52 protein-coding genes and 3 tRNA genes (2 of these 55 running past the window's edge) are annotated in these 57,671 nt (G+C 50.1%); 19 read left to right on the top strand and 36 right to left on the bottom strand.

Annotated elements, in window-relative coordinates:
• The 9 genes from HAV38_RS03265 to HAV38_RS03225 form a co-directional block, all read left to right on the top strand.
• On the top strand, positions 1 to 505 hold the end of the coding sequence (locus tag HAV38_RS03265) for a tetratricopeptide repeat protein (RefSeq protein ID WP_168052370.1). The gene continues 764 nt to the left of window position 1, outside the view; only the last 505 of its 1,269 coding nucleotides appear in the window; its start codon lies off the left edge, out of view; its stop codon occupies positions 503 to 505.
• A 130-nt stretch (positions 506 to 635) separates the two neighbouring features.
• Positions 636 to 3,347: a DUF6701 domain-containing protein gene (locus tag HAV38_RS03260; RefSeq protein WP_168052368.1), complete on the top strand. Its 2,712-nt coding sequence runs from the start codon at positions 636 to 638 to the stop codon at positions 3,345 to 3,347.
• Between the two features lie 354 nt (positions 3,348 to 3,701).
• Positions 3,702 to 4,127, top strand: a complete 426-nt coding sequence (locus HAV38_RS03255) for a type II secretion system protein (protein WP_168052366.1) — start codon at positions 3,702 to 3,704, stop codon at positions 4,125 to 4,127.
• Positions 4,128 to 4,269: 142 nt separating this feature from the next.
• Positions 4,270 to 4,749 (top strand): pilus assembly FimT family protein, encoded by a 480-nt coding sequence (locus tag HAV38_RS03250; protein ID WP_245182168.1) that lies wholly within the window; start codon positions 4,270 to 4,272, stop codon positions 4,747 to 4,749.
• Positions 4,739 to 5,389, top strand: coding sequence for a type IV pilus modification PilV family protein (locus tag HAV38_RS03245; protein WP_168052364.1), 651 nt, complete (start codon positions 4,739 to 4,741; stop codon positions 5,387 to 5,389). Before HAV38_RS03250 ends, HAV38_RS03245 begins: the two co-directional genes overlap by 11 nt.
• A gap of 17 nt (positions 5,390 to 5,406) precedes the next feature.
• Positions 5,407 to 6,246: a type II secretion system protein gene (locus HAV38_RS03240; protein WP_168052362.1), complete on the top strand. Its 840-nt coding sequence runs from the start codon at positions 5,407 to 5,409 to the stop codon at positions 6,244 to 6,246.
• Positions 6,247 to 6,349: 103 nt separating this feature from the next.
• Positions 6,350 to 6,736, top strand: a complete 387-nt coding sequence (locus tag HAV38_RS03235; RefSeq protein WP_209216598.1) for a hypothetical protein — start codon at positions 6,350 to 6,352, stop codon at positions 6,734 to 6,736.
• A gap of 182 nt (positions 6,737 to 6,918) precedes the next feature.
• Complete coding sequence (locus HAV38_RS03230; protein ID WP_168052358.1) at positions 6,919 to 8,622, top strand: GspE/PulE family protein; 1,704 nt, start codon at positions 6,919 to 6,921, stop codon at positions 8,620 to 8,622.
• A gap of 2 nt (positions 8,623 to 8,624) precedes the next feature.
• A complete protein-coding gene (locus tag HAV38_RS03225; RefSeq protein WP_168052356.1) occupies positions 8,625 to 9,857 on the top strand; it encodes a type II secretion system F family protein in 1,233 nt (410 codons plus the stop codon).
• 110 nt (positions 9,858 to 9,967) lie between these two features.
• On the opposite strand, the gene HAV38_RS03220 is transcribed toward HAV38_RS03225, so the two are convergent.
• The 6 genes from HAV38_RS03220 to alr form a co-directional block, all read right to left on the bottom strand.
• Positions 9,968 to 12,265 carry a hybrid sensor histidine kinase/response regulator gene (locus tag HAV38_RS03220; RefSeq protein ID WP_168052354.1) on the bottom strand — a complete coding sequence of 766 codons (2,298 nt, stop codon included), beginning with the start codon at positions 12,263 to 12,265 and terminating at the stop codon, positions 9,968 to 9,970.
• Between the two features lie 127 nt (positions 12,266 to 12,392).
• Positions 12,393 to 12,767, bottom strand: a complete 375-nt coding sequence (locus HAV38_RS03215) for an Hpt domain-containing protein (RefSeq protein WP_168052352.1) — start codon at positions 12,765 to 12,767, stop codon at positions 12,393 to 12,395.
• Positions 12,768 to 13,244: 477 nt separating this feature from the next.
• A complete protein-coding gene (locus HAV38_RS03210; RefSeq protein WP_184013362.1) occupies positions 13,245 to 13,853 on the bottom strand; it encodes a response regulator in 609 nt (202 codons plus the stop codon).
• A gap of 457 nt (positions 13,854 to 14,310) precedes the next feature.
• Entirely contained in the window at positions 14,311 to 14,595 is a 285-nt protein-coding gene (locus HAV38_RS03205) for a hypothetical protein (RefSeq protein WP_168052348.1), read from the bottom strand.
• Between the two features lie 1,391 nt (positions 14,596 to 15,986).
• Positions 15,987 to 17,360 carry a DNA repair protein RadA gene (gene radA / locus HAV38_RS03200; RefSeq protein ID WP_168052346.1) on the bottom strand — a complete coding sequence of 458 codons (1,374 nt, stop codon included), beginning with the start codon at positions 17,358 to 17,360 and terminating at the stop codon, positions 15,987 to 15,989.
• Between the two features lie 100 nt (positions 17,361 to 17,460).
• Entirely contained in the window at positions 17,461 to 18,546 is a 1,086-nt protein-coding gene (gene alr, locus HAV38_RS03195) for an alanine racemase (protein WP_168052344.1), read from the bottom strand.
• A 277-nt stretch (positions 18,547 to 18,823) separates the two neighbouring features.
• On the opposite strand from alr, the gene lplT reads away from it, so the two are divergent.
• Positions 18,824 to 20,086, top strand: coding sequence for a lysophospholipid transporter LplT (gene lplT, locus HAV38_RS03190; protein WP_168052342.1), 1,263 nt, complete (start codon positions 18,824 to 18,826; stop codon positions 20,084 to 20,086).
• Between the two features lie 107 nt (positions 20,087 to 20,193).
• Here the strand turns inward: lplT and HAV38_RS03185 are convergent, their stop codons facing one another.
• The 4 genes from HAV38_RS03185 to tsaB all read right to left on the bottom strand — a co-directional run bounded on the left by HAV38_RS03185 (position 20,194) and on the right by tsaB (position 23,561).
• On the bottom strand, positions 20,194 to 21,261 hold the full coding sequence (locus HAV38_RS03185) for a DUF1853 family protein (protein WP_184013379.1): 1,068 nt from the start codon (positions 21,259 to 21,261) through the stop codon (positions 20,194 to 20,196).
• Positions 21,262 to 21,355: 94 nt separating this feature from the next.
• Complete coding sequence (locus HAV38_RS03180) at positions 21,356 to 22,333, bottom strand: uracil-DNA glycosylase (protein WP_168052340.1); 978 nt, start codon at positions 22,331 to 22,333, stop codon at positions 21,356 to 21,358.
• A gap of 38 nt (positions 22,334 to 22,371) precedes the next feature.
• Entirely contained in the window at positions 22,372 to 22,863 is a 492-nt protein-coding gene (gene rimI, locus HAV38_RS03175) for a ribosomal protein S18-alanine N-acetyltransferase (RefSeq protein ID WP_245182167.1), read from the bottom strand.
• On the bottom strand, positions 22,860 to 23,561 hold the full coding sequence (gene tsaB / locus HAV38_RS03170; protein ID WP_168052338.1) for a tRNA (adenosine(37)-N6)-threonylcarbamoyltransferase complex dimerization subunit type 1 TsaB: 702 nt from the start codon (positions 23,559 to 23,561) through the stop codon (positions 22,860 to 22,862). The genes rimI and tsaB overlap by 4 nt, the downstream gene beginning before the upstream one ends.
• A gap of 154 nt (positions 23,562 to 23,715) precedes the next feature.
• Here tsaB and HAV38_RS03165 point away from each other — a divergent pair, with 154 nt between their 5' ends.
• Positions 23,716 to 24,159, top strand: coding sequence for a thioredoxin family protein (locus HAV38_RS03165; protein WP_168052336.1), 444 nt, complete (start codon positions 23,716 to 23,718; stop codon positions 24,157 to 24,159).
• Between the two features lie 77 nt (positions 24,160 to 24,236).
• Here HAV38_RS03165 and HAV38_RS03160 read toward each other — a convergent pair whose 3' ends face one another.
• From HAV38_RS03160 to HAV38_RS03150, 3 genes are all read right to left on the bottom strand, one after another.
• Complete coding sequence (locus tag HAV38_RS03160; RefSeq protein WP_168052334.1) at positions 24,237 to 25,151, bottom strand: LysR family transcriptional regulator; 915 nt, start codon at positions 25,149 to 25,151, stop codon at positions 24,237 to 24,239.
• 405 nt (positions 25,152 to 25,556) lie between these two features.
• A complete protein-coding gene (locus tag HAV38_RS03155; RefSeq protein WP_168052332.1) occupies positions 25,557 to 25,892 on the bottom strand; it encodes a hypothetical protein in 336 nt (111 codons plus the stop codon).
• A gap of 60 nt (positions 25,893 to 25,952) precedes the next feature.
• Positions 25,953 to 26,711, bottom strand: coding sequence for an ABC transporter ATP-binding protein (locus HAV38_RS03150; RefSeq protein WP_168052330.1), 759 nt, complete (start codon positions 26,709 to 26,711; stop codon positions 25,953 to 25,955).
• A 130-nt stretch (positions 26,712 to 26,841) separates the two neighbouring features.
• Here HAV38_RS03150 and HAV38_RS03145 point away from each other — a divergent pair, with 130 nt between their 5' ends.
• The gene (locus tag HAV38_RS03145; protein ID WP_184013378.1) at positions 26,842 to 27,483 is read left to right on the top strand and encodes an arylesterase; all 642 of its coding nucleotides are present in this window, start codon (positions 26,842 to 26,844) and stop codon (positions 27,481 to 27,483) included.
• Between the two features lie 256 nt (positions 27,484 to 27,739).
• On the opposite strand, the gene HAV38_RS03140 is transcribed toward HAV38_RS03145, so the two are convergent.
• The 10 genes from HAV38_RS03140 to HAV38_RS03095 all read right to left on the bottom strand — a co-directional run bounded on the left by HAV38_RS03140 (position 27,740) and on the right by HAV38_RS03095 (position 38,296).
• Positions 27,740 to 29,674 (bottom strand): SurA N-terminal domain-containing protein, encoded by a 1,935-nt coding sequence (locus HAV38_RS03140; protein ID WP_168052326.1) that lies wholly within the window; start codon positions 29,672 to 29,674, stop codon positions 27,740 to 27,742.
• A 79-nt stretch (positions 29,675 to 29,753) separates the two neighbouring features.
• Positions 29,754 to 29,830 (bottom strand) — tRNA-Asp (locus HAV38_RS03135).
• A 69-nt stretch (positions 29,831 to 29,899) separates the two neighbouring features.
• A tRNA-Val gene (locus tag HAV38_RS03130) sits at positions 29,900 to 29,975 on the bottom strand.
• 85 nt (positions 29,976 to 30,060) lie between these two features.
• Complete coding sequence (locus HAV38_RS21795; protein WP_245182225.1) at positions 30,061 to 30,192, bottom strand: HU family DNA-binding protein; 132 nt, start codon at positions 30,190 to 30,192, stop codon at positions 30,061 to 30,063.
• A 552-nt stretch (positions 30,193 to 30,744) separates the two neighbouring features.
• Positions 30,745 to 33,156, bottom strand: coding sequence for an endopeptidase La (lon, locus tag HAV38_RS03120; protein WP_168052322.1), 2,412 nt, complete (start codon positions 33,154 to 33,156; stop codon positions 30,745 to 30,747).
• Positions 33,157 to 33,423: 267 nt separating this feature from the next.
• Complete coding sequence (gene clpX / locus HAV38_RS03115; protein ID WP_168052320.1) at positions 33,424 to 34,695, bottom strand: ATP-dependent Clp protease ATP-binding subunit ClpX; 1,272 nt, start codon at positions 34,693 to 34,695, stop codon at positions 33,424 to 33,426.
• A gap of 254 nt (positions 34,696 to 34,949) precedes the next feature.
• Positions 34,950 to 35,576, bottom strand: coding sequence for an ATP-dependent Clp endopeptidase proteolytic subunit ClpP (gene clpP, locus HAV38_RS03110; RefSeq protein WP_280730137.1), 627 nt, complete (start codon positions 35,574 to 35,576; stop codon positions 34,950 to 34,952).
• 178 nt (positions 35,577 to 35,754) lie between these two features.
• Entirely contained in the window at positions 35,755 to 37,107 is a 1,353-nt protein-coding gene (gene tig, locus HAV38_RS03105) for a trigger factor (protein ID WP_168052318.1), read from the bottom strand.
• A gap of 258 nt (positions 37,108 to 37,365) precedes the next feature.
• A complete protein-coding gene (locus HAV38_RS03100; protein ID WP_168052316.1) occupies positions 37,366 to 37,866 on the bottom strand; it encodes a CreA family protein in 501 nt (166 codons plus the stop codon).
• Positions 37,867 to 38,211: 345 nt separating this feature from the next.
• A tRNA-Leu gene (locus HAV38_RS03095) sits at positions 38,212 to 38,296 on the bottom strand.
• Between the two features lie 378 nt (positions 38,297 to 38,674).
• Between HAV38_RS03095 and hpnC the strand changes: the two genes are divergently transcribed.
• The 4 genes from hpnC to HAV38_RS03075 all read left to right on the top strand — a co-directional run bounded on the left by hpnC (position 38,675) and on the right by HAV38_RS03075 (position 43,451).
• Positions 38,675 to 39,487: a squalene synthase HpnC gene (gene hpnC, locus HAV38_RS03090; protein ID WP_168052314.1), complete on the top strand. Its 813-nt coding sequence runs from the start codon at positions 38,675 to 38,677 to the stop codon at positions 39,485 to 39,487.
• A 242-nt stretch (positions 39,488 to 39,729) separates the two neighbouring features.
• The gene (hpnD, locus tag HAV38_RS03085; protein WP_168052312.1) at positions 39,730 to 40,563 is read left to right on the top strand and encodes a presqualene diphosphate synthase HpnD; all 834 of its coding nucleotides are present in this window, start codon (positions 39,730 to 39,732) and stop codon (positions 40,561 to 40,563) included.
• Between the two features lie 36 nt (positions 40,564 to 40,599).
• Positions 40,600 to 41,955 carry a hydroxysqualene dehydroxylase HpnE gene (gene hpnE / locus HAV38_RS03080; RefSeq protein ID WP_168052310.1) on the top strand — a complete coding sequence of 452 codons (1,356 nt, stop codon included), beginning with the start codon at positions 40,600 to 40,602 and terminating at the stop codon, positions 41,953 to 41,955.
• Positions 41,956 to 42,314: 359 nt separating this feature from the next.
• The gene (locus HAV38_RS03075; RefSeq protein WP_168052308.1) at positions 42,315 to 43,451 is read left to right on the top strand and encodes an alpha-hydroxy acid oxidase; all 1,137 of its coding nucleotides are present in this window, start codon (positions 42,315 to 42,317) and stop codon (positions 43,449 to 43,451) included.
• A 380-nt stretch (positions 43,452 to 43,831) separates the two neighbouring features.
• On the opposite strand, the gene HAV38_RS03070 is transcribed toward HAV38_RS03075, so the two are convergent.
• The 6 genes from HAV38_RS03070 to HAV38_RS03045 form a co-directional block, all read right to left on the bottom strand.
• Positions 43,832 to 44,158, bottom strand: coding sequence for a cytochrome C oxidase subunit IV family protein (locus HAV38_RS03070; protein WP_245182166.1), 327 nt, complete (start codon positions 44,156 to 44,158; stop codon positions 43,832 to 43,834).
• Positions 44,159 to 44,164: 6 nt separating this feature from the next.
• Positions 44,165 to 44,827, bottom strand: a complete 663-nt coding sequence (locus tag HAV38_RS03065) for a heme-copper oxidase subunit III family protein (RefSeq protein ID WP_168053488.1) — start codon at positions 44,825 to 44,827, stop codon at positions 44,165 to 44,167.
• Positions 44,828 to 44,918: 91 nt separating this feature from the next.
• Positions 44,919 to 45,587 carry a cytochrome c oxidase subunit 3 family protein gene (locus HAV38_RS03060; protein ID WP_168052306.1) on the bottom strand — a complete coding sequence of 223 codons (669 nt, stop codon included), beginning with the start codon at positions 45,585 to 45,587 and terminating at the stop codon, positions 44,919 to 44,921.
• Complete coding sequence (ctaD, locus tag HAV38_RS03055) at positions 45,584 to 47,338, bottom strand: cytochrome c oxidase subunit I (RefSeq protein WP_168052304.1); 1,755 nt, start codon at positions 47,336 to 47,338, stop codon at positions 45,584 to 45,586. The genes HAV38_RS03060 and ctaD overlap by 4 nt, the downstream gene beginning before the upstream one ends.
• 182 nt (positions 47,339 to 47,520) lie before the next feature.
• Positions 47,521 to 48,708, bottom strand: a complete 1,188-nt coding sequence (locus HAV38_RS03050; RefSeq protein ID WP_168052302.1) for a cytochrome c oxidase subunit II — start codon at positions 48,706 to 48,708, stop codon at positions 47,521 to 47,523.
• A 170-nt stretch (positions 48,709 to 48,878) separates the two neighbouring features.
• Positions 48,879 to 49,394 carry a hypothetical protein gene (locus HAV38_RS03045; protein WP_311734778.1) on the bottom strand — a complete coding sequence of 172 codons (516 nt, stop codon included), beginning with the start codon at positions 49,392 to 49,394 and terminating at the stop codon, positions 48,879 to 48,881.
• 852 nt (positions 49,395 to 50,246) lie between these two features.
• Here HAV38_RS03045 and HAV38_RS03040 point away from each other — a divergent pair.
• Both HAV38_RS03040 and HAV38_RS03035 read left to right on the top strand, forming a co-directional pair.
• A complete protein-coding gene (locus HAV38_RS03040) occupies positions 50,247 to 50,951 on the top strand; it encodes an MgtC/SapB family protein (RefSeq protein ID WP_168052300.1) in 705 nt (234 codons plus the stop codon).
• Positions 50,952 to 50,964: 13 nt separating this feature from the next.
• Positions 50,965 to 51,321: a hypothetical protein gene (locus HAV38_RS03035; protein ID WP_168052298.1), complete on the top strand. Its 357-nt coding sequence runs from the start codon at positions 50,965 to 50,967 to the stop codon at positions 51,319 to 51,321.
• Between the two features lie 218 nt (positions 51,322 to 51,539).
• On the opposite strand, the gene HAV38_RS03030 is transcribed toward HAV38_RS03035, so the two are convergent.
• The 7 genes from HAV38_RS03030 to mltG form a co-directional block, all read right to left on the bottom strand.
• Positions 51,540 to 52,244: an ankyrin repeat domain-containing protein gene (locus tag HAV38_RS03030; RefSeq protein WP_245182165.1), complete on the bottom strand. Its 705-nt coding sequence runs from the start codon at positions 52,242 to 52,244 to the stop codon at positions 51,540 to 51,542.
• Positions 52,237 to 53,031 (bottom strand): TatD family hydrolase, encoded by a 795-nt coding sequence (locus tag HAV38_RS03025; protein ID WP_168052296.1) that lies wholly within the window; start codon positions 53,029 to 53,031, stop codon positions 52,237 to 52,239. The genes HAV38_RS03030 and HAV38_RS03025 overlap by 8 nt, the downstream gene beginning before the upstream one ends.
• A 45-nt stretch (positions 53,032 to 53,076) precedes the next feature.
• Positions 53,077 to 53,604: a GNAT family N-acetyltransferase gene (locus HAV38_RS03020; RefSeq protein ID WP_168052294.1), complete on the bottom strand. Its 528-nt coding sequence runs from the start codon at positions 53,602 to 53,604 to the stop codon at positions 53,077 to 53,079.
• A gap of 2 nt (positions 53,605 to 53,606) precedes the next feature.
• Positions 53,607 to 53,984: a PilZ domain-containing protein gene (locus tag HAV38_RS03015; protein WP_168052292.1), complete on the bottom strand. Its 378-nt coding sequence runs from the start codon at positions 53,982 to 53,984 to the stop codon at positions 53,607 to 53,609.
• Positions 53,985 to 54,218: 234 nt separating this feature from the next.
• Positions 54,219 to 55,256, bottom strand: coding sequence for a DNA polymerase III subunit delta' (locus HAV38_RS03010; RefSeq protein ID WP_168052290.1), 1,038 nt, complete (start codon positions 55,254 to 55,256; stop codon positions 54,219 to 54,221).
• Between the two features lie 122 nt (positions 55,257 to 55,378).
• Positions 55,379 to 55,987 (bottom strand): dTMP kinase, encoded by a 609-nt coding sequence (gene tmk, locus HAV38_RS03005; RefSeq protein ID WP_168052288.1) that lies wholly within the window; start codon positions 55,985 to 55,987, stop codon positions 55,379 to 55,381.
• A gap of 223 nt (positions 55,988 to 56,210) precedes the next feature.
• Positions 56,211 to 57,173 carry an endolytic transglycosylase MltG gene (mltG, locus tag HAV38_RS03000; protein WP_168052286.1) on the bottom strand — a complete coding sequence of 321 codons (963 nt, stop codon included), beginning with the start codon at positions 57,171 to 57,173 and terminating at the stop codon, positions 56,211 to 56,213.
• Positions 57,174 to 57,322: 149 nt separating this feature from the next.
• On the opposite strand from mltG, the gene ygfZ reads away from it, so the two are divergent.
• A protein-coding gene (gene ygfZ, locus HAV38_RS02995; RefSeq protein WP_168052284.1) for a CAF17-like 4Fe-4S cluster assembly/insertion protein YgfZ crosses the window boundary here: on the top strand, positions 57,323 to 57,671 show its 5' portion. The gene runs 713 nt beyond the window's last position; the window shows 349 of its 1,062 coding nt (coding positions 1-349); the start codon lies at positions 57,323 to 57,325; its stop codon lies beyond the right edge, outside the window.

Genomic DNA, 57,671 nt, shown 5'->3' with positions numbered 1-57,671 from the left:
GGCCATCGAACTACTTCAGCAGGTTTTGCAACTTGACCCAAAACATGCCGCAGCACGCCAGACGCTGGTGGGCTTGCTACTGCAGGGCAAGCGTCAGGACGAGGCCGTGCGCATGCTGCAGGAAGGCTTATCCAATGATCCATCGTTAACCGGGATGGCAATGATTTTGGCGCGTCTTCAGGTCGAGCGCGGTAGCACGCGCATAGCGACCGAAACGCTAGCACATTCGCTTCCTTACGCCTTGGAAAACGCGGAATACCAGGCTTTTTTTGCGGCCTTGCTACAGCGCGATAAACGTAATAAAGAAGCCATTGAGCATTACGCGATCGCCTTGCGAAAGGTACCGGAAAATGGTCTCTGGTGGATGGGTTATGGGATTTCGCTACAAGCAGAAAACCGTCTGCCGGAGGCCGAGGATGCTTTTACCCGCGCCAAATCATCATCAACACTCTCGGCAGAATTACTGACTTTTGTGAATCAAAAACTACACCAAATTCAGCGTTGATGGTTATGACAGTCTCAATAAAAATGCCTTATGCAATTTTAATGTGCGCATTGACCTCCGGTCTCGGCACATGCGCAGGCATATCTTCCCTTTTTCAGTTAAACGCAATACCACCTCAAGTGAACCTGAAATGTTAGAAGCGTCCCAAGGTCCACGCAGCCTGATAGGGCACTTAGCGTTGCTTGTTACATTGCTTGCCAAATGGTGTTTTACACAGCACACCCGCTGGTTTTTGTTCATCGCACTACCCGTATTGTTATTGACCGCGCTACCGGCGCAGGCGATAGACTATACGTTTCCCGGCGCTTTACCCGCCGGATGTAGTGGCGGCAATGGCAGCTATACATGCGGAGCTCTTACTCTGGCGGGTGGCGATACCATCACTATCACCGCCCCGACCACCATCACAGTAAATGGCGCACTCTCAGTAGGGGCCAGCAGCAAAATTAATCAGGGCGGCTCTGCTTCGGACTTAATTTTTGTAGTAAGTGGAGCGATCGGCATCGGTGCCAGTACTATATCAACCGCCACCTTAACTTCCTCTGCCGCTATCAACATTGGTGCCAGCAGTATTATCAGCGGCAATGTTTCCGGTTCCGACGTTGGTGCCGTCAGTATCGGTGCTAACAGTATCGTTTCCGGCGCCGTTAATACTGTCACTGGTGCAATTACCATTGGTGCCGGCAGTTCTGTTAGCTCTGATATTACTAGCAGTCAGACCGGCACCATAACATTGGGGGCAAACGTTCAGGCTGGCGGCAACCTGAATACTAACACCGGCTCCATTGATGTAGGGGCTGGCAGCAGTATAGCTGGCTCTGTTGCAATAAGTGGCTCGGGTGCCGTCACACTGGGCTCAACAATAAAAGTCGGTGGCAGCATCACGACTACCTCCGGCGCCATCACTTTAGGGGCTAGTACAGAGGTCGATAGTTTGATCCAGACCAAGGGAGGCGACGCCATTACATTTGGGGCTAATGTCATTATCAAAAGTTTATGCTGCGCGGCAACCAACGACGCATCTTGCTTTAGCGGCAACATGCCGCAACCTCCTCCACAAATATGCCCCAAACCTAATCCCCCAGCCGCCGTCTCCGACCTCAGTACATTCGATTGCCTTGAGACAAGCACTAATACACCGTGGGACGCTTCGGCCCGCAAGCCATTATTTACCAAACTGGTTAATGCTAGCTTTAGCTTTGACATCGCGGCACTGAAGTCGGATGGCACGCTCGCCACCAATTACAGCGCAAGCAAAGGCAATACCAAGTCGGTTCTGGTACAACTGTTCAACGATACAACGCCGCCCGCCAGTTGCACGGCATTGGCTAGCCAAATTCCTGTCGCATCGCAAACTGTCACCTTTGGTGCAGGCTCAGCTGGGAGAACACAGAGCGGAAGTTTTACCGTCCTGAACGCGGCACCGATATTGCGTTGTCGCGTCACGGAATGCACTGATAGTTCATGCGCCAGCTTCACCGCCGTCGCGCCAGCTTGTTCTTCAGACCAATTCTCGGTCCGGCCTTCTGCGGCCACGTTGTCGACGTCAGCGATAGCAGGCGCACCATCCTCCAGCGCATTACCTGCAATTAACGGCAGTCAGGGCTTTGCCTTGCTCGCCAGCACCAATGCCAGCACCAGCTATGCGGGACTACTGCGCCTCGATACCGGAAAATTGACCGCGCAAACACCCGCGCAGAGTACAACCCAGCAAAGCGGTGGCGTCGTGGGCGTACTAACGCCATTTTCTTTAAGTGCTAACGCGGCGATGGTCAATGCGACCTACAGCGAGACCGGTTATCTCTATTTGGCACCTGGCGCCTATCGGGATGATAGCTTTACCTCCGTGGACAGTGCTAATGGCGATTGCATCACCAGCACCGCGGGCGATAGCAATCTTTCCGATACGCTCATTGGCGGCAAATACGGCTGCAGCATCGGCAACCAAACTGCTCTGTCCTTTGGCCGGTTCGTGCCGGATCATTTCGCCGTCGGTGCGGTGCCAGTGACAGCGGCATGCTCGGCGACTAGCGCGCCCTTCAGTTACTTCGGGCAAGATGGCTTTACTGCAAATTTCTCTCTCACGGCGCTGACTATGGCCAATACCATCACCCAAAATTACACTGGCGCGTATGCCAAATTAAATCCTGCCATCTATGCTAACTATGCGTTTACCACCAGTGTGTTACCGGCAGGATCAATGCTGGCAAGCGGTGCCACCGGGATTGCCGGAAGCTGGAACAATGGCGTAGCCAGCATTGTCGCAACGCTCCAGATCAGCCGCCCCAATGCCCCCGCCGCCGAAACTTTGGTCACGATATTTGCTGCGCCGGGCGACGGGGAGGTTACCATCGGACCCCCTGTCGTTGTTGGCCCCGCAACAAGTTTGCGCTATGGGCGTTTGAAGATGCAGAACGCGTACGGCTCGGAGTTGCTAGCATTGCCGGTGCCGCTCGAAGCGCAGTACTGGACCGGTAGCTACTACGTTACAAACACCAATGATAGTTGTACAGTTATCCCGATTTCCAGCATCAAAATGAGTAACTATCTTAAGCGACTTAATGCGTGCAAGACGCAGCTTGCTCCAGTCGGAAATATCACCATGGTCGCAGGTAAGTTGCCCGGTGCCGGTCTGGTGCTGACAAAGCCGGGGGTAAGCAATGCCGGTAGCGTTGACCTCGCCATCAACCTGACCGGCGCCGCTGTCGGCAACACCTGCGTCGGTCCCGCAGAGTCTCAGGCTACTAGCGCAAACATCCCCTGGTTTGGGCTTAACCCCGGTGCACGCGCTACATTTGGACTTTATAGGTCGCGCTTTATTTATCAGCGTGAGATCTATTGAACGGAGGCGGATCTGTTTGTGGTTTTTAAGTAGTGCCACAGGCCTGCCAGAACAAAATAATATTTAATAAATACGGAGCAAACTTTCCTTTGACAAGACGGTATTGCCACATAGAAATGATCCTCCTTTTTACAACACTTAAATATGAAATGTTAAATCTTTCTTCTGTTTCATGGTTACTTAAATGAAAGGTTTAATGAAACTTGCTGTAATATAAAAATTGCAAACAATTAATAAATTCTTGTGTAGTTGGTGACTCGTAATAATTTATTTTCTATGCCACGAATATTCAAAAAGAATATCCGGGCACAAATATTATTCTCATTTAGCATATTTAATCTTAAAGGTAATATCATGAAAAAGCAACAACAGTCTGGCTTTACGCTTATCGAATTAGTGATGGTAATCGTCATTCTGGGCGTTCTCGCAGCGGTCGCAGTTCCTAAATTTATCGATCTAAAAACAGAATCCCAAGCATCTGCTCTCGCAGGTGTTGCCGCGGGAATTGCAGCAGCCAGCGTTATCAACAACGCTGCACATCAAGCAAATAACGCCTCGGGCGTAGCAACTTATGGATCAACATGTGAGGTAGCAACTATTGCAATCATGGGAATTAGCGTAAATGGAGCTAACTCCGTAAGTGGTGCAATCACAACCAGCGGCCTACCAACGAACTATTCAGTTTCTGGGGGGGCTTTGAAAGTCGGGGATAATTCTTGTACATTAACGCTCGCAGGTTACTCGCCAACAACGACATTTAATCTTATTGGAGTTAATTAATTTAATCATTACATCCGCAATCAGTCAGGATATCCTTTACGTTTAATGCACATCTAAAACCAAGTGCGAACCAATATCCTGCCAAATTGATAGCCACATCCCGTCCTCCCGCCGAATATCCCCATTTCTGACAGGAGGACGCTTGCCATACACCGCAAAAATTAACGGTTTTACATTAGTAGAACTCGTTATGGTCATTATCATCACCGGCATTTTGTCCGTAGTCGTTGTCCCCCGTTTTATTGGTCTGGAAACTTTTCAGGCACGCGGCTTCTACGATCAGACTTTATCCATGCTGCGTTACGCGCAAAAAAACGCTATTGCCCAACATGCCAACGTATTCGTCAATGTGAACGCCCCGGCAGCAACGTTATGTCTGACCTATATTTCGGATAGCAATTGCGCCAGCAATGATGTAAATCAAGTCGTGCTTAATCCGGCCAACTCCCAAAAATTTAGCATAGTTGCACCGCGCCACATCACTATTGGATCAACCACCTCAACCTTCTCTTTCTCCGCATTAGGAAGGCCGTCCCCGGACGCAGCGGTAAACTTGTCCATCATCGGTGACGGGATCACGCGGGTAATTATCGTCGAACGAGAGACCGGCTATGTACACTGACTCCAGTCCTGACTGTCCGTCCACTTGCCGTGTCGTCTGTTTATCAGTTCCGGAATTAGTCCTTTGCTCCGGGTTCCGGCGCAATCAGCAATCCGGCATCACGCTAATTGAGTTACTGATGTTCATCGTCATCGTCAGTGTCGGTGTTGCGGGTATTTTGTCGGTGATGAACGTCACTACCAGATATAGTGAAGATCCGCTACAACGTAAACAAGCAGTCGCCATCGCAGAATCGATGCTAGAAGAAATCCGCCTGCAACCGTTCACCTATTGCGCACCCTCTGATGCTAACGCACTAACCGCTACTAACGTGGGCGGTTGCGCTGGCGTGCCGGGCATTTCTTCGGAAGATGTTTTACCTGCCTTCTCAAGAGTGAGTAACCTGTCCCGGCGCGAGGCCGACAATGTCGCCGATTACAATAACTTTTCCATGTCACCCATCCGCGATGTTCAGGGTACGTTAATTGAGGGGCTTGCATCCTACTCCGTTACGGTCACAATTCAGCAGGTTGGCGATACATTGACACCAAGCTTGCCTAAAAACGACGTATTGCAAATTGACGTACGGGTTGTTTCAAGCAATACCGACTTATCGCTGACGGGTTACCGTTTTCGCTATGCACCTAATGCCATACCCTAATGCGATACCATAACAACATGCGCCCTGCTCCCATCAAACGTTGCCGCGGATTTACGTTGATAGAAGCGGTAACGGTCATCGCGATCACGGGCGTCATCGCGGCGGTAGTCGTCGGATTCATCCGCAGTCCGGTACAAGGGTATTTCGATCTCGAACGTCGGGTTGAAACCACCGATACCGCTGATACGGCTCTACGCCGCATGGGCCGTGATTTTCGGCTTGCGTTGCCCAATAGTGTGCGTAGTGTGGGTACTTCCCCTTTGTGTCTGGAATATTTGCCGACGGTTACTGGCGGACGCTATCGTGCTGAGGCACCCGGCGCAGCGCTAGACTTTACGACACCGACCACTACTTTTGATGTGTTATCGACTCTCAATCCAATCCCTGCAAGTGGAGACCAGGTGGTCGTCTATAATCTTGGCATACCCGGCGCGGACGCTTATTCGGGCGAGAATCGCGCCACTATTTTGTCAGCCACTGCCAATAGCATTACACTGGATACCGCGACGCAATTTTCGTTAGCCTCCCCCGGCAACCGCTTTCAGATATTGCCTGCCGCCGAGCAAGCGGTTTTTTATGTCTGCACCAACAGCGGCTCGGGGATCGATGCAGCCGGTAACGGTAACGGCAGCCTATATCGTTTATCCCATTACGGGATCAATGCGGTCGCTCCGACCAGTTGTCCGGCCGTCTCCACAGACTCGCCTATGCTGGCGCAGAACGTTAGTCATTGCGAGTTTGACTACACTGCGGGCGTAACTCAACGCAATGGGCTGATTTCAATGCGAATAGACATTACCAAGGATCATGAAACCACCAGCCTATACAATGCAGTCCATGTCAGCAATTCGCCGTAAACTGCGTACGGCGCGCTTCCACCGGAGAAGTTTCCGGCAGCGCGGCTTTGCGTTGGTGTCGGCTATTTTTTTGTTAGTTGTGTTAACCGTTTTGGGGGCCTTTATGCTTACCCTCTCGACGGTACAACACGCAACAGCAAATCAGGATTTGCAAGGTTCGCGGGCACTTCAGGGTGCGCGGGCGGGTATCGAGTGGGGTATCTACCAAGCCATGATCCCGGAGTCTACAAATATGCCGACAGGTGGTTCGCCTTACGTTTGTCCCGCTGGTCCGTCCTCGATCAGTTCCCTTGGCGGGTCCTTGATTGGCTTTAACGTACAAGTTCAATGTACGATGGCGACATACACTGAGGGCGACCACCAAATCGGGGTATATCATTTCACGTCGACATCCAGTAGCGGGACTTCAGGCACTGCGCAGTATGTAGAGCGGAAGATGTCTGCGTCCATGAGCACCTGTCGGACAAATGGCGTGCCATGCAACGATTAAGGCGTAGCGAAGATTGCATTAACGCGACAACATATAGGCAAAACAAGGCGAGGCCGGTTGCGCCACGGATCTAAGACGACAGTAAATCTGTAGCCGACCGAAAGGTAACTTCTTTGCCCGGTTCGTTTGCATCACTTAACAGCGCTGCCTAATATGCAACGCAAAAGTTTCCAGGAGTTCTCATGGCCAGACCGGAAAAAATTCGCTTAGGTGAAATTTTATTGCAGCAAAAATTGCTATCGCTGGAACAGTTGGAATCAGGATTAAGCGAGCAAAAGCGCACCGGGCGAAAACTGGGTAAGATTTTCGTCGAAAACGGTTTTACGACGGACGAAGCCATTTCCGGCGCGCTGGCAAAGCAATTAGGGATTCGTTATATTCACCTGAAGCAGTACCATCTTAAGGCGGAAACGGTATGGCTTATTCCAGAAATACAGGCGCGTCGTTTTCGCGCAATCGCTATCGACATTCATGACGACGGCATATTGATTGGAATGGCAGACCCAACCGATCTGTTCGCCTATGATGAACTTGCGCGACTCCTGAAGCGGGACTTGACGGTAGCGGTCGTCAATGAAAATGAGCTTCTTCAGATGATCGATCGCTTGTATCGTCGCACCAACCAGATCACTGGCCTGGCGCGTGAACTGGAGCAGGATTTGGGTGATGGCACCATCGATTTCGGTACTTTGGGAACCGGCGGCGGCCTGGAGGATGCCCCGGTCGTCAAGCTTTTGCAATCTGTTTTTGATGACGCGACTCAGGTCGGCGCCTCAGATATTCACATCGAACCGCAAGAAAGGCGCTTGCACATCCGGTTCCGTATTGACGGTGTCCTGCACTTGCAAACAGAAGCGGACATCAAGATCGCACCCTCGCTGGCGCTGCGTCTGAAGCTGATGTCTGAACTGGATATTTCGGAAAAAAGACTGCCGCAGGATGGTCGCTTTGCTATCAAGGTCAAGCAGCAACAAATCGACGTCCGGATGTCAACCATGCCGACGCAATATGGCGAGTCGGTCGTCATGCGCCTGCTTAATCAAAGCGGTGGCATACTCAATCTAAACGCCATCGGCATGCCGAAACAAATGTTAAAACGGTTTCGTGCCATCTTGCAGCGGCCCAGCGGACTGGTGCTGGTGACAGGGCCAACCGGTAGCGGTAAAACCACTACTTTGTATGGTGCCTTATCAGAACTTAATACATTAGAAAGAAAGCTGATTACTGTTGAAGATCCGGTTGAATACCGTCTTCCCGGTATCAATCAAGTACAAGTCAACGACAAAATAGAACTTACCTTCTCCAGAGTGTTGCGCTCCGCTTTGCGCCAGGACCCTGACGTGGTGCTGGTCGGCGAAATGCGCGATCAGGAAACCGCGCAAATCGGTATGCGCGCTGCGATGACAGGTCACCTTGTGTTGTCTACGCTGCATACTAATGACGCCATCAGTACGCCGATCCGTTTGCTGGATATGGGTGTGCCGGGTTACATGGTTGCCAGTTCACTTCAGGCGGTAGTGGCACAGCGTTTAGTGCGCTTAATCTGTCAAAGCTGCTCAGAAAATTATATTTTGCAGGTCAACGAGGCCGAGTGGTTGAAGGCCGAACTAAAAGAGACGGTGAAAGACCATCGGTATGCGCATGGGCGCGGCTGCACCCATTGCAATGGCACCGGCTTTCGCGGTCGAATGGGAGTCTATGAAATGCTGGAAATTACGAAAGAAGTCGCTGACGCGGCCAACAGCGATAATCCAGCCCTATTCATGCAAATAGCCGAGAACCAGTTAGCGGGCCAAACACTCCGCCGTCATGCCGTAACGCTTGTTACAGAGGGCAAAACCACGGTTGGCGAAGCAATGCGCATCAGTAGTCAGTTTGAGGAGTAAAAATGCCTTTCTTTGCATACAAAGCCCGTAACGAACGCGGCGAGCAAGTCGAGGGCGTGTTGGAAGCCAGCGATACCAGCGGTATCGCTAGCCAACTATTTAACATCGGTATAACCCCGGTCGATATTACGGCAACCAGCGAAGCGACAGTCGTCGGTAGCGAATCCGACTGGTGGACCCGCTTTAGCGAAGAAAAAGTAAAACCTATTGATGTGCAATTATTCAGCCGACAGCTATATACGTTATTGAAGGCCGGTATCCCTATCATGCGCGGTCTTGCTGGCTTGCAAGAGTCCGCCACTAATAAATCATTTGCACGCGTGCTGAAGGACATCCGGGAATCACTCGACGCCGGGCGAGAACTATCGGCAGCGATGCGACGTCACCCCAAAATTTTCTCCAATTTCTATTTGAATATGATCCGTGTTGGAGAAATGACTGGTCGGCTAGAGGAGGTATTTCTACGCTTGTTTGCGCATCTGGAATTCGAACGGGAGATGAGTGAAAGGGTGCGTACGGCGATGCGCTATCCGTCGTTTGTCGTGATGGCAATGATGGGCGCAATTGTTGTCATAAATATTTTCGTGATTCCTGCCTTCGCCAGTGTCTACGCCGGCTTCCATGCAAAACTGCCATTGCCGACCCGAATTCTCATCGCTTCCTCGACGTTTACTGTCAATTATTGGCCCCTATTGCTGGCGGCGACGGTCGGGGGGGTGTTTGCATTCCGGGCCTGGCTGGCGACCGTAGACGGGTTGTATAAATGGGATAAGGTAAAGTTGCGTTTTCCTATCGTGGGGAAAATAATTCTAAAAGCGACCCTGGCCCGTTTCGCCCGTAGCTTTGCCTTATCCAGCAAAAGTGGTGTACCGATCGTACAGGCGCTTACCGTTGTAGCACAAACGGTAGACAATGCTTATATCGCTAGTCGCATCGAACAAATGCGCAATGGGGTGGAGCGCGGGGAAAACATTTTACGTACCGCGACTGTCGCGGGCGTGTTCACCCCGGTCGTATTGCAGATGATTGCGGTGGGCGAAGAAACTGGTGAACTGGACGATTTGATGGATGAAATCGCTAAAATGTACGAACAAGAGGTTGATTATCAACTCAAAACGCTGTCGTCCGAGATCGAACCCATTTTGATTGTGGTATTGGGCCTCCTCGTGTTAGTGCTGGCGCTGGGTATTTTCTTGCCTATGTGGGATCTTGGCAAAGTCGCAGGGAACGGATAATAGCGCGTTTCGGCGCCGGAACTAAAGTTCTCGCGCACAAGTTAGTTTGGTAATTAATAATTCTGCATTGGATAGAGACGTTCAGGGTTCAATATAGACCCATTTGAACATCATGCCACAGGGTTATCGGCGCTCACCGCCTTAGCGGTTTCAGCGACGTTGACAATTGGCGGACCCAAGGGTATCCACCGACTGACAGTCGCCATAAACTCGCTGGCAGTGCAAGGCTTGGTCAGGTAATCGTCCATTCCTGCTGCCAGACAACGTTCGCGGTCGCCCTTGATCGCACTGGCGGTAAGACCTATCACCGGCACTCTCATTGCCCCCGACACCGCTTCTCGTTGCCGAAGCTGTCGGGTCGCCTCATAACCATCCATTACCGGCATCATACAATCCATTAGCACCAGATCGAACTCTTTGAGTAATAGCGCATCCAGCGCCAGCTGCCCGTTTTCTACTTCCTCGACGATACATCCTCTTTTGGTTAACAGGACGCGCACCAGCTGTCTGCTGATCTCGGTATCTTCGATAACCAGTATCCGCATTGCATTTAACGGCTCTTGCCTAAGTGGTAACGCTACCGGCTTACCAGGTTCGCTATCGATAACAGGAAAATGCGGGAACGCGATGGTAGAAGCCCTGCATAGAATCCGAAACGTGAAGCTTGACCCTAAACCCAGGCTACTAGCACAATTAATCTGGCCGTGCATCAATTCAACCAGTCGCTTACAAATAGCGAGTCCAAGACCGGTACCGCCATATTTTCGGCTCGTCGTATTATCTTCTTGCCTGAACGGTTCAAATAAACGTGCCTGGGCGGCTTCACTCATGCCGATTCCGCTATCGAGGACCGAGTACCGTAAATGCACAACTTCTGGGGCGAGAATATCGGGATGCGCACTGCAATAGATTGTTATGGTGCCGGACGGGGTGAACTTAATCGCATTGACCAGCAAATTACCGAGTACCTGCCTTATACGTACCGGATCACCATCCACCCATTTAGAAGAAGACAAGCTGAGCGAAGTCTCGATGACAAGATGCTTCTTTTCTGCATTAACCTTATGCAGAGCAATGACATCAAAGATAACCTGAGCGGGATCGAAAGCGATGGTTTCCAACTCCATTTGTCCCGCCTCAATTTTAGAAAAATCGAGAATCTCATTCAGAATACGCATCAGACCTCTGGCACCGCTACGCACGTTATTGGCATAGGCTAACTGCGTGGCATCAAGTTTGGTGTCCAGCATCAGTTCAGACATACCGATAATTCCATGCATCGGAGTCCGAATTTCATGACTCATCGTGGCTAAAAACAGCGACTTGGATTCGTTGGCAGAATCAGCCTCCGCCTTCAACAGGAAGGCTTCTTTAGCGTCCTGCTCACGACGCTTTAAAATACTTGCGATGAGCATAAAAGCGATCGACAACGCGAGCAGGCTGATTAAAGCGATTCCGCCCATCAGTTGGACGGTCCTACGCCAACTCCCGAGGAAAAGAGCTTCGGTGATCGTTACATTAGCAATGAGCGGATAACCTCTGACCAAGCGGATCGCGCTCATGCGATAAACTTTTTTAAAATCGTCCGCCGCCCGCGGGGCACGCGACAAAATCACGTTGTCCGTCCATTTTTGCTCTCCAACCTCAAAAGTGGGGCCGGTGACGAATTTTTTTCCTATCAAATGCTCAAGGGGCGGCCAGCGAGCCACTAAAGTATAGTCGCGTAGATAAAGCGATACCGCCGAGTGCTCTCCTAAACTGACATTTTTGTAAAAATTCCCAAAAAAATCACTCGATATTCCGATGGTAACTATGCCTAGAAATTTTCCGTCAGGACTCTCCAGGCGTCGCCCTATATAAAAAATCCACTTTCCATTAGTTTTATTTGTTACAGGCTTACTGATGAACATCCCGGCATCCCTATTTTGTTGCTGATACGCAAAATAGTCGCGGTCTTTTAGATTTATTACTGGCACGGGAAATGAGCGCGTTGTGTTAATAACCTGTCCGTCCGCTCCAACGATCGTAGCGACACTGATCTGCGGCAGACCGCTGATTTTGTCACGCATCGTTTGAAAAGTCTGGACGTTACCCACTGCCTGCACCAGCTCGGCCTGATCGTGAATGTCGGCGGCTTCGATGTTCTCAATAATGCTATCCAGCACGAGGGCCGAAGAAGTCATCGTTTGCGAAGTATTTTCTGCGATGATCAGTGACAGGTTACCAAGCTCAGTCCCCCATGCTTCGATCGTCCGGTCATGTAATATCTTCGCCGATATTACTATCAATACAGCGAGTAGCGTAATCACTACGATACCAATGATCGCGGTCGCACGCCGTGCGCTCAACCCCCAGCTTCCCAACGCGCGGCATGACCGTCGCTTTTCTGTCGGTCGTATTAATGACATTGCAGGTGATTTTCAGAAAACGTTAAGTAAGCTGCCAACGAGATAATGATGGAGCGGAAAGGTGGAGCGCAATCCTGCACACGGTTACTGCTTGCGCGTTTGTTGTGACTATCGTTAATTTTTAGCGCTAACCGAGGTCCCCTTGAAAATACATTATGCTGTCCTTCACCTCCTGGGTGACCAGACAAAATAATAGCCACAATTTGCCAATATGTTGCGCGAGATATGAGACACCTTGGTCTTGCACCAATTGCTCCAGTTCCACGAGGCTGGAGGTCAACTGTATCGCCCCAACCAGGGCCGTAGTACCCCGAAAAGAGTGAATTTCACGCCCAATCAGTTTTGCATCTCCTACTAAAATAGCAGTTTTCAGACGTTCGAACATCGGTGGCGCTATCTCAAGAAATGTATGAGACAAACTGCGGAACGACTCAATATCTCCTCCAGTTGCGTTAAAAAGCACCAATGGATCGATATATATATATGAATTAGCTTGGTTCATCGTACGTTGTGCACTGCTTGTATATCCGGTAACAACGAAGATCCTGACAAGTGATAGGATGACTTGTCATTCGGGCGACTGATTAATCCCATCAATGTGTAAATCTATTTTGTACAAAATACTTAACTTAAGTAACTCCCAATAATTTCTTGTGATATCTGGCGACCCTATCGGCCGCTCTGCGGCGTAACCTGCTGCTAGCAATGCTTGCACAGGGTCGCAAGAGGTGCCTTGCATGCATGGGCCAAGTCCGCCCTCTATTCACAATAAATTCCGAATGCTACTTAGCATTGTGGGACCAAACCTGGGCCGAGCCTCCCACTAGCCTTACTAAAATTAATAGCTTTAGTATGCGCCGCGAATTGTGTAGGTGCAGTATTAATGCACATAAATAGGTATTTTTTCTGTTCAACCATAAATTGGTAGAAAAAATTTGCCCAAATACCCTCGAAGAATTTTACTGGCGCGCGTTAGCTTTTAATTTGGTGCGACCCTCGGGGTGTTTTGTGCGCAGCAAGCACGTAAATATCCGCGCAACTCATCGTAGTTCATCGGTTTACTAAAAAACACCACTCCGTCAGGAATTCCTCCACGGGCCTTCAATTCGGCAGGCGACAGACTTGATAGTATAGCAATATTTACCGCTGCCAAATGAGGATAACCCAAGATAGTATTAATTACTTCATAACCATCAATACCCTCCATCACGATATCTGCTAAAAGTACGCCCGGTCGGTGCGTCGCAATTTCGACCAGCGCCTGATAACCATTTTCGCAAAAGCGGAGTTCGGCAGACAAGTTCCACGAGGAAATTTGCTTTTCGTAAATAGCGCGCTGCATCGCGTTATCCTCGACCACTAAAATCGAGGTTTTTTTGTCCGGAAACATACCTAACGCGCCCACTCGCGACGATGTTGCCAGCGAGGCTTTATACGCCTCGACAGCGGCAAGCGGAATGCGCCGGTGCCCGCCACCCGTTTTCCACGCTTCAATCACACCAGCCTCTACCAATTGCTGGACCGAGGTCACCGAAATCCCCAACATCTGGGCAACGTTCTGGGTTGTACATATATTAGAAGAAGGCATTGATGAACTTTGCAATTTAAAAATATTTTAACTAAATGAAATAAATTTCCCGATAAAAGGATTACTTCTAAAAAGGGACATTTTAATACGCCATCTCCGCTCTGCTGTGCAATTCCGTAAATAATAGATAAAGATAATTTCTCTTTACATAATATAGTTTCCTAGTCTTTCTTGAAGCTGTGACATATGACAATAAATGTAAAACAATTGAAACAAATATGTTAAATCTGGTGGAGAACGCTTGCTTGATACACGAAAATATTATATCGATAATCGTTTTTTATTCCGTACCCTCCAAAGAACGAAAGATGAACTTTTCTGGAAGTCTTTACCCGAAATTCGTTCCCAGACCTGATTGATCGGGTCACCTCAGCCTCCTTAGAAAAGTGTGCGCGTCGAAACCGGTACCGTGGAGAATTTTAATAAAAAAATCGACTTTACCGGTCATCGCTATCCGTTAAGGGGTTAGTTCCAGGCCAATAACATGATGCTCGACATTTTCACCCGGCCCCATCAATTGGCGCATTTCTGAAAATGCAATACCGAAGGTCTCGTGTATCCGAATCAATACGTCGCCACTTATACGAATCTTACCGTGCCGAACTTTACTAATGAGTGGGGGGGCCAGGTTCAAGACTCTGCAAAGCGCAGCATCGTTTTTTAAAGCCTTTCGATGAAGCAGCTCATCGAGCAATTTACTTTGGTCATAATCCAGATTTTTTTCAGAAATTTGCAGTGTCATTTTAGGCTTTCATAGATGTTATACATTCTCAAGGTTCAATTCACAGACCTATTTTTTGTGCGCTCCATGCAATGGATTTACGCGACAGCAAAGTCAGCAATCTCATCGGTTTTGGCCATTTTTTTATTGAATCAAGTACTAAGCAGCCTATTGCAAGGCCCTTGACCCTGTCACCTTTTACAATATTAAAATTTGAGCACGATTCAATTCTTCAGCAAAAACTACAGCCGTTAGCAGTGCAATGAAAGCTAGCTGTGCCTCCGCGACGGCACGTTTTTTTTATTAATATTCATAATCGCACCCACTATCATCAGCAGGCGCTCAATTGCGCTTTAACTGAAGCACAGGCAATTGCTTATTTATTTCACGGGGCTACGCTACGACGAGACATTCCGCGTTCGTAATTAATAGTAATTAATTCCCACTTTATTCCTCAACACGATGCCTTTGATGTGAGTAAAAGAAGCGCGGGCAATCAACTTGCTAACGGCCTAAAGTTCGCCTTACCAAGTAAATAAAAATGGTAACTGTCTCATCAAATTATGCGCATTTATACTTATAATAATTTTTTATATGCAGAATGCTCATTATATCAGGACATTTTTGCATTTGAGTAATTTTAACAAATTTAATGAATTTGTCAATTACGTTGAAAATTGTTATCTGTTTTATTACATTTCTTACAAGAAATATCGGTAAATCAAGCTGCCACTCGGCGCCGGTACTGTCGATCTTTTCATAGCGCGTTGAGACGACTTCAGGAACTTACCGCCCTGCTAATGCATTACTGCGGTGCAATATGGGTAATAGCGCTTTCACCCCCGTTCAACGGTTAGCTACAATGCAACGGATGCATTTGCTCAGCATCATTATGCTGACCTCGCATAGCGATATTCAAACAGGGGTGAATGGATTGAAATGTGGCGCAGACAGGTTTTTGAACAAGCGGGCAACTCCACGCGCTATTACAAGGACGATTGATAGCCTGCATCGCAGATTCAAGTGCTTACTCGCAAGGCAGCAGACCATGGCGATTTATGCGCGATCATTGGGCCCTGAGCGCCCCGTCCGGAGATCCCATTTTGCTGATGCCTCTGAAAACGCTACTGATTGACACGATTGACACACTTGCAGACTGTAAAGGTCCTTTGTCAGAAAAAATGTTATTTCGGTCGCGCTTAGGCAATATCTCTTGGCGTATCAGGAACGAAAGCGTGAAGCCGTGAGAAGTAGATTGTGCAGAAAAACGGCGAAGACTGATGGTGTATCGCAGCCGATCAACGTTGCAATCGCGAACAAATAGCGACGGCCACGTCGTTACGGCAAAGGATGATGGATCGGGCGATATAACAAATTGACTGGAGCGAGCGCGTTGCGCTGGGCCGCGGGGACTACTCTCCGGCGTCGCGAATTTTGTTTAACGCGTCGTCTATGCGCTCTACGCCAATCACGGTCAAGCCTTCAATTTTATGTTTTGGTACGTTAGATTTAGGAATAACTGCGATAGAAAATCCTAATTTTGCGGCTTCTCGCAAGCGCTCCTGCCCCCGTGGCGCAGGCCTGATTTCACCTGCCAACCCAACCTCACCAAATACCACCAGACCGCGCGGCAGTGGTTTGTTGCGCATAGATGAATTAATCGCCAACAATACCGCGAGATCGGCAGCCGGTTCAGTAATTTTAACGCCTCCCACCGCATTAATAAATACATCTTGATCAAACGCGGCGATCCCTGCGTGACGGTGCAGAACTGCCAGCAACATGGCGAGACGATTTTGATCCAATCCGACGGATAAACGGCGCGCGTTCGGTGCGTGGGAAGCGTCAACCAGTGCCTGAATTTCTACCAATAGCGGGCGCGTTCCTTCTTGCGTCACCATCACGCATGAACCCGCTACGGCGACATCATGCTGAGACAAAAATAATGCAGATGGATTAGATACACCCTTTAAACCTTTTTCGGTCATGGCAAACACACCTAGCTCATTCACCGCGCCGAAGCGGTTTTTGACTGCGCGCACCAGCCGAAAGCTGGAGTGCGTATCGCCCTCGAAGTACAACACAGTGTCGACGATGTGCTCTAGCACTCGGGGGCCAGCCAGCGCACCTTCTTTGGTGACGTGTCCGACCATAATGATAGTTATACCGGTCTGTTTGGCAACCCGCGTCAACTGCGCCGCGCATTCACGCACTTGCGCCACCGAGCCGGGCGCGGAGGACAGCGCGTCGGAATAAACGGTCTGGATGGAATCTATCACCACGACCTCTGGCTTATGCTCGATTAAGGTGTGCAAGATTTTTTCAAGCTGGATCTCTGCCTGTAGCTTGAGGTCTTTAGCATCGATCGATAATCGCTTCCCACGCATGGCGATTTGCGCGCCGGACTCTTCACCGCTGACGTACAGCACTTTTTTGACGCGGGACAGATTTGCCAGCGCCTGCAACAAAAGCGTGGACTTACCTATCCCCGGATCACCACCAATCAAGACGACACCGCCGGCGACCAAACCACCGCCGAGCACGCGATCAAACTCTTCGATCCCGGTGCCGAAACGCGGTATATCAATCGCATCGATATCCGACAAACTGACGACGGGAGCGGTTTGCGCCAAACCCTGATGCTGGTTTGAAAAACGATTGCCGCCTGTCTCGATAATGGTTTCAACCAACGTGTTCCATTGACTGCAAGCGGGACATTGCCCGGCCCATTTGTTCGTAATGCCACCGCATTCGGTACAGGTGTAATTAGTTTTCGCCTTAGCCATCAGTATCAAAATCGTTTCTATAAATAGGGTGAAGTTACATTTTGGAGAATTCAGAGATCAGTCCGCTCAGGTACTCAATTAGCGCGACGAAATATTAGGACTAAGCCTCCACAAAAGGTACGCGTGCGGCGACCGCGCAAAGCAATTCATAACCGATAGTACCAGCCGCGTGTGCCACCTCATCTACCGACAATCCATCGCCCCATAGCAATACCTGACTGCCGACTTGGGCACCAGGGACGTTGGTCAAATCAACGGAGAACATATCCATGGACACGCGCCCAACTGTTTCTGTACGCACACCATCCACTATCACTGGCGTCCCGGTAGGCGCATGGCGAGGATAGCCGTCCGCATAGCCGCAGGCCACGACGCCAACTATCATCGGCGTGGCCGAAATAAACCGACTGCCATAGCCCACCGCTTCCCCGGCGGCAATATGCTGAATACCGATGATCTGGCTGGATAACGTCATCGCCGGACGCAGGCCAAAGGACTTTGCCGAACCACCGCCGGGGGTAGCGCCGTAGAGCATCACGCCGGGCCGCACCCAATCGGAGCGCAATTCCGGATGCATCAGGTCCACGGCAGAGTTTGCTACGCTACGGTCTCCTGCCAGCCCCGCGATTCCACGCTCGAAGGTGGCAATTTGTTGCTGTAGTGGAAGCCTCGCATTAAGTGGATCATCGGCGTTGGCAAGGTGGGTCATTAATGTGATATCACCCACGCCTTGCAAGGCACGCAAGCGCGCATGGGCCGCACGGAAGGCATCTGGCGTAAATCCCAGGCGATTCATGCCGCTGTTCATCTTTAAATGGATGTTCACTTTAGTTACAGTCTGCATAGCCAAAAAGGCTTCCAGCATGGCAATTTGCTCGACGCGGTGGACCGTAACTTCTAGTCGGGCCGCTGTGACGATATCAAGATCGGCCATGTCGAAAAATCCTTCTAGCAACAATATCGGCTTCTGCCAGCCCAGTTCTCGCAACTGCATGGCGTAATCTGGCTCAATCAACGCCAAACCGTCGGCATCGGCAAATCCGCGGATTGCACGTGCTAATCCATGACCGTAGGCGTTGGATTTTACGACCGCCCATATTCTTGCGCCTGGCGCACGCGCTTTTGCAATACGCAAATTATGACGCAGAGCGGAAATATCAATCGTGGCAAGAATGGGTCTGGGCATGAGCGCAATCGCATGAAAATTTGAACAGATTTCTATTTTACCGGATGGACAGCGCATGTATCAAAGACAGTCAGCTTGAGCAGTACCCTGAACACTGGCACAAATGAGCCCGCAAATACCACTACAAATAAATTGGATGCAATTATCCTCCCGCGCTGGCCGGAAGGGTTTAACCGCTGTTTGAATTAGCGGGTTGACCCATGCATAATCGTGAGCGGGCCATATTTTCATGGTATAAAGCATGCCGGGGACATTGAGATACATTTTTAAAATGCGCATGAATCGCGGTTTTTATACCATTATGGCAGCGCAGTTTTTTTCTTCGCTGGCTGATAACGCCCTGCTTATTGCGGCTATTGCATTATTGATTGAAATGTCGTCTCCGACCTGGATGACGCCATTACTCAAACTATTTTTTGTCCTCTCTTACGTGGTGTTAGCGCCTTTTGTCGGAGCGTTCGCGGATTCACTGCCCAAAGGGCGCGTGATGTTCGTCACCAATCTCATCAAAATTATTGGCTGCGTGATGATGTTTTTTAGCATACATCCACTACTTTCTTACGCGATGGTCGGCTTCGGTGCCGCAGCCTACTCTCCTGCAAAATATGGCATCTTGACCGAATTATTACCGGCAGAAAAACTGGTCGCTGCAAACGGCTGGATTGAGGGATTGACCGTCTCGTCCATTATTCTCGGTACCGTAATGGGAGGTGCTCTGGTCAATCCCCATGTGTCTTCCGTTCTTTTGACGCTGCATGTCCCTATTCTTAACTGGAGTCCGAACACACCGACGCAGGCTGCGCTAAGTGTCATCGCCGGATTGTACTTAGTTGCTACGATATTCAATCTTAAAATCTGTGATACCGGCGTACGCTATCCTCATCAGGAGCGCAACCCCATCAAACTGGTAGCCGACTTTGCACGCTGCAATGCCACACTGTGGAAAGACAAATTAGGTCAAATTTCGCTCGCAGTGACAACGTTGTTTTGGGGTGCAGGTGCGACGCTTCAGTTTATCGTGTTGAAATGGGCGGAGAAATCCCTGCATATGCCCTTGGATAAAGCCGCTATTTTGCAAGGTGTGGTGGCGGTTGGCGTTGCAATCGGCGCCGTGGCCGCTGCCCACTTTGTACCGCTCAAGAAGTCATTGTCTGTGATGCCGATGGGTATCGTCATGGGTCTGGTAGTCATGTCTATGACACTGGTGCACTCCATTTGGGTGGCTTATCCTTTACTGGTACTGATCGGCGCTCTCTCAGGCTACTTTGTGGTGCCAATGAACGCACTGCTCCAGCATCGGGGGCACGTGCTGATGAGCGCGGGCCACTCGATTGCGGTACAAAATTACAATGAAAACCTCTCGGTCCTGACCATGCTGGTGCTGTATGCAGTGATGGTTAAGCTAGACTTAAATGTTAATTATGTGATTATCATGTTTGGCATCTTTGTGTCCGGCACTATGTTTTTGGTCATGCGCAAACATGCTGCCAATCAGCGTGAGCACGATTCGCTGGCATCAATTGGCGAACAAAAGCATTAAAAGTTATCGGAGAAGGGTTAATATTTCCGATTCTAATGGCATTGAACGGAACCGATGGTCCGCGTAATACCTAATCAATCCAGGCATAGGCTTAGGGAGAGTCTGAATCACCTGGCAATTCTGGTCGGCGCACACCCACGTAGTGTCGCGGCTCGCACCGCCCAGTCGTCGGGCACGACAAATCCTCGCCTGCTTTCCAATACTTCTATATTATCTTTAGCATTACCAGCCATCTTGCACGTCTGCATTGTGGCAAGCATAACAGGCGAAAGATCATGATCGAAATGGGTGCTCAGTGCCTGACGCAACGTCGCGCCGCGGAGAGCATCCTTAAGCATCGCTTTTGCTGGCGCTAGCCACCGTTGCCTGGGCAGCATCAAATAGAACCCCTCCTCGTCGATCTCCAGCTCAGATAAGGGCGACCAGTAACCCCTGCAATGCTGCGGCGAGATACCAAGCTGGGCAGGAAGGAGAAATTCTTGCCGCTGATAAAACAGCCATCCCTTCACTAACGCTTGCGTCTGGACCACGGGTGCGCTCAGGTATGATTGGGCCGCCGGATCGTGCGATAGCAACAACTGGCGATCAAAGATTTTCTGAATTTTTTTTCCAAGTGTATCTGAGAAATTAGGCCCGATAAAATCGTCGGCAACCGAATCCGCTTCCCTATTTTCCAATAAATAAAATTTGGTAGCAAACTCCCAATGCGCCAAGCCAGCATGCTCTTGTAATAAGAAGTCAAATTCTCCGAGGGTGTCGCCCTTTGGCGTTCTTACCTGCAAGCCATGAGCGACCAGCAGAGCGTGCTGCTGAAAATAAAATGCCATCAACTTTTCGGCATACAAGCCTAGTCGTGTTGAAGCCAAGCTGCCCATATACTCATACAAGACCTTTTGCTTTTCAGGATCACTGTCAAGCGCTTGCAGCCACGCTGCCATGCGCATGAATGCCACCGGGTCGTTATCGCTGTGGCCAACAATATGGGCGATCTTTCCTCGCCACTGCGGCGCGTGTTTATCCAGCAAATCGGGAGAGTCCAGCAGCCATGCCAGCGCTCGGACATGGCGGTCCCCCAGGTGGTTCCAGCGTTGGTGGAACTGTGCCTGAAAGTCATCCATTCCCGGCAAGGATGCCTGAAGGGAGGACTGAGGTGATTGCGGCAAGGACTGAACCATAGGTTGAACCGTAAGTTGGCCCATAAGGTAAGACTTCAGGTGACCGATGCGCTAACCAAACAATGACTAAAAATTGAGAAAATGGCTGCAGCAACTACGCAATGGTGGACGCATAGCAGGTTTTTGCCAGACACAAGTCGCTCCATACCTTGGCTTTATCGGCTGGCTTACGTAGTAAGTATGCCGGGTGATACGTCACGATCAGTGGCAACCCGTCATAGCGATGTATCCTTCCCCGCAACGAAGAAACTAACGTGGTCGGCTCAAGGGCCAACAATGATAGTGCTGCGGTCTTGCCTAACGCCACCAGAACCGTCGGCTTAATCTGCGCAATCTGACGTTGCAAATAGGGCAAACAGGCGGCGACCTCCTCCGCTGACGGCGAGCGATCCTTGCCTTCGCTATCGGTAGGCCTGCATTTAACGACGTTTGCAATATAGACATTATCGCCTCGCCGAATGCCGATTGCCATTAACATGTTGTCAAGTAACTTGCCAGCGGGACCAACAAATGGCTCGCCCTCCTGATCCTCTGCCGCCCCCGGACCTTCGCCGATAAACAACCACTTAGCACGCTCATCTCCGACGCCGAAAACCGTATGCTGACGTCCTTGGCACAGGCCACAACGGGTGCAGTTAGTTACCGCTTCCTTCAGTTGGCGAATATCCATATTTGCGATGTCAGCCAACACCGTTTGTGCGTCTGCGGATAGTTTAAGTGTGCCTGGCTGAATGAGTGTCGGCACTAACGCCCAAGGGCTGACTTCTTCCTCGGGGGGCAGTAATGATCCGTCTTCCCAAGCTGATTCTTGATCTTTTAAGTGGGTACCCTGCACTCTGGGTATAGCCTCCAACGGTGCCGGTGCCGGTGCAGGCGTACTGATGCCAGCGTTTGGCAGCTCGGCAGTTGGCACCACGGCTACCATGGCAGCCGTCTGATGGTCGCTGAACAGTACCGTAGCGGTTATTTCTGGCGCCGTAATTTGGGGCGTAACCAAGTCATATCGGCGTACCCAGAGGGGGCCAATGTCGCACTCTTCAAGAAAAATCGCACGCCTTGATACCGCATTCATCGACAGGTTCTCATAGACATCATTTCATAAACTTTAGGTTACAGACTCAACCGCATGACAATGGCGTCTTCACGGGTGTTGTCAGCGGCCGGATAGTAGGATGGACGGCGGCCAATCTCAACAAAACCAAATCGGTGATACATCAGAATAGCGCGTTGATTGGACGGCCGTACTTCCAGTAATACCGAAGCCATAGCTTGCTCGCGCGCCAGTGCAGCAACCTGATCTAGTAATTGCCTGCCGATACCTCGACCGTGTAAATCGGTATGCACGCTGATGTTTAGCAAATGGGCTTCATCCACCACCGACATCATAAAAAAATAACCTGCTAAGCGTCGGCTGGCGTCGCGTAAGGTCCAGCACTGATACCCATGCCGAATAGAATCAACGAAGTTGCCGGAAGTCCACGGATGCGTGTAAGCGCGATTTTCAATCTCAACCACTTCATTTACATCGTCTATTGACATCAGCCCGAAAGAAAGTGGCAGCGCCACATTTTCTTGACGACCTGAATCAACATTGACGCTCATGCAGCCGCCTTTGCAGCCCTTTCAGCCGTAGTGAGGGCAACGTTATTACGTAAATAGAGCGGCTGTGCGTCCACTCCAGGCAATCCCATACCTTGTTCAAATGCCTGCAAGCCAAGCTGTGCAACATAACGCGCATGGGGCATGATAACCGGCTTGGTATTCACCGCAAAAGTTGCCGTTGCAAACAGGTCGGCGTATGCCGATAAACCGTTGCCGCATGCAAGCAATCCAGTCGCGCTACTTATCGGCAATACCTGTCCGGGTGCTGAAAGTGTAGGTGCCACAATCACTTTCCAGGCGTTACCCTCATGACGGTATTGCGCCCAATAGACCTCGGCCATACGGGCATCCAGAATGCTCACCACTTCGGTGGCACCATACTCCTCCAGACAAGCCTGCGCCATCGCTGCTAAAGTAATGACCGGCAGCACCGGTAGCGCCGCGCCAAAGGCCAGGCCCTGCACAATCCCGCAAGCAGTCCGCACGCCGGTAAAAGAGCCGGGGCCGACGCCGAACGCCAGGGCGTCACATTGAGCTAAGCTAATCCCGGCTTCAGCAAGCAGACTCTGTACCATCGGCAGGATGGTCTGTGAGTGGGTTTGTACGCCGACGGACTCGCGGCTAATTACTTGGCCATCGCGCAATAAAGCAGCGGAGGCAAGCTCGGAAGAAGTTTCAATGGCTAGAATAATCGGCATAATCACTATTTTACCGCGAGCGCCCCTCCAATCACAGGTTTCCATTAAGGAGGTTTGCAAGATCAACAAATAGTTTTGCACACTCGGCACCGTTAAACCTCAGAAACACCGCGGTGAAGCCCCCGGTTAAGGCTACACACGGTAAAATACTGCAATGCCTGTTCTAATTATTGATAACGAAAATCGCCCCCAGCTTGCTCAAATTTTGGCCGAAGACGGCTGGGTGGTCGCTTGCCTCTGCGCAGCATGGTGTGGAAGCTGTCGCGAATACCAGACCAGCTTTACCGCGTTAGCGCACCGTCACCCGGACACGCGCTTTGTCTGGATCGACATTGAGGATCAGGCGGATCTTATGGATGATCTTGACGTTGATAATTTTCCTACGCTGCTCATCCAGCGCGGACAAATCGTGACATTCCTCGGCCCGGTGGAACTTGATCTGCGACTGGCAGAACGCATATTTTTAGCGCAGCACACCAAAAATCCGGCCGAATTGGCAGCAGACGCATTCAGTACTGCCGAGCGCCGTAAGTGGCAAAGCAATGGCAACTTAGTATTACGGCTGCAAAATTCCGCCTCCAAAATGTCGGCGGAATAAGCAGACGTGGTGTAAATAAGAGGCAATGCGCTGTTATAACCTCAGCAAGTGCCCCCAACAAACGGCGCGATCTCTGGTCACGGCGAAAGCCACGGGTCCCGATCGGGATACGGAAATTCCGCAATCATAAAATCAACAAAACTACGGACTTTCCCTGATAATAGCCTTCGACTTGGATAAACTAATTGCACCGAGATCGTGTTGATTTGATGGTCAGGCAGGACGCGGACGAGCTTGCCTGTGCCAAGATCATCGCCCAATGAATACGAACTGCGCATGGCAATCCCCATGCCGGCAAGTGCACAATGACGTAACAAATCCGCATTATTTGACGTCACTTTACTGGTAATCGGGACCGACGAAATTCCTGCTCCAGACCTAAAAGTCCAATGATGACGAAATCGTTCATACGAAAAATTTAAACAAGCATGCTGCTGAAGGTCTTCCGGTAACTGCGGGGTACCATTTTTTTGTAAGTAATCGGGCGACGCACATAACAGCACTTCAGCGACCCCCAATTGACGTGCAATCATACTGACATCGAATTTCTGAAATACGGTAAAGATGCCGACATCAAAACCTTCCTCCACCAGGTCGACCGTTCGATCAGACATGGTCACGTCCAACGTGACATCGGGGTATTGCAAGGAATATTTTGGGAGCAAGCGCGCCAACTGCATTTGTCCGAAACTAAGCTGCGAATATATATTAAGTGTACCCGCAGGCCGCTTGGAACCCGCTGAAGCAAGCGCGTCAGCCTCATCTATCTCCATCAGAATGGTACGTACGCGCTCCAGGTAGAGCTGGCCCGATTCTGTCAGCGACATTCTACGCGTAGAACGATTTAATAAACGCGTCCCGAGGTGGTTCTCCAGATCGGCGACATGACGGGTAACAACTGCGTTTGAAAGGTCCAGAACGTTGGCGGCGCCAACAAAACTACCCTGCTCTACCACTTTTGAAAATACCCGCATTGACTGTAAGCGATCCATTTTTCTGCTAATCCCTTTTTACTTTTCGCTTATTATCTTATGTAAGCAAGTTTGAAACCGGTATCCCGACCGTTTTATCAGCATCTCTTTCCTATTATTTTTGCGCCTTTTCAACATCCCTTTCGCACGCATTAATGATGAGGATGGAGATATTAAATTTCTAATCTGAATCCTGCTGTTCCGGTAACCCAGCCCAAAGGTCGCGCCATTGCGATATTGTCTCTGTCTCTGGACGAATTAGCTAAAAGGTAGTCGCGCTGAAATTTCATCGCGGAACCAAGTGGGAATTTTATACGGACGCCAAAAACTTCAGCGCAGGGGGTTATCAATGGTATATATGCGCTATGTATAAGTGACCCGCTGACAACCCGCCCCAACCGCAGTCGATTTCAAACACAGACATTGCTAGCGTAGTACGGCGAGCGCGGACATAACTAGCGCTACCAGTGCCATCGCCATTGCAATGATCGCTATCCAGCTCGCACGCCGCGCTTTATCATGTGCGGCGACTAAGGTTTGCTCCAGCGCGGAAATAGTCACCTGCAACTGCTCCGCCAACGCCTTCGCGTTCTGGATATTTTGCAAGGAGACGTTCTGCAGTTCGGTGACTTGCTGTTGCAATATCTCGATCTGGTTCGCCTCGTTACCCCCTTTGAGCCTGGTAAAAGCAGGCTTTGCGGCATTGATAATATCTCCCAGGTAAGGGAGAATTGCTTTTGCTACAGGTAACCATGCGGCCATATTGTTCTCCTATCCTGTCAAAAATGCTTATGTTTACTGCACGTTAGCACCAATGTGACTTTAAAGGATACGCGCGTTGCCGGCAGTTGCGTTGCCGTGATCAAGCAAGCGTCCCGCGGCAATCGTGATCGTCTGCCGACACTGCACGGCAATGGAGGTATCGTGTGTTACCAACACCAGCGTGGAATTACGCTCCTGATTAAGATCAAACATTAACCGAATCACCGCGTCGCCCGTAGCGGCGTCCAGACTGCCGGTTGGTTCGTCGGCGAACAAAAGTGGCGGCTCCGTCACAAAAGCGCGTGCCAGTGCGACCCTTTGTTGCTCGCCCCCGGAGAGGTATTTGGGATAATGACGAAGTCGACTAGAAAGGCCGACCCGTCCCAGCATGATTTCGGCTTTTTCTTTTGCATTGGCATCGCCGTGTAACTCCAGCGGCAGCATGACATTTTCTAATGCGTTCAAGTGGCTTAATAACTGAAACGACTGAAATACAAAACCGAGCTTCTTTTTGCGGACGCCTGCCCTGCCATCCTCATCAAGCGCAAAAATATCCACATCATCGATTTTAACCGTGCCACTTGATGGCGTGTCCAGCCCGGCTAACAAGCCCAGTAGAGTAGACTTGCCGGATCCTGACGCACCGACTATCGCCAGTGTGGTACCGGCGTGAACGGCAAAATTGATGTCGTTAAGTATGATCAGTTCACCACTGGCATCCGCCACGCGTTTGGTGAGGTTTTGCGCCACAATAGAAAAATTATTGGCAGGCGTGGTAGCTTGTACATTAGAAGAATTAATCAAAGAGGATAGCTGCATGCGAATTATCAGTTGGAGGTGTAAAAAAAATATTGGGTGTGCGCATCAACCTGCAGCACGCATACCTGCATGGACAGACAAGGTCAACACCATTAACAAGGCCGCACGTCGCCACATTTTGCTTTCTGGCATGCTTGCTGTCTTTGGCGCTGGTGGGGCATTGTATGGCGTTGATGCCTTGGCAGCGGCTAACGATCATTCTGCATCAAAATCGGTTCTGGTGCTTGGCGACAGTTTATCTGCAGAATATGGCCTGGCGCGCGGCGCTGGCTGGGTGGCATTGCTGCAAAAACGCTTGCTAGCCCAAAAGATTTCGCTGGACGTCGTCAACGCAAGTATCAGCGGAGAAACTACCAGCGGTGGCTACGCCCGACTTCCTGCCCTGTTAAAGCAAAATCCCAATATCGTCATCATCGAACTGGGTGCGAACGATGCATTGCGCGGCCTTCAACTCAAATCCACAGAATCAAACCTGCGCGCAATGATAACAGCGGTGCAAAAAACCAATGCCAAAGTGCTGCTGGTCGGCATGCGTATTCCACCCAACTACGGACGGGACTACAGCGATAAATTCTTCGGTTTATATTCAGAGGTCGCCAAACAAAGCAAAGTACCTGTGGTACCGTTTTTATTAGAAGGCGTCGCAGATAAACCTCAATGGTTCCAGGCGGATCGTATTCATCCAGTCGCGGAGGCGCATCCGATCATGCTTAATAATGTCTGGCAAGAGCTGCAACCGTTAATCAAAACTATGCTGTCCGGGTCCAAGTAATTTCGCGCTGAATTTGCAGACTTATTTATTAACTTGGTATATCGATAGAAGCGTGAGGGCTTAGTGAAATCCAACAATTGGACAGTCACGAGTCTCAAAAATATCGCCTGAATCACAATACTTTATTGCCATGATTTTGGCCTCCGACACTCCTAAAAGCCTTGCAGCAACAACTTTTTTCAGGGCAGATCAAGGGACAGTGAAAAACAAAAAAGCCACCTAAAAAGTGGCTTTTTTTCTTAACAGTAACGATGCTTTATTTAGACGCCAGATTAGCGTCAACCGGTATGCTGGCCACCACCGGCTTGAGTATTTTCGCCTTGGCCTTTTTCTTTAATACATCTATATAAGCAGTCATCTCCTGCTGCGCCAACGCAGAGGCAATTTGCTGTTGCTCTGACTGCCTGCGCGCCTGATCAACCGCGGCGGGCTGTGCTACTTTACCTATGCGATAGACCGCATAACCTTGCCCCGGCAATGTTACACCAACGAACGCAGGCAACTTGCTCACATCCGCTTTCATTACGGCATCAAACACATTGCCCGACACGCTTTGACGATTCGCGCGAGATACGGTCTTGGCAGCGGCAAAGCCAGCCGTGTCATCTTTTGCTTTCAGGGCAGCGAATTTGGCTTCACCAGCCTTTACAGCAAACTCTGCTTCAGTAGCTTGCATAACCTTGGCACGGACCGATTCTTTCACGTCCGCAAAGGCTTGCTTGGTGACCGGCTTGTAGCTGATCACATGGCCTGCGATCAACACGCTTGGTGCCGCTTCAATGACCGCTGTGTTGCGCTTGTTTTTTATTGCGCCATCTGCAAACAACGCTGTCAGGAACTTTTGGTTGTTATAAGGTGCCGTCGGTGCAATCGCCGGATTAGGGTGACGCCCCAAATCTGCTACCGTTTGTACCGCTAGTTTCAATTTATCGGCAGCGGGTTTCAAGCTGTTGGCCTGCTCATAAACGGTATCGTTGAATAGGTCGGCCATTTCGGCGAATTTCTTGGCAGCCATCTGCTTTTGAATAGATGCGGCTATTTCGTCCCTGACCTGAGACAACGTCTTCACCGATGCGGGTTTGATACCGGTCAACTGTATGATATGAAAACCAAAATCCGACTCCACAACGTTGCTGATTTGGCCTTCTTTAAGCTTTTGTGCAGCATCAGTAAATGGCTTGACCATCATGCCCTCACTGAAAAAACCCAAATCACCACCATGCTCTGCGGAAGCCGTGTCTTGAGAGTTCTCCTTTGCAAGCTTAGCGAATTCTGCCGGGTTCTTGCGCACTGCCGCCAATAAGGATTCAGCTTTTGCTTTTGCCGTTGCTTTATCAGCAGCGGAGGCATCTTTTTTGGTCGTGATCAGAATATGACTGGCGCGACGCTGCTCAGGTGTCGCGTAATGTGCGACGTTTTGATCGTAATATGATTTGATATCTGCATCACTGACAGTCACCTGGGCTGCGACTGCTGCCATGTCCAGAACAACGTACTCAGCCTTAACTTGTTCCGGAATTTCGAACTGCTGACTATTTTTATCGTAGTAAGCCTTTAGCATGTCGTCAGTCACTTTGACTTGCGCGGCATAGTCGGTAGTCTTGAACAATAATTCCTGAATCTCGCGCTCCTGGTCGCTGATATTGGAAAAACGCAGCGCTACTGATTTAGGAGCAAAAGCGGTGCCCTGGACGGCGCCCGCCAATTGTTGTAGCGCCAGATCCTGACGGAGGCCAGCCTCATAAATTTTAGGCACGGTACCTTGCGCAGCCAGCAATGAACGGTATTTATCGTTGTCGAATTTACCGTCTGCGCCGTGCAGTTCAGGAATGCCCAGCAATGTTTGTTGCAATGTCAAATCAGAAACCATCAAATGCTCGCGGGTTACTGCGGCCATTTGCGCGCGCTGCGCAATCAGATTATCAAGGACACCCTGCTTGGCCGCTGGCGTGTCAAACATCTTGGCGTCGAATTGGTCGCCAAACATTTGTCGCATACGCTCCATTTGCTGCCGCTGCGCGGCATCCAGCTCTTGCTGGGTAATTGACTGCCCGGCGACTTTTGCGACCGCATTAGCACTATCACCAAAGCTGGTATAGCTTTGCAGACCGACAAGCGCAAACGAAGGGATAATCAACAGCAGAAGCAAAAACTGCATTAAGCGTTGATGGGAGCGAATAAACTCAAACATGGTCAGCCAATCAAAGACAGGTTGCTAAAATCACTAGCAGATACGAAAAAAGGCGAACTTTCGTTCGCCTTTTCAATTCTGGCGGAGTGGACGGGACTCGAACCCGCGACCCCCGGCGTGACAGGCCGGTATTCTAACCAGCTGAACTACCACTCCTAAAACTACTTTTATTGAAAAATTCAGCACTTTTCAAAGTTGATTACAACTATTTTTGCCTGACTAATTTGGTGGGTGCTGAGAGGCTCGAACTCCCGACCTACGCCTTGTAAGGGCGCCGCTCTACCAACTGAGCTAAGCACCCCGCAGTCATATTCAAACCACGTGTGATTTAAAACTGAGGGCCAAGCTAGTCAAACATCTGACGTGTGTCACCACGTCGAAGAACATTAGTTTACAGCATCTTTCGACGCTTTGCCAACCTTAAATTGAGGAACTTTAGCAGGATCCATTATAAATGACGCTCCAGTACGTGGATTGCAGTGACTACGCGCGGCGCACTTGCCTGGTGATAACGCCAAAATTCCACGACCCTCACCGTCGATTTTCTTATAAGGTAGTTGCAACGGACCCTGCAATATATCCAGCGCCCGCGACAAGCTGCACCTGAAATTGCTGCAGTGATAATAGCAGTTTGTTCAACGCTGTTTTTCAATCAAATGCGCCTTGATAAAGGTATAAACTTCAGATAAATTTCTCGACCCCTGCGCCTCCTTACTTTTCGCTTTTTTACTCAGGTCGAAATGGAGCAAAATACCCGCAGATCGCTGTGAATATCAAACAATTCCCCACAGCACGCGTCCGTTGGTTTGCCTATAGCAAAGGCAAAAATCAAAAAATTAACTCTCTGGCTAAATATCTATTCTCTGGCTAAATATCTATTCTCTGGCTAAATATCTATTCTCTGGCTAAATATCTATTCTCTGGCTAAATATCTATTCATAGAGTGGGAATGAAAAAAAACGCCCTCACGAGCGTTTTTTTGGTCACTATTTATCGACGAGCAACGAATTCTTTACCTGCTTGCATAGAGCTCCCGGAGCAGCGTCGAATTTAGCTCGACCGTTTAACGATTAATGCTTAACAACCGTTGTATCAGCCTTCTCACCAGCCTTGGCAACGGCTGGATCGACGACTGCGTCCTCGTCGGTCAATGGAACAGGTTGACGCTCCAGAGCGACTTCCAGCACCTTATCAAACCAGCGCACTGGCACAATTTCCAGCTTGTTCTTGATATTGTCAGGGATCTCCGCCAGATCCTTTACATTTTGCTCTGGAATCAACACGGTTTTGATACCACCGCGATGCGCTGCCAATAGCTTTTCTTTCAGGCCACCGATTGGCAATACTTCTCCGCGCAATGTAATCTCACCGGTCATCGCTACGTCGGCTCGCACAGGAATCCCTGTAAAAATCGACACCAGAGCAGTCGCCATCCCAATCCCTGCGGAAGGACCGTCTTTCGGTGTAGCGCCTTCAGGTACATGAATATGAATATCGGTTTTTTCAAACGCCTCATTTTTGATACCCAATTTCTTGGCCCGACTACGCACCACCGTGCGCGCTGCTTCAATTGACTCTTTCATTACGTCACCTAACGTACCGGTCCGTATGATCGCGCCCTTGCCTTGCATCGCGACAGCCTCAATCGTGAGTAGCTCGCCACCCACTTCGGTCCAGGCTAATCCGACCACCTGACCAACCTGATTTTCTTTTTCAGCTACCCCGAAATCGTAGCGGCGCACTCCGAGGAATTTGTCGATATTTTTCGATGTGATGGCGACCTTCTTCTCCTGCTTTTTAAGCAGTAGAAGCTTTACGACTTTCCGGCAAATCTTGGAAATTTCACGTTCTAGTGACCGAACCCCTGCTTCCCGCGTGTAATACCGAATGATGTCGCGAATGGCGCTTTCAGCAACGCTGATCTCATCGATTTTCAAACCGTTGTTCTTGATTTGTTTAGGCAATAAGTAACGCAATGCGATATTCGCTTTTTCGTCCTCGGTGTAACCCGACAAACGTATCACTTCCATCCGGTCCAGCAACGCTGGAGGAATATTAAACGAGTTCGATGTCGCCACGAACATTACGTCTGACAAGTCAAAATCTACTTCGATGTAATGATCCGAAAACGTGTGATTCTGCTCAGGATCCAGCACCTCTAGCAGCGCCGACGATGGGTCACCACGGAAGTCCATACCCAGCTTGTCAATCTCGTCAAGCAGGAACAACGGATTACGCACGCCGACCTTCGCCAGGCTTTGCAAAATCTTGCCGGGCATTGAGCCTATGTAAGTACGACGATGACCGCGAATTTCTGCTTCGTCACGCACGCCACCCAATGCCATACGCACAAATTTGCGGTTAGTAGCACGGGCGATGGATTGACCAAGCGAAGTTTTACCCACGCCCGGAGGACCTACGAAACACAAAATAGGCGCTTTTAATTTATCAACGCGTTGTTGTACGGCGAGGTATTCCAGAATGCGCTCTTTAACCTTGTCCAGGCCATAGTGGTCGCCTTCGAGTACTTTTTCGGCATTTCCCAACTCGTTATTTACCTTGGATTTTTTCTTCCATGGCAAACCGACAAGGGTGTCGATGTAGTTACGTACGACCGTTGCTTCGGCCGACATGGGAGACATCAACTTCAATTTTTTAAGCTCACTCTGGGCTTTTTCCAGCGCTTCTTTTGGCATTTTGGCAGAAAGAATCTTCTTTTCCAATTCTTCCAGATCAGCGCCTTCTTCACCTTCGCCTAATTCTTTTTGAATGGCCTTAACCTGCTCGTTCAGATAGTATTCGCGTTGCGATTTTTCCATCTGGCGCTTTACGCGGCCACGGATACGCTTCTCAACCTGAAGAATATCGAGTTCACCTTCGAGTTGCCCCAGCAGGTGCTCGTAACGCTTACCGACGTTGAAAATTTCTAAAATGACCTGCTTTTGCTCAAGCTTCAGCGGCAGATGCGCGGCGATGGTATCCGCCAGACGACCCGCGTCATCGATACCTGCCAGCGAAGTCAATATCTCCGGAGGGATTTTTTTGTTCAGTTTGACGTATTGATCGAACTGTTGAACGATTGCGCGGCGCATTGCCTCGACTTCAGCTTCGTCGCCTGACTCGGACTCAACCGGTGTCAGATCAGCGACAAAATGCGTATCGAGTTCACTGATGTGATGAATACGTGCGCGCTGTGCTCCTTCCACTAACACTTTAACGGTGCCGTCTGGAAGTTTGAGCATTTGTAAAATATTGGCGACGCAACCAATTTCATAAATATCGTCGGCAGACGGCTCATCCTTGGCAGCAGCCTTTTGGGCGGCGAGCATAATACTTTTGCCCTGCTCCATTGCGGCCTCAAGCGCCTTTATGGACTTAGGACGACCGACAAATAATGGAATCACCATATGCGGGAAAACCACTACATCCCGTAAGGGTAATAGCGGCAACCTGGTTTGTTCAATAACTGTAGAAGTTGTCATGGCGAGCCCTATCAAAGAAACTTATTATTGATGTTGGCACGAGTAGCCTAAACACAAGCCCTAGTTAGAATAAAAAACTTTACTACTTTTGCGTCAGTTGATAAAAAAACGATAAAAAAAGACGATAAAAAAGCCACACGCGAAGTCACCTCCGGGTGGCTTTACGATTGAAGCCAAATATTTTCTATGCGGAAATTGTACTGCTTTTGGTGAAAAAACGGGGATTTTTACCCGTTTTTTACCTAAATTTTACGAATTTTTACAAGTTCAGGATTTTGCCCCTGCAACCTTGGGTTGATCATGATAAATCATCAATGGCTTCGCCCCATGCGTGATACTGTTTTCATCAATCACTACTTTTGAAACGTTCTTATGACTAGGCAAGTCGTACATAACGTCGAGCAAAGCGTGCTCAAGAATGGAACGCAGACCACGGGCTCCGGTTTTGCGGGCTAACGCTTTCTTGGCGATCGCCTGCAAAGCAGCCGGTCGAATGTCCAGTTCAGCGCCTTCCATCTGCAACAGCTTTGCATACTGTTTGATCAACGCGTTCTTAGGCTCCACGAGAATTTGAATGAGGGCAGCCTCATTGAGTTCGGTTAATGTGGCGATAACAGGCAAACGTCCCACCAGTTCGGGAATCAAACCGAAACGCGTCAGATCTTCAGGCTCAGCATCTAACAGCACCTCACTTGAGGTCCGTTGCGTCTGGCTCTTCACATTTGCCGAGAATCCAATGCCGCTCTTCTCTGAGCGCTCGGAAATAATTTTTGTCAGACCGTCAAAGGCACCGCCACAAATAAACAGAATATTAGTGGTATCCACCTGCACGAAATCCTGATTTGGATGCTTTCGTCCGCCTTGTGGCGGTACTGAAGCCATTGTGCCTTCGATCAGCTTCAGCAGCGCTTGTTGCACGCCCTCACCTGAAACGTCGCGCGTTATCGATGGATTATCAGACTTCCGGGTAATCTTGTCGATTTCATCAATATAGACGATGCCCTTTTGAGCCTTTTCAACTTCATAATTGCAATTTTGCAGCAATTTTTGAATAATATTTTCAACGTCCTCGCCTACATAACCTGCTTCCGTCAGCGTGGTGGCATCGGCAATCACAAACGGCACATTTAGGGTACGCGCCAAGGTTTGCGCTAAAAGGGTTTTACCTGAACCGGTCGGCCCTACGAGCAAAATATTGCTTTTTGCCAGCTCAATATCATCTTTTTTGCCTAGATGCTTCAGGCGCTTGTAATGGTTGTACACGGCCACCGCCAGAATCCGCTTAGCAGTTTCCTGACCTATAACGTATTGGTCTAGCAGGTCACAAATTTCCTGAGGGATGGGCAGTTCGGACTTTTGTCCATCTAACGTTTCGACGCTTGATGCCTCGTCGCGAATAATGTCATTACAAAGATCAATACACTCGTCGCACACAAAGACCGAAGGTCCTGCGATAAGTTTTTTTACCTCGTGCTGGCTTTTTCCGCAGAAGGAGCAATAAAGCAGTTTTTCGCCGCTGGAAGTTTTTTTATCAGACATAGGGCAATATTTAAGTGAGCATCAATAAAGGGTGTCCGCCAGCCAGGAATGGTGTCAAGCCAAGACCAAAGAAGCGCGTATTGCGCAACCATTCCACTTTTAAATTGATATTACCTGCGAAAGACGAACTCGTCACGGCAAGGACCAATTTAAATGACAGTCGCGTTAAATTTTAACGCGCCGAAGGAAGACTAACATCAAAAAGAAAAAACGCCCGACCTATTAGGCTCGGGCGTTTTTTACACACCCGCCTGTCAGGCGCGCGTCGTAAGAACTTTGTCAATCAAACCGTATTCTACCGCTGCGTCTGAAGACATAAAGTTGTCGCGGTCAGTATCTTTACCAATCTGCTCGATGGATCTGCCAGTTTTTTCCGCCAAAATGCCATTAAGACGTTCACGCAAATACAAAATTTCCCGCGCTTGAATTTCGATGTCTGAAGCCTGACCTTGAGCACCGCCCAATGGTTGATGAATCATAATCCGCGAATTTGGCAATGAGAAACGCTTGCCTTTGGCACCCGCTGCTAACAAAAATGCGCCCATCGATGCCGCCATACCCGTGCATAACGTCGAGACATCAGGCTTGATAAATTGCATTGTGTCGAAAATTGCCATGCCGGCCGACACCGAACCACCCGGGGAGTTGATGTAAAGAGAAATATCTTTCTCAGGATTTTCACTCTCGAGGAAAAGGAGCTGTGCGACAATCAGATTGGCGGTCTGATCATTGACCGGCCCAACCAGAAAAATTACACGCTCACGCAGCAGGCGTGAATAAATATCATATGAACGCTCGCCGCGACCGCTTTGCTCAACCACGATAGGCACCATGCCGAGCATGTCAGTATCTAACGCTGAATTACGATGAAAGCTTGTCATATTTTTCCTTGTTAGAGCGCAATTGGCACTGCCGGAAACGAGATGCTATACATTGCCATTAACGCAAACTACTTTGCGAGTCTACAAATCAGTGCAATCCGATTGCAACTTCAGTGCGATGCGTTGTATCGCCGTTTCCGGTCAGGCCCATAAATCCGCTCGGCCTAATTACGCTGAATTAAGCTTGTTGTCCGTTGTTACCCATTAGTTCATCAAACGGGACCGATTTTTCAGTCACTTTTGATTTGCTTAATACGTAGTTGACGACGTTTTCCTCTAAAACAAGTGCTTCGACTTCTGCCAGACGGCTACGATCACTGAAATAATATTTCAATACTTCTGCTGGGTCTTCGTAACTCTGCGCAAAGTCTTCAACCTGTGCTTTAACTTGCTCGGCACTGGCTTGCAACTGGTTCTCTTTTACGACATCGGCCAGAATCAAGCCCAGACGCACGCGACGCTCAGCCTGGGCTGTGAACAGCTCCGGAGGAAACGGCATGTTTTTGGTATCCATACCGCGCTGAGTCATGTCCTGACGCGTCATTTCAACCAGACGCTGCACATCCTGATCAATTAGCGCCTTCGGCACATCCAGTTCGCTGACTTTGATCAGCGCATCCATCACGCTGTCTTTATTCTTCGCTTTAACACGTGCACCGACTTCGCGCTCTAAATTGAGCTTAATGTCTGCGCGCATTTTTTCCAGATCGCCGTCTTCCATTCCCAACGATTTTGCGAATTCCGTATCCACTTCCGGGAGGTGCGCCCATTCCAGTTTTTTCAGTGTGATAGTGAATTCTGCTGTTTTTCCCGCGACGTCTTTGCCATGATATTCAGCAGGAAAAGCCAGCTCGAAAGTCTTTGCTTCGCCTACTTTAAGGCCGACCGTTGCAGCTTCAAATTCTGGCAACATGCGACCTTCGCCTAAAACGAATACGTAGTCATCAGCTTTTCCGCCTGGAAATTCAACGCCATCGATGGTACCGACGAAATCTACAGTAACGCGATTTTCATTTTGTGCAGCAAGCTCGCTGCCGCCGTCTCCGTGCTCGCCATGCTCACCTTTAACGTGGTAATGCACACGTTGCTTACGCAGGATGTTAATCGTTTTGTCAATTTCAGTATCGCTGACTTCTGCTTTAGTTTTTTCAACTTCAACACCGCTCAAGTCGCCGATTTTAACTTCAGGGTAGACTTCGAAAGTCGCCTGAAAGGCAATTGAACCCTCTGGAACACCTTCGCTACCGGTTGGCTCGATATTTGGAAAACCGGCAACCCGCAAATTATTTTCATTCGCTGCTTCGTTGAAAGCGCGGCCAACTTTGTCGTTCAACACTTCATTTTCGACCTGAAAACCGTACTGCGCGGCAACCATTTTCATCGGCACTTTGCCTGGACGAAAACCCGGTGCCTTAGCGGTCCGTGCTCGCACTTTGAGGCGCTTTTCGACTTCGGTTTGCACTTCAGCCATAGCAATAGTTATGGTGAGGCGACGTTCGAGTTTGTTCAGAGTTTCGACTGCAATTGCCATGTGAATCGTCCAAAAATTAGAAATTCTTTGTTTTATGTGTGTGACCTGAGTAACCAAAAAGAATCAAAACACCGCGAAAACTATGTTTTTATCAATTATGCGGCTAAATGTTGCCATTTATACGCTGTTCCCGGCACGCTAAAGACCGATATTCTATACGTAAAACAGCACGTTGCGCCAAAACCCCTCATTGACCGGTCTTTGGCCCGTCATGAAGTGACGTCAAATACTCAATTCCCCCGCACATAAGAGCGGACGCTATTTTATCAAAATGGGCGTACCTGCTGGCACGGGAACAGCTGTGACACTGTTTTGAGGACTTCCATCCACTAATTTATCCGAGTATGTCAGATAGATCAATGTATTGCGCTTGGGGTCCACTATACGCACTATGTGAAGGCGCTTAAATAGAATCGACATTCGCTCCGTAAATACATCCTCTTGCAACGGTAACTTGTTGAGAAAACGCACACTCGCTCCCACCTGGCGACAAGCAATTGACGCTTCTGCACGGTCCTCCGCGAGGCCGACCGTGCCTTTTACTCCCCCGGTGCGTGCCCGCGAGACATAACAGGTAACGCCTTGCACCTTCGGATCATCATACGCTTCCACAACAACCCGATCATTGTGCCCAAGCCAACGAAACGCAGTACTCACTTCACCCACTTCTTCAGACCCGGCGGATGCGGTGCTTGCTATGCCGAGGTTTAGCAAAGCCGCAATACCGCCAGCAATTAACGCAGCAGTTATTGGTTTCATGGTTACCTCGCTTTTTTAAAATCGATACAAGAAGTGCAAGTCTGGCGACTGAAACGGTCCATCGATCAGTCCTATCCATTAACAATTTTATAGAAAAGATCAAAGCCGCGTGAGTAGAATTTAATCGCCATCCGGCGCATAAAGTCGCGACCATGAATTATCGATTAAAAGAGAGGTAAAGAAACGCAGAGTCGCTGGCAACGGCGACGCAGGAGGGTAAGTACCGGGCACAAAAAAGCCCTCATGAGAGGGCTGTTCTGACATCGCAGTACTTGATCAATCACGCATTGCCGAGGCAGTGGTGATTAGAGAAAAAAGCCCTACGATTATTTTTGCTGCATGTTTTGGTGCGGATAGAGGGACTTGAACCCCCACGTCTTTCAACGCTAGAACCTAAATCTAGTGCGTCTACCAATTTCGCCATATCCGCTTCAAGAAGCCGCATTCTAACAAAGAGCAACCCATTACGCTAGTCAATTATAAAGCCAAGCGCATAATTTATCTCATTCCTCGTCATAAGATCGTCCAAAGGCTGCGCTGGCAAGCAAGTGGACATCTATAAAGAGGGTAATTTCATTACTTAATCTAAGTATCATCCCTATACACATGCACAAAAGGGCCGAGCGGGTCCAAACAGATGCAGGGTGATGCCTTTTTGATTTATTATTCGAGGCTGAAAATGTTGCCCTGTTTTCAGATGAGGGTGCCATCCCGAATCGTGTTGCGATTCCCGCCACCACCTCATAACCACCCTTCTCGCCACCCGAAATGTTATTTAAAGCAACAACGCATCGATATTGCTATCAATATGCCCGTTAATCATTACGAGAACTTTCCCGTTGCCTCTTGGCTGCTGCCCGCCCGGCTACGACCAGCGGTGCAGGCAATTTATGCGTTCGCCCGCAGTGCGGATGATCTGGCGGACGAGGGTGATGCGCGTCCGCAAGAACGGTTGTCCGCCTTGGACGATTATGAATTGGCGCTGGATCGAATCGAACAACACAACACTACCGTGGACGCTTTATTTAACCCCCTACATAAGGTAATCGACCAATATGGATTGCCGATAGCGCCTTTTCGAGATTTGTTGTCGGCGTTCAGGCAGGACGTTGTGACGACGCGTTATGAGAACTTTGAGGATTTACTTGATTATTGCCGGCGCTCAGCAAATCCCGTAGGTTGCCTCATGTTGCATTTATACGGCGCAGCAACGTCGCAGAACATACGCGACTCGGATACGATTTGCTCAGCGTTACAATTGATAAATTTTTGGCAAGATGTAGCAATTGACTGGGAAAAGAGCCGGATATATCTGCCGCTCGATGATTTGCAACGCTTCGGTGTCGATGCGACCCACATTGCAACGTCCAGATGCGACGCCAAATGGCGCAATTTGATGCGCTTCGAGGTAGGGCGCACCCGTAAGATGATGCTGGATGCAGCGCCGCTCGCCGTGCGCCTTCCGGGCCGAATTGGCTGGGAGCTGCGCCTGGTGGTGCAAGGCGGTTTGCGCATTCTTGAACGCTTAGAAAGTGTCAATTATGATGTTTTCCGGCATCGGCCCACATTAGGCAGATGGGACTGGCTAGTTTTAGCATGGCGTGCTGTGCGGATGCGCTAACGTATTATCAATGCGCTGCAAGTTCCTGGCTAACCCAGTCCTTTGCGCCATATCCTAACTAGCACACCCAAGGTCGCAATTCAGTGGTGTCAGTTCTGGCGGCAAATATTGATTTTTGCTTATTCGATTTGTCCTGCCCGCCGCACTCGGTTAGCATAGCAACTTTGCGCGCTGCATTAAACACAATTACTTAAGTTGCTTACTATTTAAGCTGTCCGTTGCAACAACACCAAAGATATTTCATGTCTCCTGACGACTACTGCCAGCAAAAAGCCGCACAGAGCGGATCAAGTTTTTATTACAGCTTTCTATTTTTGCCTGTAGAACGACGGCGCGCAATCACCGCGCTTTATGCATTTTGTCGCGAAGTTGACGATACCGTCGATGACTGCACCGATGAAGCGGTGGCCCGCACCAAGCTCATGTGGTGGCGCAAGGAAATTGCCGCGATGGTAAGCGGTAGCCCGACGCATCCGGTAACCAAAGCGCTACAGCCGCATTTATCAACCTACGAGCTCAATAGTGAGCATTTGCAGGCGATTATTGACGGCATGGAGATGGATCTTAATCAAACGCGTTACCTGGACTATCCCGGCCTCAAACACTATTGCTGGCACGTCGCGAGTGTTGTAGGCATCTTGTCGGCCAGTATTTTTGGACTAACGCAGCCACAGACGTTGCAGTTCGCAGAAAAACTCGGCCTGGCTTTTCAACTGACAAACATCATTCGTGATGTAGGCGAAGATGGGCGTAAAGGCCGCATTTACCTGCCAGTGAATGAGTTGCAGCAATTTCACGTTACGGCCGCCGATATATTGAACGCGCGCCATAGCGAAAATTTTGAGAATCTCATGCGCTTTCAAGTCGCACGTGCCCAGAAAATGTATGACGAAGCGTTCGCCCTCCTGCCCCCAGCCGACCGCCGCGCTCAGCGCCCCGGCCTGATGATGGCAGCAATTTACCGTGCACTATTAAACGAAATCGAACGCGACGGCTTTCACGTTTTGAATCAGCGCATCTCTTTGACGCCGATTCGCAAATTATGGCTCGCCTGGAAGACGTATATTCGTGGCTGAGCCATCCTCGACTGATCAAAAATGGCGCAGACTAGCATGAGCGTTCCCAGAAAAAAAATAGCCGTTATCGGTGCAGGCTGGGCCGGTTGTTCGGCGGCAGTGGCTCTTAGCAGCAGCGCTAAACGGCATCAGGTGACACTGTTCGAAGCCAGCCGCGTGCTTGGTGGGCGCGCCCGCAGCGTCACCAGCGATGTTCCTGCGTCTGCCACTGCATCCGGTCACACTATGACGCACGATAACGGTCAGCACATCCTGCTCGGTGCCTACAAGCAAACCTTGCAACTGATGCGCAAGGTGGGTGTCGATCCGGCGGCGACTTTGCTGCGCCTGCCCCTGCAAATGTGCTATCCGGTTGGTAGCGGCGGCATCACATTCCAGGCACCGCGGCTGCCCGCGCCATTACACCTGCTGGCCGCGCTGTGGCGTGCTCAAGGATTGACCCGTGCCGATAAACTGGCGCTCGCACGGTTCAATTCCGCCGCTCGCTGGATGGGCTGGCAACTGCATGACGACTGTAGCGTTAGCACTTTGTTAGAGCGCTTTGATCAAACTGAACGGTTGACCCAGCTACTTTGGTCTCCGCTCTGCATCGCCGCACTAAACACGCCGCCGGAGCGCGCATCTGCCCAAGTTTTTCTCGCGGTGTTACGCGACAGCCTCGGTGCCCGCCGTGCCGCCTCGGATATGTTGCTACCGCGCGTTGCTCTTAGCAATTTGCTACCAAATAGTGCGGCAACTTATATCGCGCAAGCTGGCGGCAGCGTTCGTCTTGGTTGCAACATCAGACAATTGCAGGCTAATGGAAGTCAGTGGCGAGTTAGTACCACAGAATCCGTAGGGGATTTTGATGCGGTCGTGATAGCCACGCCGCCCGATACTGCGGCTAAACTATTAGATGATTTAACAGACACCACATTGCTCCAAGGCTTCACATACGAACCAATTACGACTTGCTATTTACGATATGCCTCGACTATTTTTCTGTCGCGCCCCTTTATGGCGCTGATCGAAAACAGATCCAAGGGCCATTGGGGGCAATTTGTGTTTGATCGCGGTCAACTTGATTCGACTCAGGCGGGCCTACTAGCCGTGGTTTTAAGTAGTTCCGCCGCCGCCATCGGCGATGGCCACGCGATACTATGCAAGGGGATTGCTGAACAGTTGGCCGAGGTCTTCAAGCTGCCCGAATTAGCACATCCGCACTGGACTAAGGTCATATCAGAAAAGCGCGCCACTTTTGCCTGCACACCCGCCCTTGCCCGCCCGAGTAACAGCAGCGGCCTGGCTGGCGTGTGGTTAGCTGGCGATTACACGATCAGCGACTATCCTGCGACTCTGGAATCGGCAGTAAGGAGCGGCAACCAAGCCGCAAAGGAACTGGATTTAGTGTAAAACGTCGTCGCGTGGTTGACGCTCCCCGCCGAGATAGCATAAGACCCGGACCTGGCAAAGAAACCCCGACAATAAAATCGTTAATAAAACTATATCCATTACCTTGTACAGACGCAAATCTCCCTCGACAAACGCATTTTCTTTTAGCCTTCGTAAATTTTAACGATGTTCGTGATTACGTTAATATTTGAGTTGAAAAATCTTCATCTTAAATCGATATCGATTTCTCCCAGCAATGCGCTGTTTTGCCCTAGGATATCGGAAGCGTAGACTTGAGATTAACTCCGCGTTACGCGTGCTTCATCAGTTATCAGTCAGGCGTCGTTCATCGCCCATTACTTATCACCAACGGAGAAACAATGCCCGTCATTACCTGCATCGAAGACCTGCGCATACTTGCTCAGAAACGGGTACCTAAAGCTTTTTACGACTATGCTGACAGCGGCTCTTATACCGAAGGCACCTATCGCGCCAATAGTACCGATTTAGCCGCGCTCAAATTACGCCAGCGCGTCGCAATTAACGTCGACGAGCGGAGTACCGCCACGACCATGATCGGCGAAAACGTCACGATGCCGGTCGCCATTGCGCCGACCGGACTTACCGGGATGCAGTGGGCCAACGGCGAAATGCTGGGCGCCATCGCCGCCGAAAAATTCGGCATTCCCTTCACCTTATCGACCATGAGCATCTGCTCGATAGAAGATGTCGCCAGTGTCACCACTAAGCCGTTCTGGTTCCAGCTATATGTCATGCGCGACCGCGGCTTCGTCAAATCTTTGATCGAGAGGGCCAAAGCGGCAAAATGTTCAGCGTTGGTACTTACCCTGGATTTACAAATCCTTGGTCAGCGCCACAAAGATATTAAAAACGGGATGTCGGTGCCACCCAAAATGACCATTGCCAATCTCATCGATTTGGCGAGCAAACCAGCCTGGGCCCTGCGTGCATTAGGCGGTCGCAAGACATTCGGCAACCTTGCCGGACATGTAAAAGGCGCAGATGGCATATTAACCCTCAGCAAATGGACCGCAAGTCAGTTTGACCCAACCCTATCCTGGGATGATATCGCATGGATTAAACAGCAATGGGGCGGAAAATTAATACTAAAAGGTATTCTGGATGTGGAGGATGCCAAGATCGCTGCCGCCAGCGGTGCCGATGCGATCGTCGTCAGCAATCACGGTGGCCGTCAACTTGATGGCGCTATATCGTCAATCTCAGCATTACCCGCCATCGTTGAAGCAGTCGGCGATCAAATCGAGGTGTGGTTCGACGGCGGAATCCGCAGCGGACAAGACGTGCTGAAAGCCGTTGCTCTGGGCGCAAAAGGCACGATGATCGGTCGGGCTTTTCTATACAGTCTGGGCGCAATGGGCGAAGCGGGTGTCACCAAAATGCTGGAAATCATGCGTCAGGAACTGGACGTCAGCATGGCGCTTACCGGCACCAAGGATATCAAGGATGTGGGGCCACAGATATTAATGCGCGGTTAACGATTGACGGCACGTCCGTTGAAATTAGCCGTGATCGCAACCGTTGTCGCAATATCTCTCTAGGTGGCCCCCCGCAATGGTGGGCGAAAAGGCGCCCGGGGGATATTTCAATCCGGCAGTAATTTTTCCGCTAAAAAGCCAGCAGCGTATAGAACCGCTGCTGGCTTTTTTTTTGCAGTCTTTCGCAACAATTTCAACTTTATCCCCTCATTTGCAATTCGGCACCGTTAAAGCGCTTTTGTGGTGAGGGGAAGCAAACGTAAATTCTCTCAAAACACTTCCGATAATTTCGTCACCAAAAACTCTCGGGCGACACACAAATCAAAAATACGCTGCAAAGAGCGTAAAAACAAACACCCTCCAAAAATGCCAGTTCAATTTCAGCGAAAGAAAAGTAACCGCGTAAGAAAAGTGTAATGCGCTTCGGTCGCCATCAACACCACAAGTACCAACAAGCAGAGTGGTGGAACCAGGATTGCATATATCAGCGCTAACCGCTCCCACGCCATGTGCATAAAAAATGCGACGATCAGGCCTGCTTTGAGCAACATCAATAACAAGATTAATGCCCATCGCAGGTAGCCGTGAAACTGCAGATAATCGACCATGTAGGACAACGTACTGAGCACGAATAGCAAGCCCCATATTTTCAGATAGAGACTGGTGGGATGCTGCTGCCCGGAATGAGGCGTTGGAGTGTCCATCATCGCACCTTACCAAAGATAAAATAACGCAAAGATAAATACCCATACCAGATCCACAAAATGCCAATACAAACCGGCAATCTCAACGATCTGGTAATTGCCGCTGCGCTCGTATCGTCCGAGTAAGATACGGACCGCCACCGTCACCAGATAGATCACGCCAAAAGTTACATGCAGTCCATGAAACCCGGTAATCATAAAAAAAGTCGCGCCAAATTGCGGCGCTCCCATCGCGTTGCCCCAAGGTCGCACGCCTTCGTTGACGATAAGATTAGTCCATTCGAAGACTTGCATGCTGACGAAAGCCACGCCAAATCCCGCAGTAATTAACATTAACGTTGCGGCCCGCACGCGTTCGCGACGATAGGCAAAGTTCACCGCCATTGCCATCGTGCCACTGCTGCTGATAAGAACAAACGTCATGATGGCGATCAACAGTAACGGCACTTCGGCACCGCCAATATGTAATGCAAAAACGATGCTGGGGTCCGGCCATGGGGTAGTCCCAGACATGCGCACGGTCATGTAGCCCACCAGAAAACAGCTAAAAATAAAGGTGTCGGAAAGCAAGAATATCCACATCATCGCCTTGCCCCAGGACACCTGAAAAGCCACGCGATCTGCGGACCAGTCATTCATTAACTGACGCCAGCCCGAGGACTTCACCTCCATTGGGTTGCGGAGCGCAGCCTGCTGACTGGCTGGATTTAATGCTTCCACCTGTGTGGCCGGGTTGATGGGCAGAACCATATTTCGTCCCCTTTTATGACGTCAACGAATTACCGCACACGAACCGGACAATATCCGGCGTGAGCCAACCCAAAGCGGCAAAGAGCACAATCCATACCGCCAGCAAAAAATCCCAGTAGCGTGCGCACAATCTGACCCGCCATTGCAAATCATGCACAGAACCACCGCCCCTTTGCCCGAAGCGGGCAAAACGTTCGGTCCTTACCCAGCCAACTAATCCCCCTACCACGTGCAAACCATGGATCGCGGTTAGCAAATAAAAAAAGCTGCCAGCCGGATTGCCTGCCGCTGTAACGTGTAGCGTTTGCAGCGTATACCAGCCCCATGACTGCGCGCCCAAAAATAATACCCCTAACGTGCCAGCCACTATCAGATAGTTACGCGCCAGCGCAGACCGGTTTGCTTTACTGGCCACATGCAACATCAGGCTGGCGGCAATCAGCGATATCGTGCTGAGCCATAATTGCCATGGCATCGCAATCGGCGACCAGTCGGTTGCATCCATGCGCATTGCATAAGCTGCCAAAAATAAGGTAAAAAGTGCGGTCGCCACACCCATAAATATCCATAATGCAATGCTTATCGGGGCCGGATTGGTTGCAGTGCGGGGCCAGGGGGCATTGTTATTCCGGCCACTTCTGGGGCGACTGTTTTGAAATTCAAAGTTACTGATGGCGCTCATGCCAATGCTCCTTTACGCAGATCGGGCGCTAATCCTCCCCCTGCTGGGGGTGCATTCTGAGCGATAAAATCCTCGTCCTCGCCGGGCATGCTATAAGCGTAAGCGCCACGATAGACGACCGGCAATTGCGGCCCCCAATTTCCATGCTCAGGCGGTGTCGAGGGTGTCTGCCACTCCAGTGACGCCGCGCGCCATGGATTGGGATCAGCACGCTGACCCCGGAAGGTGCTCCAGATTAAATTAAATATGAATAAGAGCTGGCCTGCCGCAACAACGAGCGCCACCACGGTAATGAAAACATTCAACGATGACACGGACGATGGAATAAATTTATAACCCTGAAACTCATAATATCGACGGGGCATGCCCAATATGCCAAGGTAATGCATCGGAAAAAAAATAGAATAGGTGCCAATAAAGGTAATCCAGAAATGTATTTTTCCGAGCCGATCATCGAGCATACGCCCCGAGACTTTCGGGAACCAGTGATAGATTCCTCCAAAAATAACCAGCAGTGGCGAGACCCCCATCACCATATGAAAGTGCGCCACCACGAAGTAGGTATTCGACAGTGGAATATCGACACTGACATTGCCGAGAAATAGCCCCGTCAGTCCGCCAATCAAAAACGTACTGATGAAAGACAATGCAAACAGCATTGGCACCGTCATATGGATATCGCCATCCCATAGCGTCAGTAACCAGTTATACACTTTGATCGCCGTAGGTATTGCAATGACGAGAGTCGTGGTCGCAAAGAAGAAGCCAAAATAAGGATTCATGCCGCTAACAAACATGTGATGCGCCCAGACCAGTACGCTAAGAACCCCGATGGCCAGTAATGCCCACACCATCGTGCGATAGCCGAAAATATTTTTTCGTGCGTGCACGCTGATCAGGTCCGAGACGATACCAAATGCTGGCAAGGCAACGATATAGACTTCCGGATGACCGAAAAACCAAAACAGATGTTGGAACAGCAGCGGACTGCCACCGTTGTAGCCAGTGACTTTACCCATTGAAATTAAAGCGGGCATGAAAAAACTGGTACTTAAGGTCCGGTCCAGCAACATCATGATGCCACTCACAAACAACGCAGGAAAAGCCAGCAATGCGAGTATTGTCGCCACGAAAATACCCCATACAGTTAGCGGCATCCGCATCAGCGTCATGCCCTCGGTGCGTGCCTGCAATACGGTAGTCACATAATTTAATCCGCCCATCGTCGCCGCGACAATGAATATCAGCAGGGAGACCAACATCAAAATAATGCCCCATTCATATCCCGGCGTACCGGGCAGTATTGCTTGCGGCGGGTAAAGGGTCCATCCAGCACCGGTTGGACCACCGGGCACAAAAAAGCTGGCCATCAGTACGATCACCGACAAAAAATAGGTCCAGACGCTGAGCATGTTTAAATAAGGAAACACCATATCGCGCGCACCCACCATCAACGGAATCAAATAGTTTCCAAACCCGCCGAGCAGCAACGCGGTCAATAAATAAATCACCATTATCATGCCGTGCATGGTCATGAACTGGTAATAGTGTGACGCATCAATACCTGCAAAACGTCCCGGAAAGCCAAGCTGCAAGCGCATCAGATTGGATAGCACCACGCCGACCAATCCCGCAATGATCGCGATACAGGAATACTGAATCGCGATCACCTTGTGGTCCTGACTCCAGATATATTTCAGGAAAAAACTTTGCGGTGCGTGATGCGCCATACTCTCGTCGGTGCTGGTCATGGACTTCCCCATCGAAGGTTGCGAAGTTATGCCTTGGTTATGCGTTGATTTTGCCTTGGTTATGCGTTGATTTTTCCGTATTTATGGATGCGTATGCCATTATTAAGCGCATTAGTACTGGCCCCAAAGTTGGGCGTCAGGTAATAATATTACTGACTTTTTTGGCCTTACTTCTTCTGTCACTACCGGGTTTCCACGCCATGTTCATTTGATCCAATAGGCGAACCAGACGTTGCAACATTTTGTTTTTTATCCGCGCCAATAGACTTGATATACGCTACGAGCGCCGATAGCTCGTCGTCAGTCATATCGATCCTGGGCATGATGGGCGTGAAACCTTTTACCCGGTGTGCTGTAGGATTGCGAATAAAATCGCGCAAATAGGCCTCATCTACGAACGCGGTGCTTCCATCTTCCATCGTTTCCGTCCTGCCAAATAAACCTTTCCAGGTCGGCCCCACCAGCGCTCCCCCGTCTACCGTATGGCAAGAAAGGCATGCCTTGGAAGTAGCCAGGGACTTGCCTTGTGCAACCAGCCCGCTAGCACCGGCGTTCGCACCCCCGGCGGATATTTTTGGCGGCAAAAGTGATGTAGCAAAAGTCGGCTGAGTGGCTAACCACTTTTGAAAAGAAGCCGCATCTTCCACCACTACCAAGCCACGCATATTGGCGTGACCCACTCCGCATAACTGGGCACATAACACTTCGTACCGCCCCACCTTGTTCGGCGTGAACCAAAACGACGTCACCATGCCCGGCACCATATTCATACGCGCCCGAAAAGGCGGCACATAAAAGTCGTGTAGCACATCCTGCGAACGCAGCATCATCTGGACCGGCGCATTCACCGGCAAATGTAATTCGTTACTATTAATGAGGATATTGTCCTGTCCCGCGCGGTCGCCCGGATCGATACCAAACGGATTGGTCGGGCTGACCAGACTGACGCTACTACGCCCTAGCCGTCCGCTAGCGCCAGGAAAACGAAAGCGCCACTGCCATTGCTGGCCTAGCACTTCGACCTTCAGTGCATTTTTAGGAACGTCGACAAAATTCGCGTACACCACCAACCCCGGTGCCAGTAACGCTATGATGCCGACCGTGGTAACGCCCGTCAGCCACCATTCCAGCTTTTTGTTTTCTGGATGGTAAACCGCGCGGTGGCCCTTGCGATGACCGAAGCGCAGCAACATATAGACAAGGAAAAGATTCAGAACAACGAAAACGAAACCGGTGATAATAAACGTGATCGTTAATGTGCTATCCATTTGCTGCCAGTTAGAGGCCAGCGGCGTAGCCCTCCATGGACTAAAAATATGGAATAGCACCGAAAGGTCAACAATAATGATAAGTACGACGGCCATAGTCATAACTATCCTCTTGTCCGACGTTAATCCGGACCAAGTGACGCGCGAGTAACGATCAGCGAGTAACGATCAATTGAAATTACTCTATTCCAGCAAATAACCTTGCCCGCCTTTGTCAAGCGTCAACGCACCAACTGCATAATTTACCAACCTGCAAGAATTAATACCGACAATTAATGCCGAGGATTGCGCCGCTCCCGTCGCTCCAAAGCCCAATAGGCAAGCCCGGTCACCATGCCGAATATCACGTGCGTTACTAGCGCTGCCCCGCCCCGCATTTCACTGAACCACGGGAAAATTCGAGACATGCCATAAAAATTGAATACATAAAGCGCAAGACCGAACACGACGCCTGAAATCAACACCATGCCTACGCTAGAATCAAAATGAAAAGGGGCAATAATCATGCACATGACGAGACCAAAAATAATGCCCAAAATATAGTGCGTAATCAACGCCGTGGCAACGATGGGAACATTAAACTCGGTTAAGCGAAGCGCGTCCGGTCCCATGACAATAGCGGAAATCCTATGCGACACCGCCCATGGACTTGAACCCGTTATGAGTGCCGACCATAGCAACTCCAGAACCATTATCGCCGCGCCCCCGAGGAACCCAGAAACCGCCGCCGCCACCCAGTCCGGCGCGCGCGATTCCAGATGATGCGTATGCATGTGAAGTTCCATCATGATCTCCCATAAAAAACGGCACCGTTAAGAGTCCCAATGATTTTTGAACACAAGCTGCCAACGCAATACTCAATAGGTGCTGTTGAATTTAGTGTAGTACAAATTTAACAACCTGCAAAAGAGTCGATGTGTTGCAGCGCACGCAGAGCAGTCTGTAACAATGGTCTCCGGCAAGATGCAGAGGTTAAATCTAGATTAAATGACCTGAAACGGATACGGACACCGTTGGCAGCACGCCGCAAGGGAGCACCGCAGCATAAAGCGATTTGTCTATCGCTCTAGTTTACTGCCAGTATCGAGCCTGCATAAGAATCTATAAACAAAATTGCACTCAATGGACCATCACATGACAATTGCCACAATTCACGCTGATTAATGACAGGACTGATACAGCCTCAATGCCAGATGAATTTCGAGTTAAGTAGCTGAAATACGATCGTATGACTAAGTGCGCAGGCGTTTTTTGCTTGACAGACTTATAATCGCTATCTAAAATTGGCGTCACAACATTTCATGGAGATCCGATCTTGGACAGTTGTTCTAGTACCCGTGGATGGGCAAACAGCCCGGCACAACTCGCTTAAGCCTTAGCCGACATCCCTCTGCTACAGCCAGCGAATTGTCGCGCTGTAGTATCGCATTTTCGGTGATCTTTATCACCATCGCATCGTATACTCCCATCCCTTTTAATTGACTCTTAGCCTTTTGCTCGTGCGCCGATTTTTTCGTCGTGACGGTCAGGGCTAAACGTTGTCTATGCGTTGGTTGCGTTGCTTGCGTTGCTTGCGTTGCTTGCGTTGCTATGCGTTGCGCTGCATTGCGACCCATGGACAGCTTGTAAAGGTGTTAACAATGGAATGGCAAATATTTTTAGTAAGAATCCTGCTCGCGCTCACTCTCGGTGCTTTGATCGGTGCCGAGCGCCAGATGCGTCAGCGCATGGCTGGACTGCGCACCAATGCCTTGGTGGCGATAGGCGCCTCGCTGTTTGTCATGGTATCGGCGTTTGAAACCGATCCGCAAGGGGCCACACGGATCGCTTCTTATGTGGTGTCCGGCATAGGTTTTTTGGGCGCAGGCGTCATCATGCGCGAAGGTGCCAGCGTGCGCGGCCTGAATACGGCCGCCACGCTGTGGTGCTCTGCTGCGGTCGGCGTATTATGCGGGCTTGGTCATCCACTTGAAGCGGCAATTGGTGCCGCCGCGATCCTCGCTACCAACGTGTTGTTGCGTAGTGTTTCGCATCTGATCAATCGTCAGGACCTGCAAGGTGCCAGCGAAGTTGAGCAGGTTTATCGCCTGTCCATTGTCTGCCGCCCGGACGACGAAGTACAAGTGCGCACTTTGATGCTGCACATGCTGAACGGCATGCCTCACCTTGTGGTGCAATCGCTGCACAGTGAGGACTTGCCGTCGGGCACTAAGCTGGAAGTGCGCGCCGACCTCATCACGTCCCCCAGCAATCATTTGCAACTTGAGCAAATCGTCAGTCGCGTCAGCCTTGAAAAAGGTGTCAGCGCGGCGCGCTGGGCCGTCCTGAATGACAAAGAAATCTAAAAGGAGGAATATCATGCATCTAGAAAAATGGGAAAAATTCTTTAGAATACATCTGCCATTCATCAGCCCAACCGCGTCCCTCAACCCCGCACACGAGGCACGGTTACCGTACCGGGTCGTAACGGTTTGCCGTGCCGCCGACAGGGCAATGGTGGAGCAATTAATCCGCCAGCAACTTCTTAATACCTGTGTCGTGCAGTACCACTGCGGCGAGCCGGACGGCACCAGCAACCTGACCAGCATCACGGTAGAAATGCTCTGCACCATCAGCGAGCGCGCTAACGTAGTGCAACTCGTCACCCGTCTGGGGCTGGAAAAAAGTGTGCGTAGCGTGCGTTGGGAGAGTATGCCGCACAATCTGGTTGCCTGACACCTGTCGCGGCAAAATAAAAGCAGTTGTCCGGCGGCTCAGAAATGGTGCTCGGGAATCGAGAAGCCTCAGGAGATCAGGCCGGGGTGGGCCATTCTTGAGCCTTGAGCAAAGGCTTGGGTCGCTGGGTTACCAGATCGCTGGATTGATATCGGCCTGTTTGTCCGCGCTAGTTGCCCAACGGCTCATATTAATCGGGGAAAAAATAAAGGCTTAATTTACAGCTTCCCGGCCTTCTTCAAGCGTGACGTCAAGCCTTCCACGATATCGTCATGGTCGAACTTTTTGGCGAAATCTATAGCGTTCATGCCAACATCATTTTTCAGTGTTGCGTCAGCGCCTGAATCAAGCAACAATTTTACCGTCAGGATTTTTCCCTCACGCGCTGCCATCATCATTGGCGTAGTCTGGTTGGGCGATCCTGCATCGATATAAGCGGACGCGTCCAGCAACATCTGTACAATTTCGTTGTTTCCAACTGTCGCGGCGTAATGTAAGGCAGTCCACCCGGTGGTGTTGGGCTCGGCCTCCTTGTCCAACAAGGCTTTCACCGCCGCAACGTTACCTTTATACGACGCCACCATCAGTGCCGTGTCGCCATTACGCGCCCGTACATTCAGATTGATTCCTGATGCATTTAACAATAAGTTAAAAGACTTCATGGCATCTTCACGAATGGCTAAAATCAAGCCGGTCTCACCGCGTTTGCTCTCGACAATGTTCGGATTCAGTCCTGCCGCCAGTAATTTGGGCAGGCGCCGGTAGTCATCCATCTGAACCAGTTTGAAGAATTCATCCGAGCTCGCCGCGTAACTACTAAAAGGCAACGTACCCACCATAAGTAAAAACACGCCGCCGGCGGCTTGGGACAAAAAGGTTCTACGCGGTTTCAGCAGCCGCATTTTTTCTAACGATTCAGGCATGCGTCGTCTCTTCTGGAAGCTTAAATAATGTAAAGAAATTTTCTGTCGTTTGCCGCGCGACCTCTGCTATCGGCATCCCCTTAAGATTGGCGAGATATTCTGCCACATGCACGACCAGTCCCGGCTCGTTCATTCTGCCACGGAAAGGCACCGGAGCGAGGTAAGGTGAATCCGTCTCAATCAGTGTGCGCTCCATTGGAACCGCCAGTGCTACGGCTTGCAAATCTTTAGCACTTTTGAAAGTGACGATGCCCGAGAACGAAATATAAAATCCCATTTCAATCGCCGCCTCGGCGACGGCTAGTGACTCGGTAAAACAATGCATGACGCCGCCCACTCCGCCAGCATTAGTGCCTGCACCTTCTTCGCGCATGATTCTTATCGTGTCTTCCGATGCAGCGCGGGTATGAATAATCAGCGGTTTGCCTGTCGCTCGCGAGGCCCGGATGTGGCGCCGAAACCGCTCCCGTTGCCATTCCAAATCACCTTTTAGGCGGAAGTAATCCAACCCAGTCTCACCGATGGCGATAATTTTAGGGTGATCGGAAAGTCGAATCAAATCGTCAACGCTTGGTTCTGGCGTATCCTCGTAGTCGGGATGAACGCCTACCGACGCGTAAATGTGGGGGTATGTTGTCGCGAGTTCTAAAACTTGCGGGAAATCCGGCAAATCGACGGAAACGCATAGCGCATGCGTAACCCGATTTTCGGCCATTTTCGCCAATATTTCCGGCATTCTGGCAGCCAGTTCAGGAAAATTTATATGGCAATGAGAGTCAATAAACATAGGAAAAATAAAAAAAACGCATATCAATAAATGGAGAATACAAACCTAACCCACGCGCTTGCCGAGTATCACCAAATCGCGTTCAATGCCATCCAGTGTCGCCACGCGCGGCATATTAGCCCAGCGCTCAAAACCGAATACTTCGAACAACTTTAAACTTGGCGCATTGTGACCAAAGATGAACCCTAGCAAAGTGTGTACCGCAACGTTGGGGGCATAGGCAACTGCTTGCTCCATCAGGTAACGACCAATCCCCTGGCCGCGAACGGATTCGTGGATATAAATAGAAATCTCGGCAGTACCGGCATAGGCGGGGCGACCATAAAAATCCGAGTATGACAACCACCCGACAATACGCGGGGATAGCGCCTCATTAGCATCCTGCGGGAGTTCCTGCTCGACTACCCATAGCGGTCGCAAGGTGGGATTGTGATGATCGAACCATGCTTGCCGCGAAGCAACAGAAACCGGTTCTGTATCAGCCGTCACCTCACGTGACGCAATAGTGCTGTTATAAATCCCAACGATTGCAGCCAAGTCTTGCTGCGTTGCTATTCTGTGATGATATTTCATGTTTATAAAGTGTGGGTAGGACGGCTGGAGCTAAGCGCGGAACCCAGGATCTCTTCGATGCGCGCGCGTAGGCGATTTCCGCCGTCGTCATCTGGAAAATGGACGCCGATCCCTTGGGCCCTGTTGTTATTGGCACCGGCTGGCGTAATCCAGGCGACTTTGCCCGCAATCGGATATTTGGCCGCGTCCTCCATCAAACTAAGGATTAAATAAATTTCATCCCCGATCTGGTATGTTTTATTGGTAGGCACAAAGACCCCACCGCTAGTTAAAAAGGGCATATAAGCAGCATACAAAGCCGATTTTTCTTTGATCGCGAGGGATAATACCGAGGGTCTTGCTACCTTGACACCACCATCAATCGTAGAATTTTCTGCCATATTTTCTCTCTCGTGTAACCATCGCCGGATGCCTGCCAGATCAATCGATGATTAATCGCATTTGGTTACCGTCTATAGTTCCCTGCATAATCATGACACTACCCACCATACTGTTATACGGTGCGCCCGTGCAACCCATTCGCCGCGTGGTGTATCACTCGTAAACTGCGCCGTTGAACGACGATGAATCGCGGCAATAACTAAAATGTACCCTTAATACACCCGCCCTCACATTCAGGCAAATAATTTTGCGTAGTCCAACAGCATATCCTCGACAAACAAGCGTGCCGACAATGGATGTTCGGCAATTGCCCGTCTCTCATTGCAAGCTTTTAGCGCAAGCATTAAATCGCCCGTGCGCGCTTTTTCGGAAAGTTTTGTCAAGGTTTTCTGATGGCGAGGATAATAGCGTACAAGGCCAGTCATTTTCAAAGAAAACAGGTCGTAAAGCCACCGTTGCTGCCATCCAAGCAACTCAACTACGGGTGTTTTTTGCAAACGCTCCGCGCATTTCAACGCTCCTTCGATACTGGGCGCTCCCAGATAGCCCAGTAGCTCATTGATGAGCTCTCGCCCCTCGCTTTGGGATTGTGCCTGCGCTGTCAAAGGTGCCCCGCCCTGCTCTGCGAGCCACATATCGGCATCCGCCACGCTCTCCTGTTGCAGCCAGTCCAGCGCCTCCTGCCTTGATGGCACGGGCATAGGAAACTTGCGACAACGCGACAATATCGTTGGTAACAAACGATCAAGACTATTTGATATTAGCAAAATTACGGTATTTGGGGGTGGCTCTTCCAGCGTTTTAAGTAATGCGTTGGCGGCGGCCGCGTTCAGCGCTTCTGCTGGATATAAGACGACTACGCGTTGCCCGCTCCGGTGTGTAGAAATATTCATAAAACCCGCTAGTGCACGAATTTGATCAATTTTTATTTCTTTAGATGGTGCTTTCGCAGATTTTGCGGTTTTTTTGCTATCGCCGGTGTCCTCGGAATCGCCGTCCCGAGCGTCTTCGTCCTCCAGAATTTCGGGGCGCACCCGACGATAATCGGGATGATTGTGTTGCCTAAACCAACCGCAGGATGCGCACACGTCGCAAGCATGCCCGTCAGATAACTGCTGATCGCAAAATATCGATTGGGCAAACCGTTCGGCAAAAGCCGTTTTGCCTATACCCACTGCCCCATGAAATAAAATGGCGTGCGGCATCCGCTCCCGCATTTGCTGCAGTTGCGTCCATGCATTACTCTGCCAGGAATATATTGAATTATTCATTAACAATCAATTAGTTACCAAACTCTGTTCATGCTATCACGGCTTACAATGACGGGAATCGTGCCCATCGTGCCCAATGATTCCAAAGGCGGCCGGAAACGGATTAGCCGCCTGGATGGTGCCTACAAGGCCGATATTATTTGCGCCAGACTTTGCTGAATATCGGCGATTGAACGGGTCGAGTCAACAATCCGGAAACGCGCAGGAAACTGCGATGCACGCCGCAAATATTCTGCCCGCGTGTCGGCAAAAAAAGTAGCCTTCTCCTGCTCAAATTTATCCAGATCCCGCGTGGCATCCAGGCGCGCACGGGCGACCTCCAGCGACACGTCAAATAAAAGCGTTAAATCGGGCTGCAAATGCGGGTGCACCCATTGCTCAAGCACTTCTAATTTTTGAATCGAGAGTTTTCTGCCGCCGCCCTGATACGCAAACGTGGCGTCGGTAAAGCGATCAGAAACGACCCAGTCGCCACGTCCCAACGCGGGCTCGATCACTTCTGCCAGATGCTCACGACGGGACGCAAACATCAGCATTGCTTCAGTTTCCAGATGCATTTTTTTGTGCAATACCAATTCACGCAAGGCCTCGCCAAGCTCGGTCCCGCCCGGCTCGCGGGTCGAAACAACGGTCAACCCGCGGGCACGCAACAAATCCGCTACGTAGCCTATATGCGTAGATTTGCCAGCACCGTCGATACCTTCAAAGGTTATAAATTTTGCAGATGTCATAAATTGCTAAGATTTCTGGTTTTCATAAAAGACTATGGGTCTGAGGCATAGCATAACTGACCTGCGCTACCGGTCGACGTTAACATCGTCTGGCCGATCGGTATTGTCTCACTACAATCGCTGAACTAAAACCGACCGGTTCGACCTGGCGCTGTAAGCCGCGCCGCAGCATGAATCATTTAGGGATAATTTAGCCCTAAATACACACAAATCTACCCTCGGTCTAGCGTTGATATTTATTCACCGCCTGATTATGTTCGTTGAGGTTGCTAGAAAAATGACTACTGCCATCGCCTCTGGCGACAAAGAATAACGCATCCGTCTTGGCCGGGTTCATAGCGGCATGCAATGACTCCTTACCCGGTAACGCAATCGGCGTAGGAGGCAGGCCGACGCGGGTATAAGTATTATAAGGCGTGTCGGTAGTCAGATCGCGCTTACGGATGCGTCCCTCGTAGCGATCTCCCATACCGTAAATCACGGTCGGATCGGTTTGCAAAAGCATCCCGATCCGTAATCGATTGACAAACACGCCTGCAATATTGGTGCGTTCAGCTTTGCGCCCTGTTTCTTTCTCAACAATTGACGCCATGATCAAGGCTTCATACGGCGTCTTGTAGGGCACGGTTTGATCGCGCGATTCCCACGCGCTATTGAGGCGCTTTTCCAGCAATGCATAGGCCTGCTTATACACTTGCAAGTCACTGGACCCTTTTGCGAACAGATAAGTATCGGGTGCAAACAGTCCTTCCGGGATGACGTAATCCGGGGTAATCCTGGCCATCAGTTCGGCGTCGGACAGTAGCTCCGTGTCGTGCTTGAGTGCACTCTGCGCGGCGATGGCCTGACGCATCTGACGGAAGGTCCAGCCTTCAATCACGGTCAGGGCCTCCTGCGCGAACTCGCCGCGCACCAGCTGCGTGATTAGGCGCAAAGGCGTTGTTCCCGGCTTTATTTCGTAACTTCCCGCCTTGACCTTGCCACTTTTTCCGGTGATGCGTACCAATAGGTCAAGCAGTTCAGGATTAATCGGAACCTGAGCACTCGCGATTTGCTGCGTTACGCTTTCGAGTCCACTGCCGGGCTTGATCGTAAATGGAATCGGGGCACCGCTATCAAACACCGGTTGCCGTGACCAATAAGCCAAGCCTGCAACAGCAAGTAATGCGAATAAAATAGCACTCAATAATAGTTTCTTAAACAAGGTCGATCGCTCCGCAGGTTTACTAAATAAGGTTGAGATGTTCCAAAATCGGCTAAACCCGACGCTTTTTTTGCGACATCACTATAATCAACCTAACATGATAATCGCTGAATAAAGAATCCACCCATTTTATGACTAAAATTACAACCACCTGGCAAGAATTTGTAACTGAACATGCGTCAAGCCTGACTTCTGACCTGTCCAACAAAGTACCTGCTGCTGACGGTAATTTCGTGACGCCGATCACCGACCTCGGACTGATAGCGTTGACCGGCGAAGAATCCGCCAGTTTTCTGCACAACCAATTAACCAACGATGTCGCGCAATTGCCTGAGAATCAGGCTCGGCTGGCCGGTTATTGCTCGCCGAAAGGTCGCCTACTGGCGACATTGATGATGTGGAAGAATGACCAAACCATTTTTCTGCAAATCCCGCGTGATATTCAGGCGGCGGTTCAAAAGCGCCTGCAAATGTTTGTCA

The organism is Glaciimonas immobilis (assembly GCF_011947285.1).
GTDB lineage: Bacteria > Pseudomonadota > Gammaproteobacteria > Burkholderiales > Burkholderiaceae_D > Glaciimonas > Glaciimonas immobilis.
Note: the sequence above shows the minus strand (reverse complement) of the source record. Positions and strands in the feature narration are given on the sequence as shown.

What these genes read in the sequence shown, in the direction of transcription:
- HAV38_RS03065 (WP_168053488.1), bottom strand. Translation starts at nt 44,827, where the DNA reads ATGGAGGTGAAGTCCTCGGGCTGGCGTCAGTTAATGAATGACTGGTCC.
- HAV38_RS03070 (WP_245182166.1), bottom strand. Translation starts at nt 44,158, where the DNA reads ATGATGGACACTCCAACGCCTCATTCCGGGCAGCAGCATCCCACCAGT.
- HAV38_RS03030 (WP_245182165.1), bottom strand. Translation starts at nt 52,244, where the DNA reads ATGCCTGAATCGTTAGAAAAAATGCGGCTGCTGAAACCGCGTAGAACC.
- HAV38_RS03165 (WP_168052336.1), top strand. Translation starts at nt 23,716, where the DNA reads ATGCCTGTTCTAATTATTGATAACGAAAATCGCCCCCAGCTTGCTCAA.
- HAV38_RS03180 (WP_168052340.1), bottom strand. Translation starts at nt 22,333, where the DNA reads ATGAATGCGGTATCAAGGCGTGCGATTTTTCTTGAAGAGTGCGACATT.
- HAV38_RS03220 (WP_168052354.1), bottom strand. Translation starts at nt 12,265, where the DNA reads ATGTCATTAATACGACCGACAGAAAAGCGACGGTCATGCCGCGCGTTG.
- hpnD (WP_168052312.1), top strand. Translation starts at nt 39,730, where the DNA reads ATGTCTCCTGACGACTACTGCCAGCAAAAAGCCGCACAGAGCGGATCA.
- HAV38_RS03155 (WP_168052332.1), bottom strand. Translation starts at nt 25,892, where the DNA reads ATGGCCGCATGGTTACCTGTAGCAAAAGCAATTCTCCCTTACCTGGGA.
- rimI (WP_245182167.1), bottom strand. Translation starts at nt 22,863, where the DNA reads ATGAGCGTCAATGTTGATTCAGGTCGTCAAGAAAATGTGGCGCTGCCA.
- clpX (WP_168052320.1), bottom strand. Translation starts at nt 34,695, where the DNA reads ATGTCTGATAAAAAAACTTCCAGCGGCGAAAAACTGCTTTATTGCTCC.
- HAV38_RS03060 (WP_168052306.1), bottom strand. Translation starts at nt 45,587, where the DNA reads ATGAGCGCCATCAGTAACTTTGAATTTCAAAACAGTCGCCCCAGAAGT.
- HAV38_RS03230 (WP_168052358.1), top strand. Translation starts at nt 6,919, where the DNA reads ATGGCCAGACCGGAAAAAATTCGCTTAGGTGAAATTTTATTGCAGCAA.
- HAV38_RS03075 (WP_168052308.1), top strand. Translation starts at nt 42,315, where the DNA reads ATGCCCGTCATTACCTGCATCGAAGACCTGCGCATACTTGCTCAGAAA.
- hpnE (WP_168052310.1), top strand. Translation starts at nt 40,600, where the DNA reads ATGAGCGTTCCCAGAAAAAAAATAGCCGTTATCGGTGCAGGCTGGGCC.
- HAV38_RS03145 (WP_184013378.1), top strand. Translation starts at nt 26,842, where the DNA reads ATGCTTGCTGTCTTTGGCGCTGGTGGGGCATTGTATGGCGTTGATGCC.
- HAV38_RS03215 (WP_168052352.1), bottom strand. Translation starts at nt 12,767, where the DNA reads ATGAACCAAGCTAATTCATATATATATATCGATCCATTGGTGCTTTTT.
- radA (WP_168052346.1), bottom strand. Translation starts at nt 17,360, where the DNA reads ATGGCTAAGGCGAAAACTAATTACACCTGTACCGAATGCGGTGGCATT.
- HAV38_RS03100 (WP_168052316.1), bottom strand. Translation starts at nt 37,866, where the DNA reads ATGAAACCAATAACTGCTGCGTTAATTGCTGGCGGTATTGCGGCTTTG.
- lon (WP_168052322.1), bottom strand. Translation starts at nt 33,156, where the DNA reads ATGACAACTTCTACAGTTATTGAACAAACCAGGTTGCCGCTATTACCC.
- ctaD (WP_168052304.1), bottom strand. Translation starts at nt 47,338, where the DNA reads ATGACCAGCACCGACGAGAGTATGGCGCATCACGCACCGCAAAGTTTT.
- HAV38_RS03140 (WP_168052326.1), bottom strand. Translation starts at nt 29,674, where the DNA reads ATGTTTGAGTTTATTCGCTCCCATCAACGCTTAATGCAGTTTTTGCTT.
- HAV38_RS03240 (WP_168052362.1), top strand. Translation starts at nt 5,407, where the DNA reads ATGCGCCCTGCTCCCATCAAACGTTGCCGCGGATTTACGTTGATAGAA.
- HAV38_RS03225 (WP_168052356.1), top strand. Translation starts at nt 8,625, where the DNA reads ATGCCTTTCTTTGCATACAAAGCCCGTAACGAACGCGGCGAGCAAGTC.
- HAV38_RS03020 (WP_168052294.1), bottom strand. Translation starts at nt 53,604, where the DNA reads ATGAAATATCATCACAGAATAGCAACGCAGCAAGACTTGGCTGCAATC.
- tsaB (WP_168052338.1), bottom strand. Translation starts at nt 23,561, where the DNA reads ATGCCGATTATTCTAGCCATTGAAACTTCTTCCGAGCTTGCCTCCGCT.
- hpnC (WP_168052314.1), top strand. Translation starts at nt 38,675, where the DNA reads ATGCCCGTTAATCATTACGAGAACTTTCCCGTTGCCTCTTGGCTGCTG.
- tig (WP_168052318.1), bottom strand. Translation starts at nt 37,107, where the DNA reads ATGGCAATTGCAGTCGAAACTCTGAACAAACTCGAACGTCGCCTCACC.
- alr (WP_168052344.1), bottom strand. Translation starts at nt 18,546, where the DNA reads ATGCCCAGACCCATTCTTGCCACGATTGATATTTCCGCTCTGCGTCAT.
- HAV38_RS03010 (WP_168052290.1), bottom strand. Translation starts at nt 55,256, where the DNA reads ATGAATAATTCAATATATTCCTGGCAGAGTAATGCATGGACGCAACTG.
- clpP (WP_280730137.1), bottom strand. Translation starts at nt 35,576, where the DNA reads ATGACAAGCTTTCATCGTAATTCAGCGTTAGATACTGACATGCTCGGC.
- HAV38_RS03185 (WP_184013379.1), bottom strand. Translation starts at nt 21,261, where the DNA reads ATGGTTCAGTCCTTGCCGCAATCACCTCAGTCCTCCCTTCAGGCATCC.
- HAV38_RS03255 (WP_168052366.1), top strand. Translation starts at nt 3,702, where the DNA reads ATGAAAAAGCAACAACAGTCTGGCTTTACGCTTATCGAATTAGTGATG.
- HAV38_RS03045 (WP_311734778.1), bottom strand. Translation starts at nt 49,394, where the DNA reads ATGATGGAACTTCACATGCATACGCATCATCTGGAATCGCGCGCGCCG.
- HAV38_RS03040 (WP_168052300.1), top strand. Translation starts at nt 50,247, where the DNA reads ATGGAATGGCAAATATTTTTAGTAAGAATCCTGCTCGCGCTCACTCTC.
- HAV38_RS03025 (WP_168052296.1), bottom strand. Translation starts at nt 53,031, where the DNA reads ATGTTTATTGACTCTCATTGCCATATAAATTTTCCTGAACTGGCTGCC.
- tmk (WP_168052288.1), bottom strand. Translation starts at nt 55,987, where the DNA reads ATGACATCTGCAAAATTTATAACCTTTGAAGGTATCGACGGTGCTGGC.
- HAV38_RS03245 (WP_168052364.1), top strand. Translation starts at nt 4,739, where the DNA reads ATGTACACTGACTCCAGTCCTGACTGTCCGTCCACTTGCCGTGTCGTC.
- lplT (WP_168052342.1), top strand. Translation starts at nt 18,824, where the DNA reads ATGAATCGCGGTTTTTATACCATTATGGCAGCGCAGTTTTTTTCTTCG.
- HAV38_RS03235 (WP_209216598.1), top strand. Translation starts at nt 6,350, where the DNA reads ATGCTTACCCTCTCGACGGTACAACACGCAACAGCAAATCAGGATTTG.
- HAV38_RS03150 (WP_168052330.1), bottom strand. Translation starts at nt 26,711, where the DNA reads ATGCAGCTATCCTCTTTGATTAATTCTTCTAATGTACAAGCTACCACG.
- HAV38_RS03015 (WP_168052292.1), bottom strand. Translation starts at nt 53,984, where the DNA reads ATGGCAGAAAATTCTACGATTGATGGTGGTGTCAAGGTAGCAAGACCC.
- HAV38_RS03205 (WP_168052348.1), bottom strand. Translation starts at nt 14,595, where the DNA reads ATGACACTGCAAATTTCTGAAAAAAATCTGGATTATGACCAAAGTAAA.
- HAV38_RS03210 (WP_184013362.1), bottom strand. Translation starts at nt 13,853, where the DNA reads ATGCCTTCTTCTAATATATGTACAACCCAGAACGTTGCCCAGATGTTG.
- HAV38_RS03050 (WP_168052302.1), bottom strand. Translation starts at nt 48,708, where the DNA reads ATGACTATGGCCGTCGTACTTATCATTATTGTTGACCTTTCGGTGCTA.
- HAV38_RS03260 (WP_168052368.1), top strand. Translation starts at nt 636, where the DNA reads ATGTTAGAAGCGTCCCAAGGTCCACGCAGCCTGATAGGGCACTTAGCG.
- HAV38_RS03160 (WP_168052334.1), bottom strand. Translation starts at nt 25,151, where the DNA reads ATGGATCGCTTACAGTCAATGCGGGTATTTTCAAAAGTGGTAGAGCAG.
- HAV38_RS03035 (WP_168052298.1), top strand. Translation starts at nt 50,965, where the DNA reads ATGCATCTAGAAAAATGGGAAAAATTCTTTAGAATACATCTGCCATTC.